This is a genomic window from Mycobacterium palustre (genome assembly GCF_002101785.1).
Lineage (GTDB): Bacteria > Actinomycetota > Actinomycetes > Mycobacteriales > Mycobacteriaceae > Mycobacterium > Mycobacterium palustre.
The window spans coordinates 1-56,900 of sequence record NZ_LQPJ01000059.1; the positions used below are offsets into that span (position 1 = coordinate 1).

Genomic DNA, 56,900 nt, shown 5'->3' on the forward strand with positions numbered 1-56,900 from the left:
CTCGGTGGCCGCCTTCACTGCCCGGTGGGCCGGCTAACCGCACACACCTTCCCCGGTGCGACACGCATCCGGTGTTCACAGGTACGGGTTGTCGGTCCCAGACCGACTAACCCGCACCCGATCTCACGGTCTCCGGCAGCTCAGGCGTTGATGGCTTGTTGCTGTCATGTTCGACGTGGATGTCGAGACAGTCCGGGTTGAGGCCAGGCAGGTCGAGCTTTACGACGAACTGATCGCCGTCGCGCCAGGCGTCCATTGGCATCACCATCGGACGCGCAGGCGTACCGGTCGTGGATCCGGTGCCTTGCTCGTTGTGACGGTTTCCCCGATGGCTGTGGTCGTGGGCGAGCTTGTCCGCTGCTGCCGGCGGACGGTCACAGGTGAAGGGACGAGCCCGACGTTCGCTACTGGATCTCCACCGTAAGCGGCAGGTGCGCGAACCCGCGGACGTTGCTCGAGTGGAATCGTACCGAGTTGGCCTCGTCGACTTCATAGCCGCGGATGCGTTTGAACAATTCGTCGAGCGCGATCCGGGCTTCCATGTTGGCCAGACCGGCGCCGAAGCAGAAGTGCACGCCGCTGCCGAAGCTCAGTAGCTTCCCGCCGATGTCTCGACCGATGATGAAGTCGTCGGGCCGGTCGAAAGCCCGCTCGTCGCGGTGTGCCGAGCCGGGCAGGAGCAGCAGCATGTCGCCGTCCGGGACTACGGTGTCGTACAGCGTTATGTCGCCCTCCACGGTGCGAGCCAGGATCTGAGTGGACGTGTCGTAGCGCAGCGTCTCTTCGACCCATAGTGGTATCCGGCTGGCGTCGTCATAGAGCGGAGAGATCTGATCGGGGTTCCGATGGCCCCAATAAATAGCGTTAGCAAGTAGTTTCGTGGTCGTTTCGTTACCGGCGATCATCATCAGGAACAGGAAGCCGAGCACTTCGTCGTCGGCCATGCGGTCTCCGTCGGCATCGGCTTTCAACAGGGTCGACGTCAGGTCATCGGTGGGCCGCTTGCGCCGCTCGACCACCATCGCCTCGAAATATGCGAGCAAGCTCAAGGAAGCTTCGATGGCCGCCTCCGGCACATCGGTGACGCCTGCATCGCGGTGCATCGCGGCATCGGTCCAGGCGCGTAGCTGGGCGCGGTCGACCTCCGGTATGCCCATGAGGTCGGAAATGACGTCCATCGGGAGCTTCCTGGCGAACTCGTCGACGTAGTCGACAGTCTCACCCGACGCCGCTTTCTCCAGCATGACGTCGAGATATTTGACCGTGATCTCGGTGACCCGCGGTTCGAGTGCTCGGCTGCGCCTGGGCGTGAACCCCTTCACTGCCAGTGCGCGTAAACGCCGATGGTCTGGATCATCCATCGCCATGAAGCTCATCGTTTTGGCCGCGTGGGGGCCTCGCAATGCCGGATCGGGTGAGACACCGAATTTGTTTGAAAGTGCCACGCTGTTGCGGAAGCCCATCAGCACATCCTGATGCCGCGAGAGGGCCCAGAAGCCGAGCTTGTCGTTGCGGTACAGCGGAGCATCGTCGCGCAAGCGCTTGTAGTAGGGATACGGATCCTCGTGGAAGCTGTAGTCGTATGGGTCCAGTACGACGTCGGATACGGTGTGGCTCATCGCCTTCCAACACCCGTTCAGCGAGCTTCCGCGACGGTGAAGTAGTCGCCGTGTTCAAGGTCTTCAATCAACGTGTGGTGCCTCGGGTTCCAGCCGAGCAGTTCCCGGGTACGCGCACTGGAGACGGGGACGTCAGCGGCGAACACAGAGCTTAAAGCCGCGCTCCCGAAATGAGACGGGGCTTCGTCCAACCCGACCGACACGACGGGTAGATCGAGCGTGCGACCAATTTTTTCGGCGATGTCTCGAAGAGGCACACCACTTTCCGCTGCTCCGTGAAGCGCAGTCCCGGCCGGCGCCTTCTCCAGTGCAAGTCGAAACAAGGTGGCCGCGTCGAGACGGTGTACGGCGGGCCACCGGTTGGCCCCGTCCCCGATGTAGGCTGAGACACCGGTTTTGCGGGCGACGGCGATCAACATCGCAACGAAGCCGTAGTCGCCCGGGCCGTGCACGGTCGGAGCGAGCCGGATCACGCTGGAGCGCACCCCCCGATCGGCGAAACGCAGGCAGCTTCGCTCGCCCGGTATCCGATACTTGGCGGGTGAGTTTTCGTCGGGCGGATCGGTCTCCTCGCTCAGCCGCCCCGGAGTCATCACCATGGTCCCGGAGGTTGATACGAAAGGTTTGCCGGTATCGGCCAACACCGTTCCCAACGCCTCGATCGCGTCGACATCACGTTTGATGATTCCGGCCCAATCGCCGGGCTCGCCGCCGGCAGCCATATGTATCACGCCGTCGGCGGCGGCCGCGCCCGCGCGCAGCCGGTCGAGGTCGTCGAGCGAACCGGCGAATGGCTCTGCTCCCAAACTGGCCAGGCGATCCGCCGACGCGGCCGAGCGGGCTAACCCAGTAACCCGGTGGCCGGCAGACAGCAGCTCCGACACGACCGCAGGGCCAGTCAAGCCAGAGCCTCCGGTGATGAATACATGCATCACAAATTCCTCCGTAATCCAAGTGGAACGCGCTCCGCTTTGTCAGTGAGGTTACACAACCGGAGCGCGTTCCGCTAGATTGGCATGGTGTCGGAAGCTGTTCGGAGCGACGCGGCGCGCAACCGCCAGGCGCTTATCGACGTTGCGAGCAGGCTGTTCGCGTCGGCCAGCGGCGACGAGGAACCCTCGCTGCGGTTGATTGCGCGCGAGGCCGGTGTGGGCGTCGGTACGCTGTTCCGGCATTTCCCCAGCCGCGAGGCGTTGGTCGAGGCCGTGTACCTGGACCAAGTGCGCCGTCTGACCGATGGCGCAGATCAGCTTCTAGCGACTTACCCACCCGCGCAGGCGATGCGCCGTTGGATGGATCTGTTCACCGAGTGGTTGGCCACTAAGAACGGAATGATCGAGACCTTGCGAGCAATGATCAAAGACGATCGACTTGGGTCTGGTCATACCCGGGCCGAACTGCTGGCGGCAATTGACAAGATCCTCGCGGCTGGCCGTGCCGCGGGTGACATCGGCGCGCATGCCACCTCCGAAGATGTTGCGGCTGGCCTTATCGGGATCTTCTCGGTGGCCCCGACCACCGGCAACAGCGAACAAGCCGCACGGCTACTTGACATCTTCATGAGCGGCCTTGCGACACCGAACCACGAGAAGTGGAGGCCGCAACCCGATTAGACATTTCGTATGGGGAGGAATACGGCAGCAGGACGCCGGCGCTTGTTGAGGAGTTTTTCGTTGACCTCCGCAGCATTAAGGCTGTCAAGCAGTCCACCGTGCGTGGCTACCAGAATGGGCTGCGGTTGTTCTGCCCTTATATCGCCGATCCTGACTATGGCTGGGATCGTGTGTGCGAACAGCGGTTTGGTACCCGTCCCGCGCAGGTGTTCTTTGCCTGGAACACCGCTACGCAAGGTGCTGAGCAGGACGCGGGTGTGCGACCGGCTGGCCGACCACCCGCGGGTGCTGGCGGTGCTGGACCGGCTGCTGATGCCCAACTACCTGCTTTCGGCGTTGCAGGCCATCAACATTCAGCCCGGGGAGTCCGCGCAGCTGCCGCACCATGACGACGGCCTCTATCCGATTCCGCGGCCACGCGCGCCGCTGGCCGCCGCGACGATCTGGGCGATCGACGACTTCACCGCCGACAACGGCTCCACCGTGGTGTACCCCGGCAGCCACCGCTGGGGCCGGCGCCCGCCCGGCCCGGACGACCCAGTAAAGCCCGTCGTCATGCCCGCCGGCTCCTGCGTCTTCTTCGTCGGCACCTTGTGGCACGGCGGCGGCGCCAACACGACCGACCGCGCGCGGCTGGCCGTCACCGCCCAGTACTGCCAACCCTGGCTGCGGCCCATGGAGGCGTTCACCCTGTCGATACCGCGCGAGGTCGCTCGCACGCTGTCCGACGACATCAAACGCATGATCGGCTACAGCATTCATCCGCCGTTCGTCGGCGCGGTCGACGGCCTGCATCCCCTACGCCTGCTGGAGCAGCCCTAGCCGCGGCGCGAAATTCAGTCGCCGCCCTTGTGTTTCTTCCACGGTCCGCCGTGCCTCGGCGGCGCCGGCGGTGGCGTCAGCTCGGTGCTGCTGGGCGTGGTCATCGCCGTCGTGGGTGGAGGGGGCGGCGGCAACGGCGTCGTGGTGGTGGTGACCGGCGTCGGCGGTTCCGACGAGAACGGCGGGGCCACCATGAAGACGATCAGCGCGAGCGCGAACGCCGCGACGATCCCCGCGATCCACCACTTCCGTCGCCCCGCCGCCGGCCGCGCAAGCGTCCCCGTGGGCGCGTAGGTCATCACGACCGGGGCTTGCATCACCCGCGTAGGCGGGCGCAGGGGAACCGGTTGAGAAACGTAACCGGCCAGCGCGGCGCGCATCGCGTCAGCCCGGTCGAACCGCCACGCCGGGTCGCGCGCCATCGCCCGTTCGATCGCGGCGGCCAGGGCCGGCGGCGCGTCGGGGCGCAGCGCACCCAGCGGGGTCGGCGTCTCGTGCAGGATCGCGTGCGCCAGCGCACCCAGCTCCTCCTGCGGGAACGGCCGCCGCCCGGCCAGCGCCTCGTACCCCACCACGCCGACGGCGTACAGGTCGTCGGCCACCGTGGCGGGCTTGGAGACCAGCCGCTCGGGGCTCAAATAGGCCATGCTGCCGATGATTTCGCCGACCCTGGTGTACACGGCGCCCGACGTCTTGGCGATGCCGAAATCGGCGAGCTTGGGCTCGCCGCCGGCGGTGAACAAGATGTTGCCCGGCTTGACGTCGCGGTGCAGGATGCCGACGTTGTGCGCCTCGGCCAAAGCGTCCAGCACGCCGTCGAGGACACGGTGCACAAACCCCGGCGGCAGCGGCCCGCGCTCGATGTGGTCGGCCAGCGACACCCCCGGCAGCCGCTCCATCACGATGAACGGCAGCCCGTCGTGCTCGCCGACGTCGTACACCACCACCACGTGCCGGCCGGTCAGCCGCGCGGCCGCGCGCGCCTCCGCGTCGAACCGCAGGCGGCTGTCGGGCCGGGCGTCGGCCCCGGGATAGAGCAGCTTGATCGCCACCGGGCGGCTGAGCTTCGTGTCCCAGCCGTCGCGCACCTCGGCCATCGCGCCGCGGCCCAGCACGCCGCGCAGTTCGTAGCGGCCGCCTATGACCCCGCCCGGCACCATTGGCAATTCGCCGGTGCCCCGGGCGCGGAGATACTGAGTTCCGTGGAGCTCCGTGTCGATCCCGCCTGTCGGAAAGCTGGCCTTCTATTTCGATGGGCGCTGCCGGCCGCAGACCCGCCGGGGATAGCCCACCCTCTTATAGCCGAAACCTATTTAGGGTGACCGCTGTGAGCGACATCACGGCACGGTTCGCCGACATCGTCGGCGAGCACAACCTGCTGACCGGCGACGCCGTCCCCGACGACTACGCCCACGACGAGGTGTTGACGACGGCGCCGCAGAAGCCCGCGTACGTCGCCAAACCGGCCACGGCAGAGGAGGTTTCGCGGCTCCTGCAGGCGGCCTCGGAACACCACGTCCCGGTGACGGCCCGCGGCTCCGGGACCGGCCTGTCGGGCGCGGCGATCCCCCGCGAGGACGGGCTCGTCGTCTCCTTCGAACGGATGAACGCGGTCCTGGAGGTCGACACCACCAACCAGGTCGCCGTCGTCCAACCCGGCGTAACCCTGACCGACCTGGACGCCGCCACCGCCGACACCGGGCTGCGCTACATGGTCCATCCCGGCGAGCTGTCGTCGAGCGTCGGCGGCAACGTCGGCACCAACGCCGGAGGCATGCGCGCGGTCAAGTACGGCATCGCCCGCCACAACGTGCTGGGGCTGCAGGCGGTGCTGGCGACCGGCGAGATCATCCGCACCGGCGGCCGGATCGCCAAGGTCTCCACCGGCTACGACCTCACCCAGCTCATCGTCGGCTCCGAAGGCACCCTGGCCCTGGCCACCGAGGTGATCGTCAAGCTGCACCCGCGCCTCGACCACGACGCCACCGTGCTGGCCCCGTTCGCCGACCTCGACCAGGTGATGGCCGCGGTGCCACGCGTGGTGGCCAGCGGCCTGGCGCCCTACATCCTCGAATACATCGACAACATGACGATGGCCGCGCTGATCCACACCCAGAACCTCGAGCTCGGCATCCCCGCCGCCATCCGCGACAGCTGCCAAGCGTATCTCGTTGTGGCCCTTGAGAACCGGACGGCCGAGCGGCTGGGCGAGGACGTCGAGGCGGCCGGTGAGCTGCTCGCCGAGCTGGGCGCCGTCGACGCCTACGTGCTGGAAGGCGTTTCGGCGCGCAAGCTGATCGAGGCGCGCGAGAAGGCGTTTTGGACGGCCAAGGCGATCGGCGCCGACGACATCATCGACGCCGTGGTGCCGCGCTCGGCGATGCCCAAGTTCCTCGCCGGCGCGCGCGGCCTGGCGGCCGAGGCGGGCGGGGCGGCGGCGGGCTGCGGGCACGCCGGCGACGGCAACGTGCACTTGGCGATCGTCTGCAAGGACGCGGCGAAAAAGAAGCGGCTGATGGCCGACATCCTCGCGCTCGCAATGGAATTGGGCGGCGCGATCTCCGGCGAGCACGGCCTGGGCCGCGCCAAGACCCCGTACTTCCTCGAGCTGGAGGACCCGGCCAAGGTCGCGCTGATGCGCCGCATCAAGCAGAGCTTCGACCCGGCCGGCATCCTCAACCCCGACGTGCTCTTCGCCGACCCGCGGCGGCAGTGGATCGATTCGCCGACCTCGGGGCTGTGTTAGAACGAGCTATTTGTTGTTGGCCTCCTGGATGAGCAAGGCGGCAGTGCGTTTGAGCGCGTCGCGCTGCTTGGTCATGTCGGCGACCGCCCGGCGCAGCTGGTTGAGCTCGTCCCGTTCGCTCACCGCCTCGTCGTCGGCCGCCCTGCGGTTCTGCGCCACCCAGCGGTCCGCGAGGTCGGTGTTCAGTCCCGACTCCCGATCAAGGGCGGCAACGACTTTCGCCCGGGCACCGTTCCGGGATCCTTCGCCGTCCCTGGGCGCGTTGATCACGCTCGCCACCGGTCCGCCCAACGGCGGCATGCCCCCGTACAGGCCGCCGAGCGGGTGCGCCGGCATGCCTTCGAGGTCGGCGACGGGCAGTGCGGTGGCGGCGAGACGGATCGCCGGGGAAGCCCCGGGCCACGACGCCGGCACCGACAACTTGCCGACCGAGGCCGCCTCCCCCACGCCCGCCGACACCCCGCTGGACGAACCGACCAGGGTCGGCCCGGCGCCCGATCCGCCGGACACCGAAGACGCGGTGCTGGCCGACGCCGCCGGCGGCGTCAGGGCTGCGATCAAGGGGTTCCAGGCCGCTGCCACCGGCGGCGCGAACGTCAACATGGCGCCGGAGGCGTCGAAGTTCAACCCCTCGGACAGGAGCTGGGATCCGACGGTCAGGCTGCTCAGCGAGTTGAACACCTGCACCGGGGAGCTGTTCAACAGATCCAGAAGCGGGTTGTTGTCCAGGGTGAATCCCGACGAAAGCCCTTGCAGCAGATTGGGAACACCCGAAAGCGCGGACTGGGCGTTCGACTCGCCCGCGGCCGCGGTGGCCTGGGCGACCGCGGAGCCCTGCGACGAACTCCCCGCCGGGTCGGTGGTCTGCGGCGGCGCCTCGAACGGCACCAGTCGCGTCGCCGCCGCCGACGCGCCGGCATAGCTGTACATCGCCATGGCATCCTGGGCCCACATCTCGGCGTATTGCGCCTCGGTGGCCGCGATCGCCGGAGTGTTCTGGCCCAGGACATTCGTGGCCACCAACGCCGCGAGCAGGGCGCGGTTCACCTCGATCACCGGTGGAGGCACCGTCGCCGCGAACGCCGCCTCGTAGGCCGCGACCGCCGATTCCATCTGACTCGCCGTCTGCTTGGCCTTCGCGGCTGTGGCACTCATCCACGACACGAAGGGCTCGGCCGCCGACGTCATCATCGTCGACGACGGACCGACCCACGGTCCGCTCGTCAACGCGGAAAGCACGCCTTGGTACGAGGTAGCCGCCGAGTGCAGTTCCGCGGCCAGCGCACTCCATGCGGTCGCGGCCATCGCCAGCGGCGCCGGTCCCGGGCCCGCGTACATGCGAGCGGAGTTGACTTCGGGCGGTAGCCCCGCGAAATCCAGAGCGCCGGTCACAGCATGGCCTCCTTGATCAGTCGGGCCGCCGCGTCACGTTCGGTCGCCAGATCGGCGATCTCCTTACGCAGCTTTTCGAGTTCGTCGCGTTCCTGGGCGCTCAAAGCGCTGGCGACAAGGCGGCGCGCCGGTTGCGGCTGTGCGGGCCGACCCGCCGCGGCGCTCTTCTCGGCGTTGGAATCCCCGGGCAGCGCCGGGACTACCTTCTGGTCCTGGCCCGAACGGGCTCGGGCCTGCTCGCCCCGCGGGGCATTGACCACACTGCCCACCGGCGGGACGGCCCCGAAGAAGCTGCCGGGCGCCGCGGTCCCGGCCGGCGCCACGCCTTCCAAACCCGCAGTCGCCAACTGCGATGCGCTGTCGACCAATCGGATCGCCGGGGACGAAACCCACGACTGCGGCACCGACAACTTGCCGACCGAGGCCGCCTCGCCCAGGCCCGCCGAAACCGGTGCACCTGCGCCCGTATACGAGCCGGCCAGTGTGCCCAGCCCGGCAGCCGGTGCGACATCGGAGGCTGCCGCGACCGCTCCCAGGTCGGGTGCTGCATCGGCTGCCGCGGTTGCCGGCAACGCGAGGCCGTACAGCCCGCCCAGCAGCGGCGTGATGCCCGACGCCGTGAACAACGGGCCGCTGATAGTCAGGGCCCAGTTACCCAAGTTGGTGGTGAAGACGTTGAGGGCCGCGCCGGTGGGCGAGGAGAGGACGGTCTGCAACCACGCGGCCGGGTCGAATGCTCCTCCCATGCCGAGGCTTTGCAGCGCGCTGGGGACCAGGTTGAGCAGCTCAGTCAGGCCGGAGTCCGCGCTGGGACCGGCCGCGGCGGCCGCGGCCTCGCTGACAGCCGCGGCTTGAGTCGCGGCGCCGGCCTGATCGGTGGTCTCGGGTGGGGCGGTGAACGCCGTTAACTTCGTCGCGGCCGCGGAAGCGCCGGCATAGCCGTACATCGCCATGGCGTCCTGGGCCCACATCTCGGCGTATAGCGCCTCGGTGGCGGCGATCGCAGGGGTGTTCTGCCCCAGTATGTTGGTGGCGACCAGAGCCGCCAGCAGCGCGCGATTCACCTCGATCTCCGCCGGCGGCACTGTCGCCGCAAACGCCTCCTCGTAGGCCGCAATGGCCGACCCCAACTGGCTGGCCGTTAACTCGGCCTGAACCGCGGTGGTGTTCACCCACGCAATATAGGGTGCCACCGCCGCCGCCATCGTCATCGCGGACGGGCCCACCCACGGTCCGCCGGTTAGCTCCGAAATGACGCCCCGGTAGGAGTTCGCCGCCGAACTCAACTCGGCAGCTAAGCCATCCCAGGCCGCGGCCGCGGCGACCATCGGCCCCGCGCCCGCCCCCGCATACATTCGTCCCGAATTGATCTCCGGCGGCAACGCCGCAAAATCCAACACCGGCTTCCCCATCTGACTAGATTCCTGCGCTGCGCGAGAAGCCTGGCGAGACGCCTTGCGGAACTCGCACATGTTTGGCCTAGGGCCAATGTGTCAGGCTCACAGTATGTTTCGCGTATTGCATCGGCGATGCTGCCGGTAACCGCCATGTAAACTTTCGGCGGCGGGCACATCGGAAGACGGCTGCATTGCACGAAGTTCATTGCTGGACAGGCACTTTAATGTGATCTAGTTTTCCGATCGATCGATAGTTTTTACGGCCGCCAACGCCGACCCGCGCCCGACCCGGCTGGGGGTGTGGGGATCCGAGGGAACGTGGTGACGTCCTGGACGGCCACCCCCGAGCAACGTCGCGCATCCTGCACTAGCGGGAGAAACCGCTGGTGATGCTTGCCGCCAAGGGTTCAGTAGCAACTTGTATGACACTGCGGGTCAGCATGTTTGGGCGTGCAAGCCGGCAGAACCTGGAAACGCGTTCGAAACACAACGCTCATCCGGCCGATCCAAACGGCCGTTACGTTTCTATCAATCGATAGAAACACGAGAGGTGAAGTTGAAGGACAGTTCGGCACCGACGGTCGAGGACTTGTGCGGACTCTGGGTGCGTCGTTCCTTGGAGTGGCCGGACGGCCGCTGCGACACCACCACTCAGGTTACGTGGTTGCAAGGTTGGCAATGGTTTGTCGATCTGCGCCGCCCCGCGACGTGGCCCGAGGCGGACGTTCCGGTTGGCGCGAAGCCACCGCCCGGCCTGGAGGCCTTCGCCGGTCGGCTGGTGCAGAGCTGCCCGGCGTCGGCGGAATTCACGTGGCAGCGCACGGTCGACTGGTCACCGCACAGCCCCCCGGATGTCGGCAGGCTGGGTTGGGACGGCGACACCCTGATCGAGGAGGGTGTCCTTCAGCCCTACCGGGAGGTGTGGGTCCGCACCGAGCGGCACAGTCCGGACGACTCGGCCACCGTGTTACTCCGGGACGACGCCGGGCGCGACGCCGTCCTGCTGCGCTCGGCCGGGTTCTTCGGATTCGCGGTCGGGCGTCCGTCCGGCGCGGACACCCGGACTGGCGGCGGGGCCCCGGATTGTGAGATCGCGATCGGCGAGATCAGTGAGGGACGTTGGCGCATCAGGGTTTCCACCCGAAGCGAAACGGAAGGCACTCCGATCTCGGTCCGGATCCACGGACGACTAGCCCAGACCACCGTCGCCGCCCCCGCTGATCACCGCTGCCTGCTGGCCGGCAACTGGCGAATCAGCGGCAGCACGGGCGACCCGGCCCTGCTTCAGACACACCAGGAGTGATCATGCCCAGCCCAACGTCCTTCGATACGGTGCCCGAGATCGACGTCTCGGGTCTGTCTTCGCAAGATCCCGCGGTCAGGGCCGCCGTCGCGCAGGAACTCGGCGAGGCCGCGCACCGCGTCGGCTTCATGTACGTCAGCGGGACCGGGGTGCCCGACGCGGTCTTCGACCGCATGCACGCGGCGGCACAGGCGTTCTTCGACCAACCCATGGACGCGAAAATGGCCGTCTACATCGGGAACTCGACGAATCATCGTGGGTACGTGCCCGAAGGCGGGGAGGTGTTCGCGGGCGGGACGCCCGACAAGAAGGAGGCCTACGACTGCGCGCGGCACCGCCCCGACCGGGCCGGCGCCACAGCGCTGAGTGGCCCGAACCAGTGGCCGGACCTGCCGGGCTTTGCCGACGCCGTCAGCGAGTACTACGAGGCGGTGTTCGAGGCCGGCCGGGCGATCATGCGCGGCTTTGCCTTGTATCTGTCGGAGCCGGAGGACTTCTTCGACCGGCTACTGACGGATCCGCCAAGCCAACTGCGGCTCATCCATTATCCGGTGGACGAGAGCGCCGCCGACCGCCCCGGCATCGGCGCACACACCGACTACGAGTGCATCACCCTGTTGAAGGCCACGCAGCCCGGCCTCGAAGTGCTCAACGGCGCCGGTCAGTGGATCGACGTGCCACCCAGGCCCGGCTGTTTCGTGGTCAACATCGGCGACATGGTAGAGCTATGGACCAATGGGCTGTTCGTTGCAACCACGCACCGCGTGCGCAAGGTGGTCGACGAAAGATATTCCTACCCATTGTTTTTCAGTGTCGATTACGACACCTTCGTCGAACCGCTGCCGAAGCTGCGCTCTCCCGGTCAGCCCTGTCGCGCAGGGCTGCGGGCGGGTGATCATCTCTTCGCGCAGACGGCACAGAGTTTTGTCTATCTGCGCGCCCGCATCGACGCCGGCGAGCTTTCCCTGCCGGCAGGGTCTCTGGCGCTGTCGTCTTTTGGCCATTCCGAAACCGCACCCTGAAGGGACACCTGATGACCACCGATGTGATCGAAGCACCCACCGTCGACGAAGGTAACGACCTCGCGACGTTCGGCTACAAGCAACAGCTGCACCGAAAGATGGGCCGGTTCGCCTCCTTCGCGGCGGGCTTCTCCTTCATCTCGGTGCTGACCGCCGTCTTCCAGCTGGCCGGACTCGGCTATTCGTTCGGCGGGCCCGCATTCGTGTGGACCTGGCCGGTCGTCCTCGGCGGCCAGCTCCTGGTCGCGGCGTGTTTCGCCGAACTGGCCGCGCGCTATCCCATTTCGGGCGCGATCTACCAGTGGTCCAGCCGCCTGGCCAACCCGACCTATGGTTGGTTCGCCGGATGGATCATGATCGTCGGGCAGATCGTCGTCATGACCAGCGCGGCGATCGCCCTGCAAGTCGTGCTGCCACAGATCTGGAGCGGCTTCCAGCTGGTCGGCGGCGACCCCTCACCCACCTCCACGTCCGGCGCGCACAACGCAATCCTGTTGGCGGGCATCTTGATGGCGCTGACCACCATCGTCAACATCATCGGCATCAGGCTGATGGCCCTCATCAACAACATCGGCGTGGTGTCGGAGATCACCGGCGCCATCACCATCATCGTCCTGCTCATCGCTCACGGGGGACGCTCGAGCGACGTCCTGGTCACCACCGGCAACGTCAGCCACGCGGGCTACTTCGGCGCCCTGCTGTGCGCTTCCTTCACCGCCGCCTACGTTCTCGTCGGATTCGACAGCGCCAGTGAGATGTCAGAAGAGACCCGCAACGCGCGCCGAATCGCCCCACGCACCACCCTGCGGGCCTTGTCGGCGGCGGGGGTCCTCGGATTCGGGATCATTGTCGCGATGGTCCTCGCCGCCCCCAGCCTCACCGACGGCAAGCTCGCCGACCAGGGACCGGCCTACGTCGTCGCGACCGTTCTGTCGGGAACGACCGGGAAGATTCTGCTGACCATGGTCGCCATCGCGATCTGCGTCGCGACGCTGGCGATACAGACCGCGGGCTCGCGCATGCTGTTCTCCATGGCCCGAGACAGGCGCACGCTGTTCCATGGCGTGCTTTCCCATGTGCCCCAACGCACCGGCACCCCCGCGGCCGCCGCCATCGCGATCGGACTCAGCGCTACCGCGGTGCTGCTGCTCAACCTCGGCCCCCAGGCCGCTTTCGTCGCGATGGAATCGACCTGCATCATCATCATTTACCTCGCCTACCTCATGGTTACCGGCGCAATGCTGGTGAAACGCCTACGCGGCCAGCGGATCTTCAACGCCGACGCCGTCGACGACGAGGGTCACCGCGCCTTCAGCATGGGGCGCGCCGGCGTGTGGCTCAACGCGGCGGCGGTCGCCTACGGCGCCGCGATGTTCGTGAACCTGATCTGGCCGCGCCGGGCGATCTACGACCCCGCAGGGGGCCACTTGTATCTGCAGTACTTCCCGCTCATGTTCACCGGCGGCACGATTGTCGTGGGCGCGCTGCTCTACGCCGCGGTGCACGCGACACCAAACCGCTTGAAGCTCCGGCAATGGACGCTGGCGCCTTCGGTCGAATGAGGCGCGTGCCGCCCACCCGATTCGGGTAGCCTAGGGCGCTGAAACGTTCCTGCATCCAGACGTGGAGGCCCCGGTGAAGCGCTCTGCCGCCCGCGCGGGCCGGGTGGCCACCCGGGGCCGGGTCACCATCAAAGACATCGCGCGGGTCGCCGGTGTCTCGGTCACGACGGTGTCGGATGCCTTGTCCGGCAACGGCCGGCTGACATCCGACACCCGTCGACGGGTACGCGAGATCGCCGACGAGCTCGGCTACCGGCCGAGCGCGGCCGCCCGCAGTCTGGTGGGCGCACGCACCGGGCTCCTGCTGATGTCGGTGAGCGCGCCGGGGACCGAGTGCTCGTCGCTGTGGAACATCGACTTCTTCACCAATCTCATGACGGCGGCGGCCATCCGATCGGCGGAGCGAGGCTTCGCGTTGGCGCTGTCGCCGGCATCGGTGCCGCCAAACTTGTCTTACGACGGCGCGATCGTCGTCGACCCCACCGCCGCCGACGACGGCCTGCTGGCGCAGGCTGCCCGCGACGGGATCCCGGTCGTCACTGTGGGCCGGACGCCGAATGGGCACCCGTGGGTGGACAACGACTACCCGACCCTCATCCCCGCGATCATGGACCACTTCCGCGCGGCGGGCGCACGCCGACCGGCGCTATTGGCGGGCGATCCGGCGACCTCGTACGTCCGCGACACGGTCGAGCAGTACACCCGGTGGTGCAGGGCCCATCGCTGCGCGGCGCGCATCGCCTATGTCGAGGATGGAATCACCGAGGAGTCCGGGCGTTCAGCGGTGAAGGGACTGCTGTCGGCTCGCACGCGCTCGGATGCCGTCCTGGCCACTCTGGACCGCCTCGCGCTGGGCGTCACGGCCGCCGTCGAAGAACTCGGGCTGTCGGTCCCCGACGACGTCTTGGTCGCCGCGCTTAGTGACAGCGCGACGATCAGGCACTCGCGAGTGCCGATCACCGCGATCGACCTGATGCCGGACCAAATCGGAACCGTCGCAGTCGATTCGCTGATCGTCCGCATCACCGGCGGGGCCGCGCCGAATCGGGTTGTGGCCGGCAAGCTTCGCCCGCGGGCGAGCACGTGCCGTCAGCGCGGCGAATCCTGACCGCGGTACAGCTCCGGCCGCAGGTGCTTGAGGTAATCGACGTCGGACGGCGGGTCCCGCCGCAGCGGCACGTCGACGACGGCGACGCCCGGCCCGCACCCAAGGTCCGCCACGATCTGCCCGCCCGGGCCCACGACCCGGGACCCCCCGACGAAATCGAAACCGGCCTCCGAGCCGACCCGGTTGACATACACCAGCGGGGTCCGGTTATCCAGGGCCCGCGCGCACGAGGCGATCAGATGATCATCGTGAAAGGGAGCCATGTTCGCCGCGATGCCGACGAAAACGTCCGGGCGCCCAAAGGCAAGGGTGCGCGCCACTTCGGCGATCTCCAGGTCAAAGCACACCATCGGACCGATCCGTACCGCACCGACCTCGACGCAGGCCAACCGGTCACCCGCATCGAAGACCGACGATTCCACCCCGAACAGGTGCGTCTTGCGGTAATTTCCGGCGATCGACCCGGCGGCGTCGACGATCAGCATCGAGTTGTACAGGGCCCCGTGCTCGCCCCGCTCGAGATAACCTCCCACAAAAGCGGTTTCGGAGTCCGCGCAGATCCGCCGAATCGCCGATACCGCGGTGCCGTCGAGGCCCACGGCCAGCGGCCCGAGGTGGTGCAACTGGTAGCCGGTAAGAAAGAGCTCGGGAAAGATCGCGACGTCGACGTCGGACCGCTCGCCGAGCAGGGCCCCCACCCGTTCGACGTTGGCGTCCACATCGCGCGGGACCGGGCTTTCCTGCACCATGAGGGCGCGCAGCAGGTCCGGGCGGCCGCCGGTCATCGCCTGGTCGTCAGCCGTCCAGGCCGTATCCCGCGGGCGAAAGCCTGCGAACGCCATCGTGTTCGACGACATAGTTGTCTTCCAGCTTGAGCAGCAGGAAGCGTCCGTCGACCTCGAGACCCGTCTCCGGCTCCAGGGCGATGACGCTGTTCTCCACCAGCACCTGGTCGCGATCGGTCATCGATTCGCGATAGATGGTGGGCAGTTCGCAGGCGCGCAGGCCCACGCCGTGCCCGATGGCGTACGGGGTGGTGGGCAGCCCTTCCGACCGCAGGTACTCGTTGACCGCGTCATCAATCTGCGACACACGCACACCCGGCTTGGCGGCGTCGGCGGCGACCTCGTGCGCCTTGAGCAGCTTGGCGTACACCGACTTGATCTCCGCGCGGGTGTCGCCGCCCACGAAGCCGGTACGCGCGATGTCGGAGGCGTAGCCGTGCCGGCCGTACAGACCGATGTCGAAGAAGTAGGGATCGCCCTCCGCGAGCACCGTGCCCTCGGCGAACCAGCCGCCGTCTCCGCGGCCGTGGTTGCACAACGAGTGACTCAAAAACTCCGGCCCGCTTTCCTGCAGGCTCGCCATGATCGCGGCCAGCACGTCGTGATCGGTCATACCGGCTTCGGCGGCCTTGAAACCGGCCTCGGCGCCGCGCGAATTGACGATACTGGCGTCCTCGAGCAGCCGGATCTCCTCCGGAGTCTTGCGGACCCGCACGTCGTAGAGCTCGCAGCCGATCGGGACGAATTCCGCGGTAGGAAGCGCCGATTCGAGCCGCCGCAGCACGGCGGGATCGATCAGTTCGATCCCGACCTTCTTGGCGGCGCCTAGCGCACCAGCCAGTCCCGCCGTCCACGTTTCGGGATGCCCGACCATCGGTGCCCAGGACGGCATCGGATGGATCGCGCTGATCCACGGCAGTTCCGCGAGCGGATCGGCCTGCGTCCGATCGACCCACGGCGCAAAGATCTCGGCCCGGCCGTCCAGGTCGATGACCGCGGCGAACCAGTCGAATGCCTCCGAGATGATTTGCGTGCGGTAATCGGTCGCGTAGCGGATGTGGTCGAAGCCGGTCAACAACAGGTGCGACAGGCCTTGTCGCTTCATCAGATCGGCGATTGCTTCGCGGCGATCGTTTCGCAGTCGATCGACATCGACGGCGGACCAGTCGTACATGATGCTGGACTCCTCTTGAGTCGGAGCGCGGATCGCGGGGAGCGATCGCGCGGAGACGGGACGAGCAACAGGCGCGACGACGGATAGTGACGGTCTGGATGCAGAAACGTTTCTTCACCACTCGAAGCGCCCACCCGCGATGCACTCACGGGGTTGAAATCATGATTGCAGAAACGTTCCTTCATGTCTACCCGAACCGACCAGGGAAGACACGAAAACCATTGGCGCCCAGCCGAAGCCGTCGTTACATCGCCGACATCTGGCAGAAATGGCGGCGACACGTGCCCCGCTTAGCGTTTCCGACAGATTCCCAAAGGGAGTCTGTGCCTAGGGTTCCGCTCGCGTGAGGCCTGGACCGAGGGGCACACCCGCACCGGGGTGCGGGCACACCAGGGGACAAAAGCCCGGCAGGATTGCGGAGCCTTCGCTCCGAAGTTGTCGGAGGGCAGCAGTGCCTCTGGTCATCGTTCGTCGGCCGGCACACCGTCGGCGCATTCCCGGGCCGGTTGCGACGTGAGGTGGGGCGAATGCACCTCGACGCAGCTCGGCCGGCTCGAGCTGGAGGATCGCATCGGGCTGGTTCCGGTAGGGGCCACCGAGCAACACGGGCCGCACTTGCCCACCGACACCGACACCCGTCTCGCCCAGGCGATATGCGACGGCGCCGCCGCGCGCTGTGACGCCACGATCGTGCTGCCTGCGGTGTCCGTGGGGTGCAGCCTGGGACACGGGACGGCTTTCCCCGGGACGCTGTCGCTGTTCCCCGAGGAGCTGACCCGGCTCCTGATTCGCATCGCTGAGTGGTCGGCGCTGAACGGTCTGACTCGCCTGATCTTCGTCAACGGGCACATGGGCAACGTCGCCGCGCTCGGCGCGGCGACCGATCGAATGCGGTTCTGCCGCCCCGACCTCCGATCGGCCTGGGTCGATTGGTGGAACGCCAGCCCTGCGATCGCCGCCGAGGTGCTGGCCGACGGCGAGGACATCCACGCCAACCGGGCGGAAACCTCGCTCGCGCTGCACGTGTTTCCCGAACTGGTCGATCTCTCCGCGATGTCCGGCGCGGACGACCCGGACCGCACCGACGGGCTGACCTTCCGGTACACCGCGGAAGTGCTGTCGAGCAACGGCGTCACGGGATGCCCGTCGCAGGCCACCGCGGCGCTCGGCGGAAGGCTCTTCGAAGCGATCGTCGATGTTGTTGCCACCAAGGCCCGCGACGGGATCACCGAAAAGCCGCCGCTTCCGCGGCCGCACGGCCGCACACCCGAACTCATCGAATTTTCAGGAGGCAGTTGATGGATACGGTCAACGTCGTCGAACCCGCCCACCGGGAGCTCGCGGAATCACTCGCGAAGCGCGGCGTGAAGTATGCCCTCGGCTCGTGGATCGATGTGCACGGCAGACCCAAGACGAAGGTGGTGCCCATCGATCACTTGCCCAACATGCTGGCCGGCTCCGAGCGCTTCACTCCCAGGGGTATAACCGGTTTCGGCGCGATGGACCCGCACGAAGAGGAGTCCGTCGCGATACCGGACCTCAGCACGCTGCGGCAGTTGTCCTGGGACAAACGGTTTGTCTGGATGGCCGCCGACATCATGTTCGGCGGGACCGAGCCGTTCGATCAGTGTCCGCGCAGCATCCTGAAGGCGCAGTTGAACCGGGCGCGCGATCTGGGATTCGAGTTCAAGCTGGGCGTCGAGACCGAGGTCTTCGTGTTCAACCCCACCGAGTCGCGGGGCGGGACCGGTTACCTGGCGCCGCTGGCCGCCAGCGGCGAACTGGAACCCTGCCCCGCCTACGATGCCGAAGCCACACTGGATGCGGCGGAGTTCCTCGACGACTTTGTGACTGCCCTGCATGACAACGACTTCGGAGTCTTCAGCTTCGATCACGAGGGCGGCGACGGGCAGTACGAGTTCGACTTCGAGCACGACGGTGCGCTCGAGATGGCCGACCGGATAACCTTTTTCCGCCTCATGATCCGCCAGATCGCCAAGCGGCACGGCCTCGCGGTCACCTTCATGCCCAAGCCCTACACCGAAGCGTGGGGATCGGGCCACCACTACAACATGAGCCTGGTGTCGTCCGAGACCGGTGAGAACGTCATGCGTGATCCCGCTGACCCGCGCGGGATGGGGTGGAGCGCGACGGCATACGCCTTCGTGGCGGGCCTCATGCGGCACGCCGACGCGCTCGCCGCGATCGTGACGCCGACGGTGAATTCATACAAGCGGCTCAACCCCAAACTGGCCGATGGCACGCCCTCGTGGGCACCGGTGTGGTCGGCCTACGGCGAACAAAACCGATCGTGCATGCTGCGGCTGCCCAAAAACCGTCCGGCGGTGGAAAACCGTGTCGTCGACTCGGCGGCAAACACCTATCTGGCGGCGGCGTTTTCACTGGCCGCCGGGCTGGACGGAATCGAGCGCAGCTTGGATCCCGGGGATCCGGTGGACGTCGCGCTGATCGACACGCGGCCAGACCCCACCCGGAACGCCGTTCGGCTGCCGCGCAATTTGCTCGAGGCGACCGATGCTTTCGCCCGCAGCGAGCTTGCCGCGCGGGTCTTTCCCAAGCGTTTCGTCGACGAGTACGTCGACATGAAATACTCAGAGTGGCATTCGTATCACAGCACGGTGACCGACTGGGAGCGCGATCGCTACCTCTATGCGCTGTGAGGAGGGTTCACCGTTGACGCGGCCCCGGACACCGTCGACGCGGTCGCACCACCGCCGGCGCGCGGTGCTGCGTTCGGCGGCCGCCGTGTTGCGCCGCCGCGGGTTCGACGCGGTCACGAGCCGGTCGGTCGCCGAGGAGGGGGGCCTGCCGGAGCAGACCGTACGGGCCTACTACCCGTCGCGGGACGACCTGCGCGCCGCCGGGCTGAAGTTCATGCTCAACGGCTGGATCGAGCAGGCCAACGACTTCATCAAGCGGCTTCCCACGACTCTCGACTTGAAAGAGACGGCTCGCCTCATCACCGAGGTCGCCACGGTGCATGCCGCCGACGATGAATACTTGACGCGCGCAACGATCTCCGGTGTTTACGAGCGGTACCTGCAGGCGGGCAAGCACGCCGAGCTGACCTCGCTGATCGCCGCGTACAACGAAGTTCTGTCCCAACTGGTGGGCCATGTGCTGGCCCGCAACGGCCGGCGGGCCAGCCCCCAGGTTTGCCGAGCCGTTCTGGCGGTCGCCGACGGAACCGTCATCTACGGACTCGCGGCCGGGGAAAATCCGGTGCCGCGGGCGATTCAGATGCTCGAATTCGCAATACCACAACTCTGCGCATCCCAAGGCGATCACCAAACCCGATGAAAACTTCCCCACGGGGGATGGCATCCTCTGTGGAATGAGTTCACCCCGTCGCGGACGCCCCAGGATCATCGATCAGCGCAGACCTGGTGACACGCCGCGGGAGGAGATTCTCGACGCCGCCGCCGAACTGTTCACTGAATGCGGGTACACAGCAACGTCGACGCGGGCCATCGCCGACGCGGTCGGCATCAGGCAGAGCAGCATCTATCACCACTTCGAGACCAAGGACGACATCCTCGACAACCTGCTGGTGCGCACGGTCGACGCGTCGGCGGCACTCGCGCGACGGCTGCTCAACCACCCCGGGCCCGCGGCGAGCCGCCTTTACGTCATGGTCTGGTACGACTCACACCAGCTGCTCGCCAGTCGGTGGAATCTGGGTGCCTTATACCAGTTTCCGGAGACTCGGGGTACCAAGTTCCCCCACTTCGAGGCCCGCCGCGAATATCTCCGCAAGAGCTATCGGCAACTCGCGCGTCAAACGTGCGCCGACTCGAGCGCCTGGCAGCGGCGACCGAGAATCGAGACGACCGTCGCGACGGAATTACCGTTTCACTTCGTCGAGACCGCGATCCAGATCAGGCTCGATACCCCGGGATGGTTGGACAAGGTGGGGGCCGAGTGCATCGCCGATGGCATCGCCGACGCCTGCTTGCGCGCGCTGACCGCCACCAGCGGGGCGAGGCTGAAGACGCAGGCCCGTCGCATACTCGACGAGTTGGTGAACGCGCCCGATGCCGGCGGAACTCAGGCCGACGCCGCCTGCGCGGCGGAGTCCAACGCCCGCAAATAGCTCGGCCAATCGCCGTACTGGGAGATGTCCTCGCCCTCCCGCCACGCGTCGAGGGTGCAGCCGAAACCAACGACGTGCTCCCCGTTGGCCAGGGTGACCGGGCCGAGCGCCATCGGCGCGGGCAGGGCCGAAAGGAAATCGCCCAGCATGGCGGTGCCGACCAGCCACAGTTCGCCCCCGATCTGCACGCCGGCCTGGGCGCCGACCCGCACCAGCCCCGGCTTGGCCGGCGTGGTGTTGAGGCGAGCGAGCCGGTACAGCGGCGCGGTGGCGGCGGGTCCCACCCAGCGCGCCCCGCGGTCGGTGAGCTGATGCGCCAAAGGCTGGTTGTGCAGGTGCGCACCGACGACGAACAGTGGGACGGCGGCCAAGCCGGCCCGGACCGGCCAAGGGGCGCGGCCGCTGCCGGGCAGTGAAACCGCACCCGGGCGGGCCACCGGCCGCGTCGGGGCGATGACGAGGCGTGCCAGGTCCAGTGCGACGGCGTCGGCCCCCGACCTAGCGACCACCGTCACGCCGAACTGCGACCCGTCGGCTGTCCCCGACGGCACCGCAACCGCGCACAGGTCCATCAGGTTGCAGAAGTTCGTGTAGACGCCCAGCGCGGAGTTGACGGTGACGGGGTCGGCGTTGACCTCGGCGATCGTCGGGTGGCTCGTCGTGGTCGGAACCAGCAACGCGTCGCAGCCCCGCAATTCGGCGAGTGCGGTCGCGGTGAGTTCGGTCAGCCGGACGCGGTCGGCGAGCAGGTCGGTGGCGCGGACCGCCCCCGCAGCCGACACGATCGCCCCCACCGTCGGATCCACCTCGGCGCGGTGGGCGTCGACGAATGCCCCGACGGCCTCGTGTCTTTCGGCGACCAGGCCGCCCTCATAGAGCAAACGGGCCGCATCGAGGAACGCCGACAGGTCGATCTCACGCAGTGCCACACCGTGTTCCGCAAGACGGTCGCGGGCATCGTGAAACGCCGACCGCCACGGCCCGGACAGTCCCGGCAGTTCCCGCGGGACGGCCACTGTGGCATTGCGGGGCGCGGCCAGCGGCGCGTTCGGCGGAAACGGGCGCGCCCCACCGGCCATCAGCCCCATCGCGGCGTCGGCGGTGTCGATGTCGCGCGCCAGCACCGTCACGCAGTCATAGGAGCGGCACGCGGGAACGACCCCGGCGGTGGGCACCACGCCGGGCGTGGGTTTGATGCCCACGATGCCCTGCAGCGCCGCGGGCACCCGGCCGGATCCCGCCGTGTCGGTGCCGACGGCGATGTCGGCGAGACCGAGCGCGACGGCGACCGCCGACCCGGAGCTGGAGCCGCCCGAGATGCGTTCGGGCCGACGGGCATCCCGCACCGCGCCGTACGGGCTGCGCGTTCCGACCAGCCCGGTCGCGAACTGATCGAGGTTGGTCGCCCCGATTACGACGGCGCCGGCATCGCGTAACCGCGCCACGACGGGAGCGTCGGCGTCCGCCGGTGCGGTCGCGAAGGCCGGACATCCCGCGGTGGTGGCCAGGCCGGCGACGTCGACGTTGTTTTTGACGGCGGCGACCAGCCCGGCCAGCGGCAGGTCCTTTCCCTGCGCGACCGCGGCGTCGACGGCCACCGCCTCGGCCAGCGCATCGGCCATGGGCCGCAGAAAGATCCAGATCTCTGGCCGGTCGACGGCCTCGATGGCCGCGTACGCCGCGCGCACCCGCTCGACAGCGCTCATGCCGACACCTCCATGACGTCCCGCTCCGACACGGGTGGGCCCACGACGACCAACGGGGTGCCCGGGTCGACCTGGTTGCCGGCCTCCACCAATACCCTGGTGACGACACCGTCCGCGGGGGCGGTCACCACAGTCTCCATCTTCATGGCCTCCAGCGCGAGCAGCGACTGACCCGCCACCACATCGTCGCCGACCGCCACGTCCACCCGCCACACGTTGGCGGAGAACGGCGCATCCAACCGCTGCTCGTCGGGGTCGAGCACCAGGTCCACCGTGGCTGCGACAGAACGGGATTCGGCCCGTTGCGCGCGGTCGAACTCCCCCGCCCCAGCCCACGCGGCACGTTCGGCGACGAAGGCGCCGCTCTGACGCGCACGGAACTCCGCGATCGAGTCCGCATGGTCGGCAAGAAAGCGCTCGTGTTCGGCCAGCGAAAACGCCCCGGGGGTGATGTCGACCGAACCCCGGCCCGCGGCCAAGTCGGCGCGCAAATCCAGCAACTCTTCGGCGGACACCGGATACCAGCTGATTCGGTCGAAAAACCGTAGCAGGCATGGGTTTTCGGACTCGAACGGCGCGGTGTGTCGGTAGCGGCTCCACACCTGGGTGGTCCGCCCCACAAGCTGATAGCCGCCCGGCCCCTCCATGCCGTAGATGCACAGGTACGCGCCGCCGATGCCGACGGAGTTCTCGGCCGTCCAGGTGCGTGCGGGGTTGTACTTGGTGGTCACCAACCGGTGTCGAGGATCGAGCGGCGTTGCCACGGGCGCGCCGAGGTACACGTCGCCCAGCCCCAAGGTCAGGTACTCCGCGGCGAACACGGTGTCCATGACATCGGCCTGCGACGCCAACCCGTTGACGCGCCTGATGAACTCGATGTTGGACGGGCACCACGGCGCGTCGTCGCGCACACCCGACATGTACCGCGCGATGGCCTCCCGGGTCGCGGGGTCGTCCCAGCTCAGGGGCAACCGGACCGACCTGCTCGGCACCACGACATCCGACGTCGCCGGCAGCGCTTCTTCCACTTCGCGCAGCAGCCCGAGCAGCGAGTTGACCGAGAGCACGTCGGGGTCCACGTGCACCTGCAGCGACCGGATTCCCGGCGTCAGGTCCACTATTCCGGATACGTCGCCGTCTCGGCGCAGGCCGTCCAGGTGACGATGCAGGGCATGGACTCGGACGCGCAGTGCGAGGTCGAGAACCATGTCGCCGTACTCGACTAGCACGTTGTCGTCGCCGCTGCGTCGGTAAGTGACCGAGGGGCCGCCGTCTCCGGCACGGCGGGCCAGCACGCCGTCGTCGCCGTCGCCCCCGGTTCGTGGCACGAAACCCGTTGCGCCACGCGCCCTTCCCACGTCCCGGCGCGACGGCACATCGGCGGCGCGGACCGGGACGAACCGGACGGTGTCGCCCGGGCGCAACTGCCCCAGTTTCCATCGGTCGGCCGAGGTGACGGTCACCGGGCATACGAAGCCGCCCAGACTCGGGCCATCGGGGCCGAGCAGGATCGGGGTGTCACCGGTGAAATCCATTGCACCGACGGAATAGGCATTGTCGTGGATGTTCGAGGGATGGAGCCCGGCGTCCCCACCATCGGGGCGCGCCCATTCCGGCGTAGGCCCCTCGAGGCGCACGCCGGTGCGCGCCGAGTTGAAGTGCACGCGGTACCGGCTGCCGAAGATGGCGTCGATGTCAGCGCGGGTGAAGAACTCGGGTGCGCCGTGCGGGCCCTCGGTGACGGCGAGTTCCCAGTCGGACCGCAGCGTCGGGCGATCCTCGAGCGGCACCGCCACCGCGGGCCCGTTGTGCGGGGAGTGGTTGGCCCGCAGCACGTCACCGGCCACCAGTGGGCGCCCGCCGTGACCGCCGAACCGCCCGAGGGTGAAGGTGGACGCGCTGCCGAGATAGGCCGGCACGTCGAAGCCGCCGGCGACGAGAACGTATGTCCGCAAGCCCTTCTCGGCGGCACCGACGTCGAGCACAGCCCCCGCCGGTATCTCGACGGGCTCCCACATCCGGACGGGCGTGCCGTCCACCGTCAGTGGGCATTCGGCACCTGTGACGCACACCGTCGTCGGATGCGTCACGCGCAACGCCGGGCCCACCGACGTGCACTCGAGTCCCGGCGCTCCATCGACATTGCCAAGCGCACGGTTGCCGAGACGAAACGACAGGTCGTCCATCGGTCCGCTCGGCGGCACGCCGACGTCCCACATGCCCAGCCGCCCGGGCAGGTCCTGAACGGTGGTCAACAGGCCGGGACGCTCGACGATAATGCTGGGGCGCGGGTCCGTGACGGCGGCGAAGGTGGCGGTGCTATGCGTGCCGGCTCGCACGTCGCGGTGATCCAACGCCGCGCGGGCCACGCCGATGTTCACCTCGATGCCCCGCACGTCGGTGGCGTCCAGGGCGGCGCCGAGCCGATCCAGTGCGGTGTCGCGGTCAGGCGCTGCGGCGATGACTTTGGCCAGCAGCGGGTCGTACCACGCCGTGACGTCCGTCCCAGCCTCGACCCAGGTGTCGACACGGACCTTCGTTCCATCGGCGAGCCGGTCGGGAAACGTTACGGCAGTGAGCGTTCCGGTGCTTGGGCGGTAATCGCGGGTTGCGTTCTCGGCGTAGATCCGCGCCTCCACCGCATGGCCCACCGCGTCGACAGCACCTGTCATGGCGCCAGGCGCCAGGTGTTGCGACAGCATCTCCCGTTCGCCGCGAGCCAACCGAAACATCCAGGCCGGCAGGTCGATTCCCGTCACGGCCTCGGTGACGGGATACTCCACCTGCAGGCGCGCGTTCACCTCGAGGAAGGACGCCTGCCTGCGGCGCCGGTCGTAGACAAATTCGACGGTGCCTGCCGAGCGGTAGTTGACCGACGCGGCCAGCGTGCGGGACGACGAATGCAGCAGGTCGCGCAGTTCGTCCGGCAGCGCGGGCGCCGGTGCCTCCTCGATCACCTTCTGGTTGCGGCGTTGCAGTGAACAGTCGCGATCGCCCAGCGACAACACCCGACCCGCCCCGTCGCCGAAGATCTGCACCTCGACGTGCCGCGCGTCCTCGACAAAACGCTCCACGAACACGCCCGCCGAGCCGAAGCTGCGCTCAGCCTGCCGGGCCACGCGCTCGAACGCCGAGCGAAGTTCGGCGCGGTCGCGACACACCTGCATGCCGATCCCGCCACCGCCGCCGGTGGCCTTGAGCATGACGGGGTACCCGATGTCGTCGGCCGCGCGGGTCGCCGCGTCCGCGCTGTCGAGCAGATCCGATCCCGGAAACACCGGGACACCCGCCGCCACAGCCGCCGCGCGGGCCGTGTGTTTGGTGCCGAACACCCGCAGTTGGTGTGGGGTCGGGCCGACGAAGGACATGCCCGCATCCTCCACGGCGGCGGCGAAATCGGCGTCCTCCGAGAGGAATCCGTACCCCGGGTGGATCATGTCGGCACCGGCCTCGTCGGCGGCGGCAAGGATCGCGTCGATCCGCAAATAGCTTTCGCCGGGCGCGGCTGGGCCGAGCCGCACTGCGGCGTCGGCGATCCGGACGTGGGGCGCGCCGCGGTCGGCGTCGGAGAACACCGCGACCGTGCGCAGGCCCAGCAGCCTTGCCGAGCGTATCAGCCGGACGGCTATCTCCCCCCGATTGGCGATGAGGACCGTCTGCGCCGCGGTCACTCGCCGCCCGCCTGACCCGGTCGGGTCACAATCATGCGGACCGGCGTGGGGTTGAATGCGTTGCAGGGGTTGTTGATCTGGGGGCAATTCGACACCAGGACCAGCGTGTCGATGTCCGCGCGCAGCGCGACACGCTTGCCCGGCGCGGACAGGCCGTCGACGATGCCGAGCGCGCCGTCGGCGTCGACGGGCACGTTCATGAACCAGTTGATGTTGCTGGCGAGGTCCCGGGCGTCCAAGCCGTAGCGCGCGCCTTCGATCAGGAAGTTCTCCATGCAGGCGTGCTGGGCCCGGGTGTGCTGACCGTAGCGCAGGGTGTTGGACTCCTTGGAGCATGCGCCGCCAAGCGTGTCGTGCGCTCCCACCTCGTCGGCGACCACCGTCATCAACGCGGCACCGGTGTCCGCGCGCAGTACCGATCCAGTGGTCAGCGTGATGCGCCCCTGCCGCGCAATGGTTTCCGGCGCAGAGTAGCGGACCGACGTGTCGGCGGCGGAATAGAGCAGGCAGTCCACCGCCTGGTTGCCGGCGAGGTCGACGATGGTGAGCACGTCGCCGGCGGCGACCACCGCCGACCACGCCGCGCGCGGGGCGACGGTCCGGTCGAGGACGACCGCCCCGTCCACGAGGGCTTCGGTTGGGTGGGTGGCGGTCACTGCACTCCTCGGGCGGCTAGGTCGGCGTCGGTGTTCGCGACGGCCTGTCGGTGCTCGGGGCCCAGGGGACCGATCAGCTGACCGGCCACCAACCTGTCGAGGTCGGACGCGGCGGGCCACGCGTGAATCCGCAGGGGCGAACACGTGAATTCGGGCCTCGGGTCGAGGGGATGAGCGGTGTTGGCGACCAGGACGATCGCGTCGACATGCAGAAGCAAATCGACATGGGTGCCCGGCCCGGACGATCCCTGCCAAGTGAACGTGCCGTCCGAGCCGACGCGAACCCCCTGAAAAAACGACAGCGACGGCGGCAGGTCACGTTGCGACAAGCCGTGTTTGAGCGCTCCGAGCAAGAACAGCTGACGCCCGGCCGGAGATGCCGACTCGGGCGCGCCGGCGCCGTATTTCTCTTCGTTGCCCGCGAGCGTCGTGGTTCCCGTGAGGGCATCGTGGGCGCCCGACGTGTCGGCGACGATGGTCGCCAGCACCCGGCCGAAGCCGCTCAGCAACGGGTGGCCGGTACCGAGGTAGGCCTGCCACGGGACCTTGACCGTATCGGCGATGTTGAGCCGCTCGTGGGTGGCATCGGCCCGGTGCAGCAGCAGATGGGCGCACGCATCGCCGTCAGGGTCGGCCAGGCGGACTCGGGTGCCCCGCGATAGGACGGCGGTGGTGTAGCCCCCCGGCGCCACCGTCTCCGACCACACCAACCGCCCGGCCGGTACGTCGGGCGGGCGGGTCGGGCTCGCGTCGGCGGGGATGTGGCGCATGAATTCCGCGGCACGTCCATGCTGTGCCCGCGCGTGGGCACGGGCACCCGCCGTGGTGGCGGTCTGCGACGCGCCGCCGACTTCGGTCGTGTCAGCGGTCACCGGAAACCCCTCGATCCGTCGGGGCGGCGCTGCCCCGGGCAATATCTATCGATTGACAGTTTTGTCTGCAACATTTAGCGCGCCGAATGGCCTCGAGATCAACAGCAGACGGCCCGAGTGCGAATTTGCTTACGCGAACGTAACATTCGACCCGCGATGTGCCTGCCGCGCCGCAATGCCCGCCGCACGGCGACACTGGCCGCGCGACGGGTGTCTGTCGCCGCGAGTGGGCACGAGGCGCGGCACCCGATACACGCAAGGTCGGACGCCGGCGCCGGGCACTAGCTTCTACCGACAACCTCCACCACGCAACGCACGCCAGAGGCACGTGAAAGTCGCGCGTCGGCGGTGACCAGCGCGACATCCAGGGCTTCCGCCAGCGCGATATACGCGGCGTCGTAGGGCGTAACGGCATCCCGAAAATCCCAGACGCGCTGCAGCAACGGCTGGTGCGGGGAGCGGCGCAATGGCAAATCCCCCAAATCCGCTACCGCGCTCACCGCCCTCCTCGCAGGCATCAGCTTTGCCGCGACTTGACGTCGCCACACCGATAGAACCTCGATGTCGACAAGTTCGGGCGCGACCAACGCCTCGTTCGCTAACCGCTGCCTAGCCTGCTGGCCATCCGCTCCGTCGTCGCCCAGGGCCACTGCCAAAACGCTTGCATCAACGACGATCACGTTCGGCCCGAACGTGATCAACGGCGTCCTTAAAGGACACCCGGCCACCGCGGCGATCGGCGACACGGCCCAAAACCTCATCCAGAGTGGGCTGATTCGCCTCAGCGATCAGACGGCATCGAAGGTACTCCTGCAGGGACTGATGCGCACGGGCGGCCCTCTCGCGCAAAACTCGGTGGGTGTCCTCCGGAACGTCTTTGATCTGGACGCTAGGCATGGCGCCAATATGGCGCCAACAGCGCCAAAACGCAAGCGTCACCAGCCAGGGCCTGCGGCGAATGGCATAAGTTGTCCGGCCCCAAATCCCGTGCGTCACGAGAGTCAGGTGTGGTCAGTGTGACTTACCCAGCCGACGCGTATTCCAGCACCGGCTCAGAGGAATCGACGTGCCCATTGCTGATGATCCGCAGCCGTTCCGGGCGCACCTCGTAGCGAACCCCGTCAGACGGATTGGTCACGTCGAATCCACCCGAGGAGCGCACCACGTCCGTCAGCTCGATGTTGGCGCCATCGCGGATGCGCTCGCCGTGGAAGTAGTAATTGCCGGGCGCGCTTTGGCACACCACCGCAAGTGACTGGGCCGTTCGCAGCACCGCGGCGGGAGGGTTGCCCGGCTCGCATCGCGCGGTATGCCCGACGAAGCCCAGGCCGTCGGCCCCCTGGACGGGTTGTGACAGCGACGGCGTCTTCGTCATCGACGGGGTCGGGGCTGCCGCCGACAGGGTTGCGGGTGACGAACCGTCGCGTGAGCCGCCGAAGAGCACCGATGTCGCCGCGATGACCGCCGCGACCACCAACAGTGCCGCCGCCGCCCCGCCGACCAGGACGGGTGCCCGTCCCAGGACCGGCTTGGCCGGCGGTCGGGGCTCCGGCGCGGGCGGCGGATACGGGCTGTAACCGGTGTCGTCCGGATTGGGGTAGACGGTCCAGAACGGCCGGGTGCGCGACGGCGGGCTGGGAGACGCCGCGGGAGTGGGCGGGAGTCGCGGGTTCGAGGGCGACGGCCCGAAAGCCTCCCTGGCCAGTTCACCCGCGGACGAGAACCGCGCGGCGGACTCCTTGGCCATGCCTTGGGCGATGACGCCGTCGAACGCCTTGTCGATTCCTCGGCGCATGATGCTCGGCCGGGGCGGCGGCAAGAACAGGTGCGCGCTGATCAGTTGCTCGCGCGTATCGCACTCGAACGGCGGTTGCCCGGTGAGGCACTCGTAGAGCACGCACGTCAGCGAGTAGACGTCGGCCCGCGGTGTCGCGCGACCGCCGTTGAGAAATTCGGGCGCGGTGTAGTCGCACGACCCGCTTACCGATGCGGCCCCGAAGTCGCAGAGGTACGCATGCTTGTCGGTAGTCAGCAGCACGTTTTCGGGTTTGACGTTCCTGTGCACCAGCCCGGCGACGTGGGCAGCATCCAGCGCGGCTGCCACCTGGGCCGTGATCGCCGTCGCCTGCCCGGGGGCCAGCGCGCCCTGGGCGGCCAGCAGGTCTTTCAGGCTGACGCCCTCGACCAGGCGCATGTCGATGAAGGGCACTCCCTCGATGTCCCCGAAGTCATGCACCGGGATGACATGCGGTTCCTGCAGCCGAGCCACGACGCAAGACTCTTGCCGGAAGCGTTGCTGGAAGCCCGGGTCCGACGCCATCCCGCTGCGGAGCAGCTTGAGCGCGACGGTTCGCCCGTTGCGCGTGTCGTAGGCCCGGTACACCTCGCCCGTTCGAGCCGCGCCGATGCGCGATCGCAGCTCGTAGGGCCCGAAACGGGCGCCCGGGAGCGGGTGGCGGTGGGCCGAAAACAACTGACGATCCTTTCCCTGCGTTTCGACGGCTTGGCGAGGGTTCCCCGAATCGGCTTGCGGATAACCTTCAACGACGGGCATCGTCGCCCTTCTCCAGGGCCGTAAAACCGAAACCACCCGCGTCACAGGATGTTCGAAGCGCGCTCCTCTCCGAGAGGCCAAAGTGCAGACCGTGACTTAGTCGGTCAAAGCGACCGGCCGCGGCCGCCGGTGAGCCGGACCCGAGAGCTCGCGCAAAAATCCACGCCCGAGAACTCTTGAGCGCGGTTGCAAGGCGTTGGAGTATTAAGTCTGACCCTCCTACGGCGACTCGCCAAAGGACGCAGATGTGAGCGATCGACATGATGCGACATCGCTTCCGTCCCAACGTCGCCCAACCCTGTGCGCGCTCAATCGAAGCGTCATCAGTCCAAGTCACCACATCCGCAGAAGGGGGCACCCATGTATTTTGTAACCACACATCCTGAAGCGCTGGCCTACGCGGCGGGCAAGCTGCAAACGCTCGGCACCGCAATGGCCGCCGAGAGCGCGGCCGCGGCGGGCCCGACAACCGGACTGCCTCCCGCCGCCGCCGACGAGGTATCGGCATTGCAGGCAGCCATTTTCACGGCATACGGCTCCCTGTACCAGTCGGTCAACGCACAAGCGAGCGCAATTCACGACCTGTTCGTAAACACCTTGGGGGCCAGCGCCGGTTCCTACTCGGCCACCGAGTCCACCAACTCGCTGACGACCGCTTCGCCGTTCTCCCAACAGGTTTCGGGTATTTTCAGTGCTGCCGCCAACTCGGCACAAGCCGAACTGCCGGGCAGCGACCTCGCCAACATCCTCGACATCGGGACCGGCAACTGGGACTCCGCCGCGTCGGACCTGCTCGGGATGTGCGGCGGCGGCCTTCTTCCCGCCGCCAACGAGACCGGTGACTTCTCCGCCGACGCCACCGCCGCGAGCTTGGACGCAAACGTCCTGCCGGGCGCAGCGGGGCCGGCGGCTCCTGCAGGCGCAGGCGGTGTTCCGACGGTGCCCGCTCTGGGCCCGGCGGCCTCGGTCGGCGGGTTGTCGGTGCCGCCCAGCTGGGCCGCTGGAGCCGGCCCCGCGGCGGCGGATCCTAGCCCGGCAGCCACCGCGGGCTGGACCGCGCCCGCAGCCCAAGGCGCGCCGGTGACGACCATGCCGGCCGCGATGCCCGCGGTGGCCACGGCGGGCAAGGCCGCCGGGATGGGTGCGCCGCGGTACGGCGTCAAGCCCACCGTGATGGGACGGCCGGCGGGCGTGTAGGGATCACGGATTCGATTGCAGCAACCAAACTTTCAGGAAAGGTTACCGAGATGGACTTCGGAGCGTTGCCCCCAGAGATCAACTCCGCGCGGATGTATGCCGGTGCCGGTGCGGGACCGATGATGGCCGCCGCGTCGGCGTGGAACACCCTCGCCGCCGAATTGAGTTCGACCGCAGCCGGTTACGAGTCGGTCATCACCGAACTCACCGCCGAGCAGTGGCTGGGCCCGGCGTCGACATCGATGGTCGCGGCGACCCAACCGTACGTGGCGTGGATGAACGTCACCGCCGCGCACGCTCAGCACGCGGCCACGCAGGCCGCGGCCTCCGCGGCCGCCTTCGAGGCGGCCTTTGCGGCGACGGTGCCCCCGTGGGTGGTCGCTGCCAACAGGGCTCAGCTGGCCACACTCGTTGCGACCAACTTCCTCGGGATAAACACGCCGGCGATCATGGCCACCGAGGCGGCCTACGCCGAGATGTGGGCCCAGGACGCCGCCGCGATGTACGGCTACGCCGCCTCCTCGGCGAGCGCCGGATGGTTGCACCCGTTGACGTCCCCCGCGCAGACCGCCAACCCGCAATGGCTGGCCGGCCAGGCCGCCGCGGTCGGCCAAGCCGGTGCCACCACGAGCACGCAGGCCGACCTCGTGCAGGCAATCTCCAGCTTGCCCAATGCCGTTGCCGCGCTGGCCTCCCCGGCCGCCGCGGTACCCGCCCAGGCGACGCCGATCGTGGGCGACCCGTTGGTGGCCAACACCATCAACGGGGCGGTGGACGCGACCGCCTGGTGGGTCATGAACACCATCCCGAACTCAGTATTGCTGAGCCACGCCATGACCACCGCCCCCGCGACGGCCCCCGTAGTGGCCAGTGCACACGCCGCCCCGAGCGCTTTCGCGGCAACCGGCCTGGCGGCCCCGGCGGTGCCCGCCAGCGCTCCTGGAGTCGGTGGGGCGCCGGCGCTGGTGGGTTTGGGCCAGGCGTCCACGGTCGGCGGTTTGTCGGTGCCGGCCAGTTGGTCCGCGGCCGCCCCGCCGACCAGTTCCGGCGCATCGGCATCGGCCGGCTCGGGGTGGGCCGTTGACGCGGAGCCGGCGGCGCCGGCGACGGCGGTGCCGGCCGGGATGCCGTCGATGGCCATGGCTGGGACATCCCCGGGGTTCGGCGCGCCACGATACGGATTCAAACCGACCGTGATGCCCAAAACCGTCCTCGCCTGACGAGGCGCCCCTAGGGGTCAAGCTGACGGTTTGAGTTGTATCTGGTTGGTTTGCGTGTATCCCGGCGGTCGGCCGCAGGCTGCCTGCGTGTAGACCTGTTGATCGGTGCCCGCGAGGGTGTTGGGGTCCCACGTTATGTGGGCGTTGGCGGCGTAGGGGACTCTGGTGCCGTCCGCGCAGCGCACGTTGTCGAACATGTCCATCACCCATTGACCGTCGACCAACTGCGCTCGGCTAGTCCCATGCCCAGCTGTTATGTCGACGCATCCGTCGCCGCAGGGGTTGACGTTCCATTGGGTGACGAACGCCTGGCCAGCCGGGTTCTTCTCGGTAAGGACGTAGTTGCCGATCATCGCCGGAGCGCCGGACGCGGGTGCGGCCGTTGCTCCCGCGGAGATGGCGACACTGGCGGCCAGGGCCGCGACCGGCGTAATTGTGCGCGTGATGTCCATGGCTTCACCCCGCCTGACCCGATGTTCGATTTGCTGGCTACCTCCGGTTTTACTCGTCCCGGTCGCCGGGTACACGCCCACCGCTCGCCCACCTCGTAAGGTGTGCCGCATGAGCGCGAGAACCATCCACATCCTCCGGCAGGTGGCGTCGCTGGTGGTCACGGCGGTCACCGCTGCGAGCACCCTCAACGCCTATCGGCCGCTGGCCCGCAAGCGCTACGCGTCGCTGTTCTCGTGGTTGTTCGGCATGCTGGTCACCGAGCTGCCGCTGCAGACCCTGGCCAGCCAGCTCGTCGGGCTGGCCCTCACCTCGCGCCGGCTGATCCCGCCGGTGCGAATCCTGGCGTGGCTGACGGCGGCCGTCTCGGCGGCGGGCCTGCTGAACTTCAGCCGCGCCGGGCACCAGGCCGACGTGCCGCTCACCAAGGCGCTCGACGACGGGCTGGGGCCGCAGCGGCGCACCGACTCCGAGGGGCTCTGGCGCCACCCGGCCGCCGAGGGCACCGCCAAGGCGCCCGGCGTGCTGCGCATGCTGCGGATCTACAACGACTACGCCCACGACTCCGACATCAGCTACGGCCCCTGCGGCAGGGCGAACCACCTCGACATCTGGCGGCGCCCCGACCTTGACCGCCACGGCAAGGCGCCGGTGCTCTTCCAGATCCCCGGCGGCGCCTGGACGACGGGCAACAAACGCGGGCAAGCACATCCGCTGATGAGCCACCTCGCCGAGCTGGGATGGATCTGCGTCGCGGTCAACTACCGGCACAGCCCGCGCAACACCTGGCCCGACCACATCGTCGACATCAAGCGCGCCCTCGCCTGGGTCAAGGCGCACATCGGCCAATACGGCGGCGACCCGAACTTCGTTGCCATCACCGGGGGTTCGGCCGGCGGACACCTTTCGGCGCTGGCGGCGCTGACCCTCAACGACCCGCAGTTCCAGCCGGGATTCGAAGACGCCGACACCCGCGTGCAGGCGGCCATCCCGTTCTACGGCATCTACGACTTCACCCACTTCGACCAAACGCTGCATCCGATGATGCCGGGGCTGCTGATCAAGTCGATCATCAAGCAACGGCCCTCGACGCACCGGCAGACGTTCGAGGCCGCGTCGCCGATCTACCACATCGGCCCCGACGCTCCCCCGTTTTTCGTCCTGCACGGCACCAACGACTCGCTGGCCTACGTCGAGCAGGCTCGCACGTTCACGACCAAGCTGCGCGAGGTCAGCAACCAACCCGTCGTGTATGCCGAATTGCCTCTGGCCCAGCACGCTTTCGACATCTTCGGCTCGGCCCGGGCGGCGCACACCGCGGTCGCCGTCGAGCATTTCCTGGCCGAGGTGTACACGGCGAAACTGAAGGCCAACGCGGCCTAAGGATTTTTTGTAGTTCAGCTTCGTCGAGCCAAGTTGGGAAGAAAGCCGAACACTTCTATCGCACCGTCACGTTGGCCGTGTACGTGCACACCGGTTTGTTGTCCTTGCCGACGATGCTGGCGTAGGACGTGCTGATCGTCGTGCGCCCCGGCTTGAGCGCCGAGAACGTCCACTCCTCGGTGCCGGGCGCGCCCAGCGCGTCGGAGGTGGGGTGCACGTACTCGTGGCTGAGTTGCTTGACGATTGTCGAGTCACCGATCTTCGTGTCGGGCTTCCACCGGTAGGGCGTCGAATAATTCGAGCCGAGCTTGACCGTCAACGTGTTGCCGACGGCCAGCGTGACGTTCTGCGTGATGGCGTTCTGCTTGAGCACGTCGTCCATGGGGACCTGCAGGGTCTGACTGGTCGGCGGGTTCCTGGACGCGAACGTGCAGCCCATGGCCGTCGATGCCACGAGCACCCCGACTGCCAGCACCACCCTCACGTTCACCCGAACACCCCTTCAACTTGTACGCAACGGCCGCTGCAGAATAATCGACCAACGCCCACCCGACGGTTGAATGCGTGATCGGTGGAAGTGGCGAGCCGCGGCACGGGAAGCCGCGCGGCCTCGGCACCCGTCAACGTCCGGTCGACTCACTCAGGCGGCTGCGCGCCGCCTCCCCTGTCCACCAAACAGCTCAATCTTAGTGGCTGCCGCGCCGCCCGGTCAGAAGCAGCAGGCCCGCCGGGAGCAGGACCCCGACACCGAGGATCGCCGTCTGCCCGACGGCGGCCGCCGTGGTGAAGTTCTCCAGGTGCGTCGTGTGGAAAAGGAAATGCAGGACGGCGAACACCAGGTAAGCACCCAACCCGACCTGGACCATGCGGCGTTCCATCGTGACCGCGGCGACGACGAGGACCAGCGCAAGCGACAGGCTCAGCGCGCCGACGTCGCGCATCAGGTGTTCGGAGTACGGCGGCAGCAGGTCCACCCAGGGCACGTAGTGGTAAAAGCCGCGAGGGGACACCGTGGCGACGACCCCGACCGCGAGCTCGACGAGCGCCAAAAACCACAGCCCGCCGCGCAGCGCGGGGCTGGTCAGCCGAGCGTTCATCGGGCCTCCCTGCTTGGACGGAACCTCAGGTAGTCGCGGATCGCGTCGCTGTAGGGCAGTTGGCCGGCCTCGAGCTGCCGGCGCAGGTACTGCTCAAATGTGACCGTGCCGGCGGCGCCCCCCGTGGCCAGCAGCCCGCCGGCGGCCACGGCGCGAAACACCCTGCCGGGCAGTCGAATCGGCGCTACCGGCCGGCGCTTACCGACGGTGGCCAGGTAGCCGTGGGCGAGATCGCCGAGCGCGCGCACCTGCGGGCCACCGAAGTCCCGCGCCCGCCCGACGGGCTCGCCCAGCGCCAGGTGGGCCAGCCGCTGACCCACCTCGCGCACGTCGACCGGTTGCAGGCTCGCCGACGGCACCGCCAACACCGGCGGTTTGGCCAGCATGCGCAGGATCACCGCGACGAGATCGTGAAACTGGGTCGCCCGCAACACCGTCCAGGGCAGGCCCGACTCGGCGATCAGGCGTTCGCTGGCCAGCCGCCTGCGATAAAAGCCGAACGGGACCCGGTCGACCCCGACGATCGAGACGTACACCAGGTGCGGCGAGCCGGCCCGCCGCGCCGCCGCGACCAGGGGCCGGCTCGGCCCGACGCAGTGCACGATGGCGTCGACGCCGTGCACCGCGGCGTCGAGCCCGCCGCCGGTCGTCACGTTGCCGACGACGTGCTGGACGTCGGTGCGCTGGCGCCGCCGCTTGCCGCGGCTCAGCACGCGCACGTCGCTGCCCGCGGCGGTCAGATGCTCGACGACGACGTTGCCGACGGTTCCGGTGCCGCCGGTTACCAGGACTCGGTTGGTCACACCGTTACGGACCGGACAGGCCCGCCGGATGTGACAGCTGGCCGGCGATGAACCGCAGCTTGTCGGGATTGGCCATCACCCGCAGGGCGGCGATCCGGTCGCCCGCGATGTCGAAGCACACGACGCCGGCGAGCCGGTCGCCGTCGAAGGCCAGCATGGCCGGCTCGCCGTTGACCTCGGCGACGTCCAGCCGCAGGGCCAGCTGCGGCAGGTTCCTGCCGAACAGGCCCGCCGCGTAGCGCGCCAGCCGGTCGCGGCCTTCGATGGGGCGCCGCGCGGCCGACACCTTGCCGCCGCCGTCGGCGGTGGAGGTCGCGTCGGCGGTCAACAGTTCGACGAGCCCGGCCACGTCACCGGCGCCGGCGGCGGTGAAGAACCGGTCGACCAGGCGGCGCCAATGGGCCGGGTCGGGCCGGAAACGCTGACGGGGTTCGCCCACGCGCTGCCGCGCGCGCCGGTACAGCTGGCGGGCGTTGGCCTCCGACGTCTCCAAGATCTCGGCGATCTCGAAGTGGCTGTAGGAGAACGCCTCTCGCAGGACGAACGCCGCCCGCTCGGTCGGGCCGAGGCGCTCCATCACGCTCAGCAGCGCGATCGACACCGACTCGCGCTGTTCGGCGGTTTCCAGCGGGCCCAGCGCGCGGTCCTCGGTGAGCACCGGCTCCGGCAGCCACGGGCCGGGATAGACCTCCCGGCGGGCGCGCGCCGACGTGAGCCGGTTCAGGCACAGGTTTGTGACGGTCTTGGTGAGCCACGCCGGCAGCGACTCGATCGCCTCGTGATCGGCGGCGTGCAATCGCAAATAGGCGTCCTGCACCGCGTCTTCCGCCTCGCTGGCCGACCCCAGCAACCGGTAGGCCAACCAGAACAGGCGCCGCCGCTGCGCCTCGAACGCACCGACGACATCGGTCATACGTCCCAGACTGCCATGCCGGCGTTTCCGGCCGCGCGTTTGCTGGACCTAGCTTCTGTGCACGTTTGGCATCATCCGGCCCTGCCGCCACCGGCTCGGCGGCGAGCTCGCGGCGGCCTCTACAGCCCAGTTGTGCGGATTGTGTCTGGCGCTGCGCGACGACCACGGGCCAGGTCGCGCGGGTCGCCACCGACTGCGTGCGACCTGGCCGGCGGCCCCGCGAACCAGGCGCCGCTGCGCGAGATCGGGCGGTTGTTCGGCCGAGTGGCCCACCTGCTCGACGCGGTCGAGGACTACCGCGACGACGTCTCGCGCGGCAAGGGGAACCCGCTGACCGCCACCGGAACTCCGGTCGGGGCGGCCCGAGGGTGGTGTGACGACGCGGCGCTGGGCATCGAGCTGGCGCTGACCGACGTCGAATTCACCGACGGGCGCCTGGCCCATCAGCTGTTGACCGGTGAGGTGCGCGCCGCGATCACCTGCACGTTCGCCCGGGCCGGCTACCCGGCCGGCAACCCGGGCGCCGAACCCGCGGCCGAGGGCGAGGCCCCCAACCCCAAACGCAAGAAGGATCGGGACGGGTGCTGGTGGTGCTGCGATGGATTCGACGGCGACTGCTGCGACTGGCCCTGAACTCGATAGCGCATCCGCTAGCGCGTTTCAGACTCGCCTAATGCTCCCGCACGGCGCGAGCCCCGGGAGCCCCACGCCGCGCAAAGCCGGCAGGTCCGGCAGGATGGGCAGGTGTTTGGCCTCGTCCTGATCGTCGCGCTCGTCTCCACCGTCATCTTGGGGACGGTCATCGGCCGGCGCTATCGGGTGGGCCCTCCTGTCCTGCTCATCCTGCTGGGGGCGCTGCTGGGCCTGATCCCGCAGTTCGGCCACGTCCACATCGACGGCGAGATCGTGCTGCTGCTGTTTTTGCCCGCAATCCTTTACTGGGAGGGCCTGAACACCAGCTTTCGCGAGATGCGGGCGAACGTACGCATCATCGTCATCCTCAGCGTCGCGCTGGTGATCGCCACGGCGGTCGCGGTGTCCTGGACGGCGCGGGCCCTCGGCATGGAATCCCACGCGGCGGCCGTGCTGGGTGCCGTGCTGTCCCCCACCGACGCCGCCGCCGTGGCCGGCCTGGCCAAGAAGCTGCCCCGCCGGTCGCTAACCGTGCTGAAGGCCGAGAGTCTCATCAACGACGGCACCGCGCTGGTGCTGTTCGCCGTCAGCATGCGCGTCGCGGTCGGCGGGGCCGCCATCACCCCGCTCGACCTGACCGGCCGGTTCGTCGGCTCCTACCTCGGCGGCATCGCCGCCGGGCTGTTGGTCGGCGGGTTGGCGACGTTGGTGCGCAGGCGAATCGACGCACCGCAAGAGGAAGGGGCCCTGAGCCTGCTCACGCCGTTCGCGGCGTTCCTGTTGGCCCAGGCGATCGACTGCAGCGGAGTGGTCGCGGTGATGGTGTCGGCGCTGGTGCTCGCCTACGCCGGGCCGGTGGTGATCCGGGCCCGGTCCCGCCTGAAGGCCTTCGGCTTCTGGGACATCGCCACCTTCCTGCTCAACGGCTCGCTGTGGGTGTTCGTCGGGGTGCAGATCCCCAACGCGCTGCGCGGCATCTCGGAAGTCGGCGGCGGGGTGCGCCACGCCACCTACATCGCGCTGGCCGTGACCGCCGTGGTGATCGCGACGCGGATCGTGTGGGGAGAGACCACCACCTGGATGATTCGCCTCGTCGACCGCAGGGCGGCGCAGCGGGACCGTCGCGCGCCCTGGCGTCATCGTGTCGTCATCGCCTGGGCCGGATTCCGCGGAGCCGTTTCGCTCGCCGCGGCGCTGGCCGTGCCGGCGACCACGCTCAGCGGCGCGCCGTTCCCCGACCGCAGCCTGCTGATCTACGTCGTGATCCTCGTCATCCTGGTCACCGTCCTGGTCCAGGGCAGCACGCTGCCCGCCGTGGTGCGATGGGCCCGCATGCCCGAGGACGTCGCCTACGCCGAGGAGCTGGAGCTGGCCCGCAAGCGCGGTTCGCAAGCGGTCCTCGACGCGCTGCCGAAGGTCGCCGCCGAGGTCGGCATCAGCGAGGACCTGCAGAGGCGGCTGCGAAAGGAATTCGAGGACAAGGCCGCGCTGGTCGTCGCGACGGAAGACGGCTCGACGAACGACCACCTGGCCAAGAAGAAGGAACTGGTCCGGCAGGTGCGGCTGGGCGTGCTCGAGCACAAGCGCCGCGAAATCACCGCGCTGCGCAACCAAAACCTCATCGACGACATCGTGCTGCGCGAGCTGCAAGAACAGATGGACCTGGAGGAGGTCCAACTGCTCAACTCCGCCGAAACCAATTGAGCCGCATCGTGTTACAGACGGTCGCCATCCGCGGGTACCGCTCGCTGCGCGAGGTGATCGTGCCGCTCGGCCGGCTGTCGATCGCCACGGGGGCCGATGGCGCCGGGAAGTCGTCGCTGTACCGCGCGCTGCGGCTGCCGGCCGACTGCGCCCGCGACCCGGAGATCAAGCGGGAGGCGGTGTTCGCCGGCGTCGGGTGGTTTCCTCGGCGCGCAGCTGTCCGGCGACGACCTCGCCGAGCGGATCGGCAAGGCCGAAGGGCCCAAAGCCGGGGATTCGCCCTAACGACTGCCCCTCACCAGCCAATCCGGCTGCGGCACCAGGAATCTAAGAAAACCGGGCACTCCTTGAGGCACAGGTACGTCGGATGCCCCGAACCCTTGACGCAACTGTTGAAATCCTCGTAGGAGGAGTACATCGTAAACGCCAGCGCGGCCAGGATGAGCGCGGGCAGCAGGGTGGCCAGCAGCCCGACCATGATCCCGGCGAGCGCGACGCCTGGCCTGGCGCCGTGGCCGCGCTTGGCTCGCCGGCGCGCGATCACCCCGATCGCCACCGCGCCGCTGCCAAGCAGGCCACCTGCCAGCGCGGCCGCGATCAGGTCCACGTTATCCACGGCGCCCACCTGGAAACCGGCGGCGACGTACGCCGAGCAGAAGACGGCCAGCCCGACGATCGCCAACGCCAGCGACGCGACGCTCAGCCTCGCGGATTGCGGTAAGGGCCCATCCAGGGTCTCGGTCATGGCCTACTCCGAGTCAACCGGCGAAAAATATAACCGGCGTCTAGGGTATCGCCGACCGGCGGAATTCACGGACTGTTCAGGCACGCGTAGGTCCCACATCGATGACTGCACATGCGCGCCGCGTGTTCTCGGCGGTATGCGTGTCGTACAGGTCGCCAATTTCTACGGCCCTCGCTCCGGCGGCCTTCGCACCGCGGTGGACCGGCTGGGCGCGGAATACTGCGCCAACGGCCACGAGGTGTTCCTGATCGTTCCCGGTCGCCATCCCCAACGCACCCGGCTGCCGACCGGCGTGGTGCGAATCATCATGCCCGCCAGGCTGATTCCCTTCACCGGCGGCTACCGCGCGGTGATGCCGGGACCGGTCAAGGCGCTACTGGAGACGCTCAAACCCGACGCTCTGGAGGTCTCCGACCGGCTCACGCTGAGGTCGCTGGGCCCGTGGGGGCGCGAATTCGGCGCCAAAACCGTGATGATTTCCCACGAACGGCTGGATCGCCTTGTGGGCCAAATACTTCCGCGCCGGCCCGCCGAAAAATTAGCGGACATCGCCAACGCCCGCACGGCCGCCAACTACGACACCGTCGTGTGCACCACGGCTTTCGCGCGCGAGGAGTTCGACCGCATCGGCGCGACGAACACGGTCACCGTCCCACTCGGCGTGGACCTGCAGACGTTTCACCCGCGCCGGCACTCGCAGGCGGTGCGGCGGCGCTGGGCCACACCGGAGCAGATCCTTCTGGTCCACTGCGGCCGGCTGTCGGTGGAAAAGCGGGTCGACCGCAGCATCGACGCGCTGGGCGCGTTGTGCCACACCGGTGTCGACGCTCGCCTGGTCGTCGTCGGGGAGGGCCCGCTGCGGGCCCGGCTGGAGCGGCAGGCCGCCCGCCTTCCCATCGACTTCACCGGCTTCATCAACGACCGGCACACCGTCGCGGGCCTGCTCGCCACGGCCGACGTGACGCTGGCGCCGGGCCCGCACGAGACCTTCGGGCTGGCCGCGCTGGAGTCGCTGGCATGCGGAACCCCGGCCGTGGTGTCGCGGACGTCGGCGCTGACCGAGATCGTCACCCCCGACAGCGGCGCCCTGGCCGACAACGACCCTCGCGCCATCGCCCGGGCGGTCGGCACCGTCGTCAGCCGCCCCGAGCAACACCGCCGCAGCTCGGCGAGGCGCCGGGCCGAGGACTTCACCTGGCAACGCGCGGCCGCCGGCATGCTGGCGTCGCTGGGCACCGGGGGCACCGGCGACACTCAGGAAAGCGCCTGATATCTCCGCGGCCGCAACGCCGCTTGCCGGTTAGCTGCCGCTGGGCTTAGTCGGGCTGTGCTTGCCCGGGCAGTATTCCGCGGTGGCCGCGCCGATGAACGTCTCGGCCTGGGCCTCGGTCAGCTTGTGCGATCCCGTCAGCTGGTCGACCTCGTCCTTCTGCGTGTAGCCCGCATCGAGGTCCTGGCACATCACGCGCGCCATGTTCACCACCTGCGGCGTCGATCCCAGGTTGATGCCATGCGACTGTAGGTAACTGCTGAAGTCCGCGTCGTCGGCCCGCGCGACTCCGCCGGGCACGAGCACGGCAGCCAGCAGCGCGCCAAACGCACACCCGCAAATCTTCTTTTTCATTTCGCCCGTCACTTTCGCAGCCTCATCTGTGACCTCGGATCAACACAGAGGTCTGGAGTAACTACATCGGAGACCCCGACGCGTTAAATCCTCCCGTGCGAGTCGCCGGCGGTCAACACCACGCCCGCGCCACCGCCCCCGACTATTAAAGTTCAATCCCCCGTTCACCTTTAGTTCAGGTCGAGTTTAATTTGGGTCGGCCCGCGGCCACCTCGGCGACACGACTACGCTCGCGCGAGACGGCAAGGAGGTGCACCGGTGGACGCGCGCGATCGGGTGCTCATCACGGCCGCCGAACTGGCCGCCGTTGTCGAGGCGGGCGATCCGGTGACAATCCTGGACGTCCGTTGGCGGCTCGACGAACCCGACGGGCGCGCGGCGTACTTGCAAGGCCACCTACCCGGCGCGGTGTACGTCTCGCTCGAGGACGAGCTCAGCGATCACGCGATCGCCGGCCGTGGCCGTCACCCGTTGCCGTCGGGGCGCGCCCTGCAGGCCGCCGCACGCCAATGGGGGCTCCGCGACGGCGATTTGGTCGTCGTGTACGACGACTGGAACCGCGCCGGTTCCGCCCGGGCATGGTGGGTGCTCACCACGGCCGGGATCGACCGGGTGCGCATCCTCGACGGGGGACTGCAGGCGTGGCGATCGTCGGGGCGGGCCCTCGAGACCGGCGCGGTCCGCCGGCAACCCGGGAACGTGACTGTGCCCCAGGACAATCTGTACGCCGGCCGCCGACCCACCTTGACGGCCGAGGAAACCGGCAATGTGACGCTGCTCGATGCCCGCGCGCCGGAACGATTCCGCGGCGACGTGGAGCCTCTCGACCCCGTCGCCGGTCACATTCCCGGCGCGAAGAACCTTCCGAGCGGCGCCGTCCTGGCCCCCGACGGCACTTTCGTCGGCGCGGATGCGCTCACCCGATTGCTGTTCGACCGCGGTATCGGCGGTGCCGAGACCCTCGGCGCCTATTGCGGTTCGGGCGTCACCGCGGCAATCACGATCGCGGCGCTGGCGGCGACCGGCCGGGAGGCCGCCCTTTATCCGGGGTCGTGGTCGGAGTGGTGCTCCGACCCCAGCCGTCCCGTCGCCCGCGGCCCGGAATAGCCGCGCGACGTCAGACCCCGGCCCAGCTATGCAGGAAAGCCGCGGTCACCCGGGCGGCGTTGTCCGCCGCGATCTGCCTGTAGAAGAAGAACTCGAACGGAAAGCCCGGCAGCCGAAGCGGATCCCCGCCACCGTCCGAGACGCCGCGGATGCCCAGGAACGGCGCCCCGTGCGCGTCGGCGACCGCCTGCACCGCCGCTGTCTCGTTGTCCGTCGCGTCGAAGGCGGGGTTGGCCGTCGGCTGGATGTTCAGGTTGCCGATCAGCGCGTTCCGCAACCATGGCCCGGCCGCCTGAAAGAAGTTGCCGGTGTACAGAAGTGATCGATCGGGCGCGCTGCACGGTTGGCAGCCGAAGACGTCGCCGCCGTTGGGGATGCAGGGGAACGCCTGGCCGTTGTTGTTGTCGAAACTGGAGCCGTCACCGCCGACCAGCAGCCGCGGTTGGCGCTTCAGATCGATCAGCCTGATGCGGGGCGCGTTCTTGCACAGACAGATCGGGTTGCCCAGGTAATTCACGCTTTCCAGGTCGACGTTGACGGCCCGGGCGGCGGCCAGCATGCCCGGATCGACCGGCTGAAACGTGGCGCCGTGGTCCAGCGTCCACCGGGCCGGTACAGTCACATCCCCGATGTTGAGCCGCGCCCCTCCCCCGGCGACACCCGAAAATACCACCGCGCCAACGGAAATCGACGAATCGCAGGTGAAGCGGGCGAAGGCGGTCTCGGCGGTCTGGGTTGCGTTGACCAGCCCGATGCCGGTCATCGCGACGATCACCTTCTTGCCGCTGATCGTGCCGAGGTAGAAGTGCCGCCGGTTCGCCCGCACCACCGGGTGGCGGTCGAGCGTCGTGTGGGCCAGCACCGCGTCGGCCTCTGCCGGAAAGGCCGACAGCACCAGCGTGCGCTGTTCGCGGGTGGCCGCGGTCACGTCCGGAGGGTCCGCGGGTTCGGCGGCGGCCACCCCCGGCAAAGCCTTGCGCATTCTCCCCCTGCTGTCGTATCGGTCATGATGCGGAAGACTCGCTGCCTTTCGTGGCGAATGTGATGGTTTTTCGATTTTCGCCGATCGGTGCCGCCGATGGATGTTCGTTATCGTTGTTTTTGTTTGGCGATTTCGTGTCGTTATTCAATCGCTGTGAGAAGGCTCGACGGCGAGTCGCGATGCAGGGGTGAGCACGTAATGCGGGTCAAGGCAGGCGTTTTCAGCCTCACCGGCCAGGCGCCGGCCGACGATGACGGCAGCTACCTGCGCTGGCACCTGCTCGATCACATGCCCGAGCAATACCAATTGCCGGGCATCGTTTACGGGCTGCGCTGGATCGCCGACGGCGACTACCCCGCCCACCGCCTCGCGGCCCACGGGCCGCTGCGAGACGTCGGCAACGCCGTGCACTACCTCGTCGCCGATCCCGTCGAGGAGACCTTCGACGACTTCGTAGCCCTCGGCCGCTCGCTGCGGGAGAACGGCCGCTTCCCCGTCACCCGTCCGTCGCTGCAGGTGTCCGGCCTGCGGCTGCTGCAGTGGCAGGCGTCGCCGCGCGCGCTGATCTCCGCAGAGGTGGTCCCGTTTCGCCCGCACCGCGGGATACTGCTGCTCGTCGAAGAACCCACGGCCGGCCGCCCGGACGAGTGGCTGCAATGGCTGCGCTCCGAGCACTATCCGGCGCTGCTCGGAAAGCCCGGCGCGGCCGGCGCGTGGACCTTTGGCTCCAGCACCGGATGGACTCACCTGCCCCACGGATGGCTGGCCGATCACCAATACATCACCGTCGTGTACCTCGACGACGACCCGTTGACCACGGCCGATTCCCTGGCGCCCCTAATCGAGGAGCGGTGGCGGTCCGCCGCGGTCCGGCCCCTCTTCGCCGGACCGTTACGAACCATGGTCCGTTGGGAGGCGTGGGCATGAATCGCCCGGGCTGCCGTTCGGCGGGTCGCCAGAGGCGCGAGAACCTCCGGAAACGAGCGGGCCCTATAGTCCTGGTGACGGCCTAGCGAAGGAAGTGAGATGACCGATCCGGACTGCCGCCACCGTATGCGGCGGCGACTCGTCCTGGCTGCCGCCGGGCTCGGCGCGGTGCTGGTGGGCGCGGGCCTGTCGGGATGTTCCGGCAAGAGTGGTAAGCCGACTTCCGCCCCCAGCTCGAGCGCGACGCCCCCGAGCACCACCGTGATGGTCGACGGGACCAAGCACACGATGACGACGGCGGTCGAGTGCAACAGCTCGGCCGCGCAGCCGAGCGCGACGCCGGCCGAATCGGGAGACTTGACGACCCGCATCATCGTCCACGACGACGCGGCATCGATATCGCTGGCGTTGTCCGACGAAAAGCCGCCGAGCGTCGACGGCTTCGCGATTTCGCTGAAGACGGATGCCGGTCAATTTCAGCTGCCCTATCAGGCACCCCAGTCCGCGACGCAGGTTCAAGCGACCAAGGACGGCAAGAGCTATACCGTGACCGGCACGGGCCAGGGCGTGTCACCCAACCAAGGTGACGTGCACCAGGTGACGTTCGGGATACACGTGTCCTGCCCCTGAGGGTCGTCTCGGGAATTGGGCTGCGGCAGTGAGCTTTTGCGATAGCGCAGCCGCCAGCGCTCCGGGGAAGCGTCTCAGGCCGAGTCCGGCGGCGTTGCCCTGACTCGCGGGAACCAGGGCGCTCGGCGCAATGGGCGTCTAAGCAGAACGTACGCTGACGGCTTGGACATCTTCGCGGAGTGGCAAAACGGCGGGACCGACATTCGCTGGCGGTCGACCACCGCCGCCAACGACGGCCGCGAACTCGCCGTGTTCACCCGCCGCTGCGGCAGCCCCGGGGCGCCCGCGCTGGTGCTGGTGCACGGCTTTCCGACGTCCAGCATCGACTACTTCGCCCTGGCCGGCGAGTTGGGCTCCGAGTTCGACATCTTCGTGCTGGACTTTCCCGGCTACGGATTGTCCGACAAACCACCGGCGCCGCACGTGTATTCGCTGTACGACGACGCGCGGCTGCTCGTCTACGCGATCACTCAGGTGTGGAGGCTGACCGAATACCGGATGCTCACCCACGATCGCGGCAGCAGCGTCGGGATGATCGCGCTGGAGATGCTGGCGACCCAGGACCCGCCGGCCGTTCCCATCGACCTCATCCTGACGAATGCCAACATCTACCTCCCGCTGTCGAACCTGACCGTGTTCCAGACCGCACTTCTGGACCCCACAACCGGTCGCGACACGGCCGCGGCCACCACACCGGAGATGCTGGCGGCCGGCCTGGGCGCCGCGACCTTCATGCCTCGCCGGACGCCGGAGGACCCGGAGGTCGCCGCGCTGGCGAAGTGCTTCGCCCACAACGACGGGATCCGCGTGCTGCCGGATACGATCCAGTACCTCAACGAGCGCTCCGCCGACGAAACCGGTTGGCTGGAAGCGCTTTCCAAGAGCCCGGTCAACACCACGATGGTGTGGGGCCTGCACGACAACGTCGCACCGCTGCGGGTGCCCAACCATGTCTGGCAGACCTATCTCAAAAGCAAGCCCGGCCGAAACCGGTACTGGGTGGTGCCCGGCGCCGATCACTACCTGCAGTGCGACGCCCCCGCGCAGCTGGCCGAAATCGTGCGCCTGACGTCCCGCGGCGAAGACGTTGCGTTGCAGACCCTCGGGAACCGACCCGACGGCGCGGTGCTGGTGGACCACTCGTAGCCGTCACCGAAAGCCTCCCGTCATATCCCGAACGCCGCGACGACCGGGCTCATCAGGCGTGGCGTGCCGATCCGCTGCCGGACGGCGGCAGCGACACCCAGGAGCCGCGCCGCCTCATCGGGACTGTCGACAGCGCCATCAAGCGCAGAGCCTCCTCGGCCTTGTCCAGACTGTCGGTTCCTAGGGCCCACGCGTGGAGGACCGCCCTATCCGCGAGCGCCCGCGCCCGTACATCGCGCGCCACGTGGTGGGCGCCGTCGTCGGCGATCTGTCCTTACCCGAAATCGACGGCGCGCCAACATTGTCGACCCGATTGCTCAACGGGTACGTCGACCAGCTTCGAGCAATTCATCAGGGCGGCATGGCTTGTCGACTCGCCAACCCAACTGCTGCGCCCAGCGATGGTGCTGCGCGCCGCTCGAGCACGACGGCCCCCGTGGGCCACTTAGCCGGTGATGACCGGCAGCTTCGACCAGCCGCGCACGCTGGACGTGTGCGCCCTGGTGGCGTTGGCGTAGTCGACTTCCCAATCCGGCCAGCGCTTGATGACCTCCTCGAGCGCGACGCGCGCCTGCATGCGCGCCAGGGCCGACCCCAAGCAGAAGTGCAGCCCGTGGCCGAAGCTCAGGTGGCCTGCTCCGCGGTGGATGTCGAATTTGTCACCGTCGGGGTACTTGCGCTCGTCGCGGTTGGCTGATCCGTTGAGCAGCAACATGATCGAACCCTCCGGGACCGTGGTCCCGTAACATTCGACGTCTCGGGCGACGTAGCGTGCCTGCACCGGCGAGGGTGCCTCGTAGCGCAGCACCTCCTCAATGGCCATCGGAATCAGCGACGGATCGGCCACAATTTCCCGGCGCTGGTCGGGATGTTCGGCCAGCAGTTGGCCGATGAAGCCGATCAGGCGCGTCGTGGTCTCGTTGCCCGCGCCGGCGATCATGCTGGTGTAGAGCAGCACCTCCGACCTGGTCAGGCGCCGCGTCCCCGCTTCGTCGTGGACCTCGGCGTTGAGCAGCTGCGTCATCAGGTCGTCGGAGGGGTGGTCCACTCGCCAGTCGATGTAGTCGGCGAACATTTGATGGCTGTGCTCGAGGAAGTCTTGCGGGACGGCCCGGAAGGTGCCCTCCTTCAACGTGAGCTGGCTGCCGCCCTTGTCGCGGATCGACTCCTGGTCGTCTTCGGGGATGCCCAGGAGATACCCGATCGTGCGCATCGGGACCATCGCGCCCAGGTTCTCGATGAAGTCGAACCGTCCCGTCCCGATCAGCGGATCGAGGGCCCGCACGCAGAACGCCCGGGTCAGCGGCTCGATCGCCTCCATTCGCCGCGGAGTGAAAACCTTTGACAGCACATGGCGGTGCACGTCGTGGATGGGGGGATCCTCGAACAGGATGACACCGGGCGGGAGCTCGATGTCGCTCATGATGATGTCCATGGTGGTTCCGCGGCCCGACCGGTAGGTGTCGAAGTTCATCAGCTCGCGAGACACGTCGTCGTAGCGACTCAGCGCGTAGAAGTTGTACCTGTCGTTGTAATACAGTGGGGCCTCGTCGCGCAGTCGCTTCCAGATCGGGTACGGATCGTCGTCGATCGCGAAATCGAACGGGTCGTAGTAGATTTCGGCCGTGCTCGCTCCGGTCATAATGGTGTCTTCCTCTCCGCCAGGGCCTCGGGCAACACGACGTCGCCCACGCGCCTGAGATAGGGCCAGGCGACCTCGGGGGGAACGCCACCGCACAGCGGCGCCAGGTTCAGCATCTGACCCGCTTGGACCCGCGAAATCGCTTCCGGGACCGAAAGAATCACGTGCGAGGCCGCCGCCGCCCGCAGCTCGTCCACGGTTTCCACGTGGGAGAAACCCGCCGACGTCTCGTTGCCGGGATTCCACGCGGCGTAGGTTCGCGCGTCGTGCAGCATGTGCTTGCCCAGCTCCGACCACGCCCGGTCGACGTCCTCGGCGACGAAGACGACCGACGGGTGGTCACGGTCGGGAAGCAGGACGGGCCCCGGCTGGTGGCCGTGCTCGCGGCAAGCGGCCTCGTAGGCCTCCCGCATGCCCGGGACATTGGCGTTGGCAAGCAGGCCCAGGCCGTACCCGCCGGCGCGCCGGGCGGCCGCCACGGTGCCGCCGCCCCAGGTGATCATCGGGCCGCCCGCCGTCCTTGGCGGCGGAGTCACGGTGACTCGCCGCCCGTCCACCACCACCGATTCCCCGGCGAGTAGCCGGCGCAGCAGCGGAAGCTTCTCGTCGGCGAGCCGGCCACGATCCGTGAGCGCCAAGCCGAAGTGGTCGAACTCTTCGGGCCGATATCCCAGGGCCATGATGTAGGACGCCCGGCCGCCGCTGATGATGTCGAGGACCGCCATGTCCTCGGCGAGCCGCACGGGTTCGTAGAACGGAAGGATCAGGATCAGGCTCAGCGCCAGGCGCTGCGTGCGGCCGGCCACGGCCGACGCCAACAGAAATGGGGAGGGCAGGTAGCCGTCCTCGGACCCGTGGTGCTCACAGAAGACCGCGGCGACGCCGCCGTGGTCCTCGGCCCATGCGCACATCTCGGGCACCGCGCCGTACAGCGCATCTCGTGGCGCTCCCCAGGAGGGGGCGCGCATGTCGAAGCGCAAGGTGAACAACCCGACTCCAAGCCGACCTAATATTTGTATCGCGTACGCTACGTGCCCGCCGAGAGCTGCGTCAACGTTGGGGTGATTCCCAGGCATGCGTTCGGTTGCTCTGCCCTACAATCTTGCCGGGTGACGCCCAATCCCCTCGAGGAACTCACGCTGGACCGACTGCGGCAACGCACCAGCATGAAGTGGCGCGCGCACACCGGCGACGTGTTGCCGCTGTGGGTCGCCGAGATGGACGTCAACCTGGCGCCGACGGTGGCCGAAGCCCTGCGCAAGGCCATCGACGACGGCGACACCGGCTATCCGTGCGGCACAGCGCTTGCCGAAGCGGTCAGCGAATTCGCTTCTCGGCGTTGGCAATGGCACGACCTGGACGTCGGCCGCACCGCCGTCGTCCCCGACGTCATGCTCGGCGTGGTCGAGATGCTCCGGCTCGTCACCGATCGCGGTGACGCCGTCGTCGTCAATCCACCCGTCTACGCCCCGTTCTATGCGTTCGTGTCGCACGACGGGCGCCGTATCGTCGAGGCCCCACTCGATGCGCGAGGCCGAATTGACTTGGGCGCCTTGGCGGAGGCGTTCGAGCGTGCCCGCGCGTCCCGGGGCAAAGCCGCGTATTTGTTGTGCAATCCCCATAACCCGACGGGGTCGGTCCATACCGCCGACGAGTTGCGCGGGGTGGCCGAGCTTGCGCGCCGGTTCGAAGTCCGGGTGGTCTCCGACGAGATCCACGCGCCCATCGTGCTGTCCGGGGCCCGGTTTGTCCCGTATCTCACGGTCCCCGGCGGGGAGGATGCCCTGGCCGTGACGTCGGCGTCGAAGGCCTGGAACCTCTCCGGGCTGAAGGCGGCCCTGGCCATCGCCGGTCCCGAGGCGGCCGCCGACCTGCGCCGGCTGCCCGAGGAGGTCAGCCACGGCCCCAGCCACCTGGGCGTCATCGCGCACGCGGAGGCGTTCCGCAGCGGCACCGACTGGCTCGACACGCTGCTGCGGGGGCTCGACGAAAACCGAACGCTGCTCGGTGATCTGGTCGCCCGGCACCTTCCCGGCGTGACCTACCGACCGCCTCAGGGCACGTACCTAGCGTGGCTGGATTGTCGACGGCTGGGTTTCGACGAGGACACTTCCACCGACCGGCTCGCGGTGGTGGCCGACCTGTCCGGCCCGGCCCGCTGGTTCCTCGACCACGCCCGCGTGGCGCTGAGCTCCGGACACGTCTTCGGGACCGGCGGGGCCGGCCACGTGCGGCTGAACTTTGCGACCTCGCAGGAGATCCTCAGCGAGGCGATCGGGCGGATGGGCCGGGCCCTGGCCGACCGGCAAGCGAATTAGACGCGAAAACAGCGCTTTCCGGTCAGGCGGGAATGTCGCTGCCGCGGTCCAGGGCCCAGAAGAACGCGGCATCGCCCTCCAATTTGGCCAGCTTCATTCCTTTGCCAGCGTCGATCACCGTTTCCAGCAGCCCGGCGACCGTCTGCCGCGCGCGGGCCAAGTGCCTCTTGTTCCAGCGCATGTAATGCGCGTATCCGCCGACGTCGGCGATAAGCAGAACCGCGCGACTGATGGGCGTGATGTGGGCAGTCTAGTAGTTTGCCGGCTCAAGTCGGCACGAATCTGCCCCTAGACGAAGTTGCCACTCCGCGAGAGGCTTGCAGGGGTGCCCACCCATCCGAGGAGCCGAATATGGATGTGCTGCGAACCCCAGACTCCCGATTCGAAAACCTGGAGGGCTATCCGTTCGTAGCGAATTACCTTGACGTCGCGGCAAGCGACACCCCGCCGCTGCGCATGCACTTTCTCGACGAGGGTCCGTTTGATGGGCCGCCGATCGTGCTGCTGCACGGCGAGCCGACGTGGAGCTACCTGTACCGCACCATGATTCCGGCGCTCGCCGATGCCGGGAACCGGGTGCTGGCGCCCGACCTGATCGGCTTCGGCCGCTCGGACAAGCCCAGCCGGATCGAGGATTACACCTACCTGCGACACGTCGAGTGGGTCACGTCGTGGTTCGAGCGCCTCAACCTGAGGGATGTCACCCTGTTCGCGCAGGACTGGGGCTCGCTCATCGGCCTGCGCATCGCCGCCGAGCAGGGCGACCGCATCGCGCGGCTGGTGGTGGCCAACGGTTTCCTGCCGACGGCCCAGCGGCCGACGCCTCCCGCCTTCCTGATCTGGCGGGCGTTCGCGCGCTACTCCCCCGTGCTCCCCTGCGGACGCATCGTCGCCGTCGGCACCGTCCGCCGAATCTCGCCGAAGGTGCGCGCCGGCTACGACGCGCCCTACCCGAACAAGACCTATCAGGCCGGCGCCCGCGCGTTCCCGTTGCTGGTGCCGACCTCGCCGGCCGATCCCGCGGTCCCGGCCAACAGGGCCGCGTGGCAGGCCCTGGGCCGCTGGGAGAAGCCGTTCCTCGCGATCTTCGGCGCCCGCGACCCGATCCTCGGGCAGGCGGACCGTCCCCTGATCAAACACATCCCGGGCGCGGCCGGCCAGCCCCACGCCCGCATCAACGCCAGCCACTTCATCCAGGAAGACGCCGGACCCGAACTGGCCGAACGCATTCTGACGTGGCAGCAGGCCGTGCGCTAATTCTTCGCCGGCCGTCGGCCAGCCGCACGACGCCGCGCGGCTTGGTGGTCAACCGGCCGCAGTGCAACGATCCGCCAATGGACATGATGACGATGGGCCTCATGGGTTCGGTCGTGGGTGCGTCGGCCATGGGCATAGCGGGGATCGCGCGGTCGGCCGCCGACAACTTGCTCCCGGGGATGACTCACAGCAGCAACAACAACAGGCATCAGATGAAGACGCATTTGCACGCCCAACGCTGTGAGGCGATCCAAAACCGGCGCGGCTGCTTGGCGGGGGCGCGGGATGCCTACCGGCAGTGGGCCTGCGGGCCACGAAACGACGATCCGCCCAACGTTGTCGGCGACGAGTGGTTCGAGGGCCTGCGGCGGTACCTGCCAACCATCGGGGAAGCGGCGAAGTTCCACACGGCCCACGAAGTTCATTGCGACAACCAGACTTTGACGTTGCTCTCGCTCAAGATCGGACGCATCGAAAGGGAATGCACCGAGGAGGCCAAGGGCCGCCGGCGCCGTAAGCCGGGGGGCCTGACCGCAATAAGATCAGCCGGTGGCCGCCAGCACCGCCGCGGCCAGTTCGGGGCGGCACACCACGAGGTCCGGCAGCTTGGGGTCCGGTTGGTTGTAGGCCAGGGCGGAACCGTCGATGCGCGAGGTGTGCAACCCGGCGGCTCGCGCCACCGCGACCGGGGCGGCCGAATCCCATTCGAACTGCCCGCCCGCGTGCACGTACACATCCGACGACCCCTGCACGATCGACGCCACTTTGGCTCCCGCAGAACCCATTTCGACAAGAACGCCGCCGAGCGCGTCGCGGACCGTCAGCGCGAGTGCCGGCGGGCGGGTGCGGGACACGACGATGCGCGGCCGCTCCGGGGCGGCTGGGGGCGCGGCGACGTACGGGGTCGCCAGGGTGATTCCCTGAGCCGGCAGCGCCACCGCGCCGGCGACGAGCTCACCGGCCCGCCACAGCGCGACGTGTACCGCCCAGTCGTCGCGCCCCAGCTCGGAAAACTCGCGCGTGCCGTCGAGCGGATCGACGATCCAGACCCGCTCCGAGCGCAACCGCACCGGGTCGTCGGCCCCCTCCTCCGACAGCACCGCGTCACCGGGCCGCTCGCTGGCCAAGGCGTCCATCAGAAAATCGTGGGATCGCTTGTCGCCCGCCGCTTTCCGCTCGCCGGCGTCGGCGTCGGCGAATTCCTCCCGCACGCCGAGCAGCAACCGTCCCGCCTCGGTGGCCAGGCGCGCGGCCAGGGCGTGGTCGTTCGTCGAAGCTTCCACAGACGATCACAATCCTCGATATGTTGGTAGCGTTGACCAACTTTAACCCGCGACGGCCGGCGGGGCCGGGTCGCCCCCGACGTGACATTTCGCCCGCGGGCTGGGAATCTGTAGAAAGTGAGCCTCAACGTTCCTTTGGCCAGCCGGTTGCGGCGCATTCCGCGGGGGCGCCTGACCGTGCTCGTCGTCGTCCTGGTCGTGGTTCTCGTCGGAGCGATCGGCTTCGCTGCGGTGAAGCTGATCCAAGGCGACCAAGGCTCGGCGCCGCCGACCGCCATCCAGCCGCCCCCGCCGCCGGAGACCTACGCCATCCCCGGCTGCTACAACCCGTCGGTCCCGCCGGTCGAGCGGCCCAAGAAGCTCAACATCTTGGGATGCGCCAGCGTCGCCGTTGCGCTGCAAGACATGTCGTGGACCTCGTGGGGGCCGCAGGGGGCCGACGGGACCGGCACCGCCGTGTTCAAGATCTGCGATCCCAACTGCGCGGCCGGATACCAACTCAGCGACCCGGTCGTCGTGCACGCCTGGAACCCCCAGCCGCCGCGGCCCGACGCCATCTGCCAGTCGGGCCTGAAGATCTTTGCCGACATCATCCTGGCCTTCCCCAGGGCCGTTCCGCCGCCCACGGCGCAAAAGATGAACAGCCAGTACCACGGGCTGCCCGCCGTGCACTACGTCAACTACTCGGGCGCCAACCCCCGTGACGCCCAATTCATCGGCTACACGTTCTGCAACTGAGGGTGCTCAGACTTCGATGACGACGGCGCCGCCCTGGCCACCGCCCGCGCACATCGCCGCGACGCCGATCCCGCCGCCGCGCCGGGCCAGCTCGTAGGTCAGCGTGGTGACCATGCGCGCGCCCGAGGCCGCGATGGGGTGGCCCAGGCTGCAGCCGCTGCCGGAGAAGTTCACCTTCTCCTCATCGATGCCGTACTCCCGGCACGCCGCGATGGGCACGGAGGCGAACGCCTCGTTGATCTCCCACAGCGCCACGTCGCCGACCGAAAGTCCCGCGCGCTGCAGCACCTTGCCGATCACCTTGACGGCGCCCAGCCCGGTGTCCCTCGGCGCCACACCGACCGCGGCCCACGCCTTGACGGTTCCCATCACGTTGAGCTTTTCGGCGGCGGCGTAGTCGCGGTCCACGAGCGCGACGGCCGCCGCGGCGTCGTTGGTGCCGCTGCTGTTGCCCGCCGTGATCGAGAATCCCTCGATCTCGGGGTGCAGCACCTTGAGCCCGGCGAGCTTCTCGACGGTGGTGTCGCGCCGGGGGTGCTCGTCGACGGCGAACTCGGTCACCGAACCGTCGGGCTGGGTGATCTTGAGCGGAACGATTTCGTCGACGAACTTGCCCGCGTCGATCGCCCCGATGGCGCGCTGATGCGACCGGGCCGCCCATGCGTCCATCTCCTCGCGGGTGATGCCGACGGCCTGCGCGGTGTTCCAGCCCACGGTGATCGACATATCCTTCGTGGGGGCGTCCGGCGCCTCGACGTGCGTGGGTGGCATCCACCGCTCCTCGAACTTCAGTTCGGGGCCGGGAATGCGCTGGTTCATCAGCGGCGTCATCGACAGCGACTGCACGCCGCCGGCGATGAGCACCCGCTCCATCCCGGAGCCGATCTGGGCCGCGGCGTTGCCGATGGCGGTCAGGCTGCCGGCGCAGTGCCGGTTCACCGACTGGCCGGGAATGTCCTCCATACCCGTGGCGGCGGCCGCGTATCGCGCCAAATCCCCGCCCCCGTAATGTGATTCGGCGAAGATGATGTCGTCGATGGCGGACGGGTCGACGCCGGACCGGCGCACCACCTCGGGAAGCACGGTGGTGATCAGCACCTCGGGCGGCGTGTTGACCAGCGTGCCCTTGAAGGAGCGGCCGATAGCCGTCCGGGCGGCTCCGACGATCACGGGTGTTGGCATGTTCTACCTCAGAAGTTGTGTGGGCGGTGCGACGCCGCGAATCGTATCAAATACCGTAATGCCAATAGTAACGGGCTAAGTTCCGCCGGTCTGCGGCCGCGACAGCGGCTCGATAAGCGACAGTGATCACCGCATCAAAACCGGTGTTGGACGGCCAGGGTCACTCGCCCGCATCGTAAAGGCGGGCGCCGAGACATCCACCGGAGGAGGGACGAAATGCTCACGCAGACAAGCAAGCACGTCGCATCGCTGACAGAGGGCGAAATCGTCGAGGAGTCCGACCTGGGTTCGATCACACGCAGGCCGACACCTTCCCGATCCTGAAGGGCCTGTCCATCAAGCGGTTGCTGATCAACCCCGGCGTGATGCGGACCCCGCACTGGCACGCCAACGCCAACGAGCTCACCTACTGCGTGTCGGGAACGGCGCTGGTCTCGGTCCTCGACACCGGCAGCCGGTTCGCGTCCTTTGTGGTGCCGCGCCGGAGACATGCTCCCTTCACCGCGCCTGCGGCGTGCGCTCTGGCGGCCGAACCGGCCAAGCCACGATACTTGCGCATAACCGAATTACCTTCCGCGACATCGTGTTCGGGCTGCACCAAAGCGGCCATTGACCCGCGCCCTATTGAGGCAGCTCCTCGCCGCGCGTCTCGGGTGCCAACGGAATGACGAACAGCCCGATCACGAATGCGACCGCGGTAAGCGCGACGGGCAGGCCCAGCGTGCGGGTATGCAGGATCGCCGCGCCGAGCAGGAAGTTCACGCCGGCGCCGACGAAACGGCCGAACGAGGTGCAGAACGCGAACGCCGTCGCGCGCACGCGGGTCTCGAACTGCTCGGGCAACCAGAGGCTGAAGATCGCGAAGTTGCCGCCGAACAAACCGAGGACGAATAGCCACGCGATGAACGGCGCCAGCCCGCTGGGCAGGTAAAACGCCCAGCCGAAGCTGCCGGCGATCGAAACCGCCATTCCGCCAAAGTAAATGGCGAGCGTCTTTCTGCGACCCACGCGTTCGCAGAGCGCCGGGACGAGCAGGCAACCGAGGATGGTGCCGACCGACAACAGCGCCGTGGCCCAGGACGCGGTCTTTGTGGCACCGCCCTTGTCGAAACCGGCATGCTGCGCCAATTGAATGACCGCGGTGGGTTCGTAGACGGCGCCGGCCCACAACCCCACGATGGCTATGGTCAGCAGCGCGCACGCCACCCAGGTACGGCGCCGGTAGCGCGGCCCGAGAATCTCGCGCAGCGGCTTGGTGCGGACGGTGGCGTCGGGCTCGAGCTTTTCCCACTTCTCGGTTTCCTTCACCCGGGTCAGGATCAAGATGGCGACGACGATCGGCACCGCACCGGTCAGAAACATTGCGCGCCAACCGAAATGGACGCCGATCGTGTAGTTGAGCGCCGCCGCCAAGAAGAAGCCGGCGTAATAGCCGGTCTGCAGGTAGCCGGCGCCCATCTTGCGCCGGTCCTCCGGCCACGCCTCGGCCACGTAGGTCCCCGCCAGCGCCCACTCGCCGCCGATACCCACGCCGGCGATGAAGCGAAAGACCGCCAGCTCCCAGACGTTCTGCGCCGCAGCGGAAAGCCCGGTGAAGATCGCGAACGTGAGGATCGTTGCGGCCAGCACCTTGGTCCGCCCGAAGCGGTCGGCGATCGGACCCCAGATGAACGACAGGCCCCAGCCCACCAGGAACAGCGCAAACAAGATCGACCCGGCGAGGCCGACGTTGCTCGATGTCGCGGAGACGCCGGACCGCGGCAGCAATTCGGTGAGCGCGGGGGTGAGCACCAACGCGTAGAT

At 68.3% G+C, this 56,900-nt stretch carries 51 protein-coding genes, 5 pseudogenes and 1 riboswitch (1 of these 57 running past the window's edge); of the genes and pseudogenes, 27 read left to right on the forward strand and 29 right to left on the reverse strand.

Features of this window, described 5'->3' with window-relative positions; all coding sequences use genetic code 11:
* Nucleotides 1-106: 106 nt before the first annotated feature.
* From AWC19_RS29830 to AWC19_RS04575, 3 genes are all read right to left on the reverse strand, one after another.
* Nucleotides 107-256 carry an Hsp20/alpha crystallin family protein gene (locus tag AWC19_RS29830; protein ID WP_169718079.1) on the reverse strand — a complete coding sequence of 50 codons (150 nt, stop codon included), beginning with the start codon at nt 254-256 and terminating at the stop codon, nt 107-109.
* Nucleotides 257-404: 148 nt separating this feature from the next.
* The gene (locus tag AWC19_RS04570) at nt 405-1,619 is read right to left on the reverse strand and encodes a cytochrome P450 (RefSeq protein ID WP_085076906.1); all 1,215 of its coding nucleotides are present in this window, start codon (nt 1,617-1,619) and stop codon (nt 405-407) included.
* Between the two features lie 17 nt (nt 1,620-1,636).
* Nucleotides 1,637-2,551: an SDR family oxidoreductase gene (locus tag AWC19_RS04575; RefSeq protein WP_085076907.1), complete on the reverse strand. Its 915-nt coding sequence runs from the start codon at nt 2,549-2,551 to the stop codon at nt 1,637-1,639.
* Between the two features lie 84 nt (nt 2,552-2,635).
* On the opposite strand from AWC19_RS04575, the gene AWC19_RS04580 reads away from it, so the two are divergent.
* The 3 genes and pseudogenes from AWC19_RS04580 to AWC19_RS04585 all read left to right on the forward strand — a co-directional run.
* A complete protein-coding gene (locus AWC19_RS04580) occupies nt 2,636-3,232 on the forward strand; it encodes a TetR/AcrR family transcriptional regulator (RefSeq protein WP_085076908.1) in 597 nt (198 codons plus the stop codon).
* A 32-nt stretch (nt 3,233-3,264) separates the two neighbouring features.
* Nucleotides 3,265-3,498: pseudogene (locus AWC19_RS30355) on the forward strand (site-specific integrase); the annotation flags it as partial.
* Nucleotides 3,470-4,054 (forward strand): annotated as a pseudogene (locus AWC19_RS04585) (phytanoyl-CoA dioxygenase family protein); the annotation flags it as partial. The pseudogenes AWC19_RS30355 and AWC19_RS04585, both read left to right, overlap by 29 nt.
* A 14-nt stretch (nt 4,055-4,068) precedes the next feature.
* On the opposite strand, the gene AWC19_RS04590 reads toward AWC19_RS04585, so the two are convergent.
* Entirely contained in the window at nt 4,069-5,214 is a 1,146-nt protein-coding gene (locus AWC19_RS04590) for a serine/threonine-protein kinase (protein WP_169718080.1), read from the reverse strand.
* A gap of 167 nt (nt 5,215-5,381) precedes the next feature.
* Here AWC19_RS04590 and AWC19_RS04595 point away from each other — a divergent pair, with 167 nt between their 5' ends.
* Complete coding sequence (locus AWC19_RS04595; protein ID WP_085076910.1) at nt 5,382-6,800, forward strand: FAD-binding oxidoreductase; 1,419 nt, start codon at nt 5,382-5,384, stop codon at nt 6,798-6,800.
* A 6-nt stretch (nt 6,801-6,806) separates the two neighbouring features.
* Here AWC19_RS04595 and AWC19_RS04600 read toward each other — a convergent pair whose 3' ends face one another.
* Together AWC19_RS04600 and AWC19_RS31105 are read right to left on the reverse strand one after the other, a co-directional pair.
* The gene (locus tag AWC19_RS04600) at nt 6,807-8,192 is read right to left on the reverse strand and encodes a PPE family protein (protein ID WP_245848732.1); all 1,386 of its coding nucleotides are present in this window, start codon (nt 8,190-8,192) and stop codon (nt 6,807-6,809) included.
* On the reverse strand, nt 8,189-9,604 hold the full coding sequence (locus tag AWC19_RS31105) for a PPE family protein (protein WP_276042906.1): 1,416 nt from the start codon (nt 9,602-9,604) through the stop codon (nt 8,189-8,191). The genes AWC19_RS04600 and AWC19_RS31105 overlap by 4 nt, the downstream gene beginning before the upstream one ends.
* Nucleotides 9,605-10,139: 535 nt before the next feature.
* Between AWC19_RS31105 and AWC19_RS04610 the strand changes: the two genes are divergently transcribed.
* From AWC19_RS04610 to AWC19_RS04625, 4 genes are all read left to right on the forward strand, one after another.
* Nucleotides 10,140-10,892, forward strand: a complete 753-nt coding sequence (locus AWC19_RS04610; RefSeq protein WP_085076911.1) for a Crp/Fnr family transcriptional regulator — start codon at nt 10,140-10,142, stop codon at nt 10,890-10,892.
* Between the two features lie 2 nt (nt 10,893-10,894).
* Nucleotides 10,895-11,914, forward strand: coding sequence for an isopenicillin N synthase family dioxygenase (locus AWC19_RS04615; RefSeq protein ID WP_085076976.1), 1,020 nt, complete (start codon nt 10,895-10,897; stop codon nt 11,912-11,914).
* An 11-nt stretch (nt 11,915-11,925) separates the two neighbouring features.
* Nucleotides 11,926-13,476, forward strand: coding sequence for an amino acid permease (locus tag AWC19_RS04620; RefSeq protein WP_085076912.1), 1,551 nt, complete (start codon nt 11,926-11,928; stop codon nt 13,474-13,476).
* Nucleotides 13,477-13,549: 73 nt separating this feature from the next.
* The gene (locus tag AWC19_RS04625) at nt 13,550-14,584 is read left to right on the forward strand and encodes a LacI family DNA-binding transcriptional regulator (RefSeq protein WP_142280986.1); all 1,035 of its coding nucleotides are present in this window, start codon (nt 13,550-13,552) and stop codon (nt 14,582-14,584) included.
* Here AWC19_RS04625 and AWC19_RS04630 read toward each other — a convergent pair.
* Nucleotides 14,566-15,441, reverse strand: coding sequence for a carbon-nitrogen hydrolase family protein (locus AWC19_RS04630; RefSeq protein ID WP_085076914.1), 876 nt, complete (start codon nt 15,439-15,441; stop codon nt 14,566-14,568). The two genes, AWC19_RS04625 and AWC19_RS04630, sit on opposite strands and share 19 nt — an antisense overlap.
* On the reverse strand, nt 15,380-16,543 hold the full coding sequence (locus tag AWC19_RS04635) for a M24 family metallopeptidase (protein ID WP_085076915.1): 1,164 nt from the start codon (nt 16,541-16,543) through the stop codon (nt 15,380-15,382). Before AWC19_RS04635 ends, AWC19_RS04630 begins: the two co-directional genes overlap by 62 nt.
* 316 nt (nt 16,544-16,859) lie before the next feature.
* Nucleotides 16,860-16,956: riboswitch (guanidine-I (ykkC/yxkD leader) on the forward strand.
* A 100-nt stretch (nt 16,957-17,056) separates the two neighbouring features.
* Between AWC19_RS04635 and AWC19_RS04640 the strand changes: the two genes are divergently transcribed.
* Genes AWC19_RS04640 through AWC19_RS31110 form a run of 4 tightly spaced genes read left to right on the forward strand, consistent with a single transcriptional unit; the run spans nt 17,057 to nt 20,657 of the window.
* A complete protein-coding gene (locus AWC19_RS04640) occupies nt 17,057-17,842 on the forward strand; it encodes a creatininase family protein (protein ID WP_085076916.1) in 786 nt (261 codons plus the stop codon).
* Nucleotides 17,842-19,224 carry a glutamine synthetase family protein gene (locus tag AWC19_RS04645; protein ID WP_085076917.1) on the forward strand — a complete coding sequence of 461 codons (1,383 nt, stop codon included), beginning with the start codon at nt 17,842-17,844 and terminating at the stop codon, nt 19,222-19,224. Before AWC19_RS04640 ends, AWC19_RS04645 begins: the two co-directional genes overlap by 1 nt.
* 13 nt (nt 19,225-19,237) lie before the next feature.
* A complete protein-coding gene (locus tag AWC19_RS04650) occupies nt 19,238-19,864 on the forward strand; it encodes a TetR/AcrR family transcriptional regulator (protein WP_158090831.1) in 627 nt (208 codons plus the stop codon).
* A 34-nt stretch (nt 19,865-19,898) separates the two neighbouring features.
* Nucleotides 19,899-20,657, forward strand: coding sequence for a TetR/AcrR family transcriptional regulator (locus AWC19_RS31110; protein ID WP_085076919.1), 759 nt, complete (start codon nt 19,899-19,901; stop codon nt 20,655-20,657).
* Here the strand turns inward: AWC19_RS31110 and atzF are convergent.
* The 7 genes from atzF to AWC19_RS04690 form a co-directional block, all read right to left on the reverse strand.
* A complete protein-coding gene (gene atzF / locus AWC19_RS04660) occupies nt 20,612-22,363 on the reverse strand; it encodes an allophanate hydrolase (protein ID WP_085076920.1) in 1,752 nt (583 codons plus the stop codon). The genes AWC19_RS31110 and atzF overlap by 46 nt on opposite strands.
* Entirely contained in the window at nt 22,360-26,034 is a 3,675-nt protein-coding gene (gene uca, locus AWC19_RS04665; protein WP_085076921.1) for an urea carboxylase, read from the reverse strand. The genes atzF and uca overlap by 4 nt, the downstream gene beginning before the upstream one ends.
* Nucleotides 26,031-26,690 (reverse strand): urea amidolyase associated protein UAAP2, encoded by a 660-nt coding sequence (locus AWC19_RS04670; RefSeq protein WP_085076922.1) that lies wholly within the window; start codon nt 26,688-26,690, stop codon nt 26,031-26,033. Before AWC19_RS04670 ends, uca begins: the two co-directional genes overlap by 4 nt.
* Complete coding sequence (locus tag AWC19_RS04675; RefSeq protein ID WP_245848734.1) at nt 26,687-27,562, reverse strand: urea amidolyase associated protein UAAP1; 876 nt, start codon at nt 27,560-27,562, stop codon at nt 26,687-26,689. The genes AWC19_RS04670 and AWC19_RS04675 overlap by 4 nt, the downstream gene beginning before the upstream one ends.
* A gap of 281 nt (nt 27,563-27,843) precedes the next feature.
* Complete coding sequence (locus AWC19_RS04680; protein ID WP_245848736.1) at nt 27,844-28,263, reverse strand: type II toxin-antitoxin system VapC family toxin; 420 nt, start codon at nt 28,261-28,263, stop codon at nt 27,844-27,846.
* Complete coding sequence (locus tag AWC19_RS31520) at nt 28,229-28,459, reverse strand: FitA-like ribbon-helix-helix domain-containing protein (RefSeq protein WP_085076925.1); 231 nt, start codon at nt 28,457-28,459, stop codon at nt 28,229-28,231. Before AWC19_RS31520 ends, AWC19_RS04680 begins: the two co-directional genes overlap by 35 nt.
* Nucleotides 28,460-28,583: 124 nt before the next feature.
* On the reverse strand, nt 28,584-30,035 hold the full coding sequence (locus AWC19_RS04690) for a serine/threonine-protein kinase (RefSeq protein ID WP_245848737.1): 1,452 nt from the start codon (nt 30,033-30,035) through the stop codon (nt 28,584-28,586).
* A 441-nt stretch (nt 30,036-30,476) separates the two neighbouring features.
* On the opposite strand from AWC19_RS04690, the gene AWC19_RS04695 reads away from it, so the two are divergent.
* Both AWC19_RS04695 and AWC19_RS04700 read left to right on the forward strand, forming a co-directional pair.
* The gene (locus AWC19_RS04695; RefSeq protein WP_085076927.1) at nt 30,477-31,313 is read left to right on the forward strand and encodes a PPE family protein, SVP subgroup; all 837 of its coding nucleotides are present in this window, start codon (nt 30,477-30,479) and stop codon (nt 31,311-31,313) included.
* 50 nt (nt 31,314-31,363) lie between these two features.
* Nucleotides 31,364-32,533, forward strand: a complete 1,170-nt coding sequence (locus tag AWC19_RS04700) for a PPE family protein (RefSeq protein WP_085076928.1) — start codon at nt 31,364-31,366, stop codon at nt 32,531-32,533.
* A gap of 17 nt (nt 32,534-32,550) precedes the next feature.
* Here the strand turns inward: AWC19_RS04700 and AWC19_RS04705 are convergent, their stop codons facing one another.
* Nucleotides 32,551-32,985 carry a hypothetical protein gene (locus AWC19_RS04705; protein ID WP_085076929.1) on the reverse strand — a complete coding sequence of 145 codons (435 nt, stop codon included), beginning with the start codon at nt 32,983-32,985 and terminating at the stop codon, nt 32,551-32,553.
* A 109-nt stretch (nt 32,986-33,094) separates the two neighbouring features.
* Between AWC19_RS04705 and AWC19_RS04710 the strand changes: the two genes are divergently transcribed.
* Nucleotides 33,095-34,366 carry an alpha/beta hydrolase gene (locus tag AWC19_RS04710; protein ID WP_085076930.1) on the forward strand — a complete coding sequence of 424 codons (1,272 nt, stop codon included), beginning with the start codon at nt 33,095-33,097 and terminating at the stop codon, nt 34,364-34,366.
* A gap of 55 nt (nt 34,367-34,421) precedes the next feature.
* On the opposite strand, the gene AWC19_RS04715 is transcribed toward AWC19_RS04710, so the two are convergent.
* The 4 genes from AWC19_RS04715 to AWC19_RS04730 form a co-directional block, all read right to left on the reverse strand.
* The gene (locus AWC19_RS04715; protein ID WP_276042910.1) at nt 34,422-34,805 is read right to left on the reverse strand and encodes a protease inhibitor I42 family protein; all 384 of its coding nucleotides are present in this window, start codon (nt 34,803-34,805) and stop codon (nt 34,422-34,424) included.
* Nucleotides 34,806-35,052: 247 nt separating this feature from the next.
* Nucleotides 35,053-35,463, reverse strand: coding sequence for a hypothetical protein (locus AWC19_RS04720; protein WP_245848739.1), 411 nt, complete (start codon nt 35,461-35,463; stop codon nt 35,053-35,055).
* Complete coding sequence (locus tag AWC19_RS04725) at nt 35,460-36,266, reverse strand: SDR family oxidoreductase (protein WP_085076932.1); 807 nt, start codon at nt 36,264-36,266, stop codon at nt 35,460-35,462. Before AWC19_RS04725 ends, AWC19_RS04720 begins: the two co-directional genes overlap by 4 nt.
* Before the next feature lie 4 nt (nt 36,267-36,270).
* Nucleotides 36,271-37,179: an RNA polymerase sigma-70 factor gene (locus AWC19_RS04730; RefSeq protein WP_085076933.1), complete on the reverse strand. Its 909-nt coding sequence runs from the start codon at nt 37,177-37,179 to the stop codon at nt 36,271-36,273.
* Between the two features lie 252 nt (nt 37,180-37,431).
* Between AWC19_RS04730 and AWC19_RS04740 the strand changes: the two genes are divergently transcribed.
* The 3 genes and pseudogenes from AWC19_RS04740 to AWC19_RS28820 all read left to right on the forward strand — a co-directional run.
* Nucleotides 37,432-37,812, forward strand: a complete 381-nt coding sequence (locus tag AWC19_RS04740; protein ID WP_142280987.1) for a hypothetical protein — start codon at nt 37,432-37,434, stop codon at nt 37,810-37,812.
* Nucleotides 37,813-37,923: 111 nt separating this feature from the next.
* Entirely contained in the window at nt 37,924-39,516 is a 1,593-nt protein-coding gene (locus AWC19_RS04745; RefSeq protein WP_085076936.1) for a Na+/H+ antiporter, read from the forward strand.
* Between the two features lie 8 nt (nt 39,517-39,524).
* Nucleotides 39,525-39,672 (forward strand): annotated as a pseudogene (locus AWC19_RS28820) (AAA family ATPase); the annotation flags it as partial.
* A gap of 139 nt (nt 39,673-39,811) precedes the next feature.
* On the opposite strand, the gene AWC19_RS28830 reads toward AWC19_RS28820, so the two are convergent.
* The gene (locus tag AWC19_RS28830) at nt 39,812-40,261 is read right to left on the reverse strand and encodes a hypothetical protein (RefSeq protein WP_142280989.1); all 450 of its coding nucleotides are present in this window, start codon (nt 40,259-40,261) and stop codon (nt 39,812-39,814) included.
* Nucleotides 40,262-40,397: 136 nt separating this feature from the next.
* On the opposite strand from AWC19_RS28830, the gene AWC19_RS04755 reads away from it, so the two are divergent.
* On the forward strand, nt 40,398-41,531 hold the full coding sequence (locus AWC19_RS04755; RefSeq protein WP_085076938.1) for a glycosyltransferase: 1,134 nt from the start codon (nt 40,398-40,400) through the stop codon (nt 41,529-41,531).
* Nucleotides 41,532-41,561: 30 nt separating this feature from the next.
* On the opposite strand, the gene AWC19_RS04760 is transcribed toward AWC19_RS04755, so the two are convergent.
* Nucleotides 41,562-41,897, reverse strand: a complete 336-nt coding sequence (locus tag AWC19_RS04760) for a DUF732 domain-containing protein (RefSeq protein WP_085076939.1) — start codon at nt 41,895-41,897, stop codon at nt 41,562-41,564.
* A 246-nt stretch (nt 41,898-42,143) separates the two neighbouring features.
* Between AWC19_RS04760 and AWC19_RS04765 the strand changes: the two genes are divergently transcribed.
* Nucleotides 42,144-42,992 (forward strand): sulfurtransferase, encoded by an 849-nt coding sequence (locus AWC19_RS04765; protein ID WP_085076940.1) that lies wholly within the window; start codon nt 42,144-42,146, stop codon nt 42,990-42,992.
* Between the two features lie 10 nt (nt 42,993-43,002).
* On the opposite strand, the gene AWC19_RS04770 is transcribed toward AWC19_RS04765, so the two are convergent.
* Nucleotides 43,003-43,974 carry a 5'-methylthioadenosine/S-adenosylhomocysteine nucleosidase family protein gene (locus AWC19_RS04770; protein ID WP_085076941.1) on the reverse strand — a complete coding sequence of 324 codons (972 nt, stop codon included), beginning with the start codon at nt 43,972-43,974 and terminating at the stop codon, nt 43,003-43,005.
* A gap of 198 nt (nt 43,975-44,172) precedes the next feature.
* Between AWC19_RS04770 and AWC19_RS04775 the strand changes: the two genes are divergently transcribed.
* The 3 genes from AWC19_RS04775 to AWC19_RS04785 all read left to right on the forward strand — a co-directional run bounded on the left by AWC19_RS04775 (nt 44,173) and on the right by AWC19_RS04785 (nt 46,677).
* Nucleotides 44,173-44,901, forward strand: coding sequence for a hypothetical protein (locus tag AWC19_RS04775; RefSeq protein ID WP_085076942.1), 729 nt, complete (start codon nt 44,173-44,175; stop codon nt 44,899-44,901).
* Nucleotides 44,902-45,000: 99 nt separating this feature from the next.
* Nucleotides 45,001-45,531: a lipoprotein LpqH gene (locus tag AWC19_RS04780; protein WP_085076943.1), complete on the forward strand. Its 531-nt coding sequence runs from the start codon at nt 45,001-45,003 to the stop codon at nt 45,529-45,531.
* A 162-nt stretch (nt 45,532-45,693) separates the two neighbouring features.
* Nucleotides 45,694-46,677: an alpha/beta fold hydrolase gene (locus AWC19_RS04785; protein ID WP_085076944.1), complete on the forward strand. Its 984-nt coding sequence runs from the start codon at nt 45,694-45,696 to the stop codon at nt 46,675-46,677.
* Nucleotides 46,678-47,122: 445 nt separating this feature from the next.
* On the opposite strand, the gene AWC19_RS04790 is transcribed toward AWC19_RS04785, so the two are convergent.
* Nucleotides 47,123-48,319: a cytochrome P450 gene (locus AWC19_RS04790; protein ID WP_085076945.1), complete on the reverse strand. Its 1,197-nt coding sequence runs from the start codon at nt 48,317-48,319 to the stop codon at nt 47,123-47,125.
* Nucleotides 48,316-49,308, reverse strand: coding sequence for an LLM class flavin-dependent oxidoreductase (locus AWC19_RS04795; RefSeq protein ID WP_085076946.1), 993 nt, complete (start codon nt 49,306-49,308; stop codon nt 48,316-48,318). Before AWC19_RS04795 ends, AWC19_RS04790 begins: the two co-directional genes overlap by 4 nt.
* A gap of 120 nt (nt 49,309-49,428) precedes the next feature.
* On the opposite strand from AWC19_RS04795, the gene AWC19_RS04800 reads away from it, so the two are divergent.
* A complete protein-coding gene (locus tag AWC19_RS04800) occupies nt 49,429-50,637 on the forward strand; it encodes a MalY/PatB family protein (protein WP_085076947.1) in 1,209 nt (402 codons plus the stop codon).
* Between the two features lie 52 nt (nt 50,638-50,689).
* Here AWC19_RS04800 and AWC19_RS28835 read toward each other — a convergent pair.
* Nucleotides 50,690-50,818, reverse strand: a pseudogene (locus AWC19_RS28835) (DUF2652 domain-containing protein); the annotation flags it as partial.
* A 170-nt stretch (nt 50,819-50,988) separates the two neighbouring features.
* Between AWC19_RS28835 and AWC19_RS04805 the strand changes: the two are divergent.
* Entirely contained in the window at nt 50,989-51,894 is a 906-nt protein-coding gene (locus AWC19_RS04805; protein WP_085076948.1) for a haloalkane dehalogenase, read from the forward strand.
* Nucleotides 51,895-52,436: 542 nt separating this feature from the next.
* On the opposite strand, the gene AWC19_RS04815 is transcribed toward AWC19_RS04805, so the two are convergent.
* Nucleotides 52,437-53,177: a 3'(2'),5'-bisphosphate nucleotidase CysQ gene (locus AWC19_RS04815; RefSeq protein ID WP_085076949.1), complete on the reverse strand. Its 741-nt coding sequence runs from the start codon at nt 53,175-53,177 to the stop codon at nt 52,437-52,439.
* 237 nt (nt 53,178-53,414) lie between these two features.
* Between AWC19_RS04815 and AWC19_RS04820 the strand changes: the two genes are divergently transcribed.
* Complete coding sequence (locus AWC19_RS04820) at nt 53,415-53,915, forward strand: hypothetical protein (protein WP_372508577.1); 501 nt, start codon at nt 53,415-53,417, stop codon at nt 53,913-53,915.
* 6 nt (nt 53,916-53,921) lie between these two features.
* Here the strand turns inward: AWC19_RS04820 and AWC19_RS04825 are convergent, their stop codons facing one another.
* Entirely contained in the window at nt 53,922-55,097 is a 1,176-nt protein-coding gene (locus AWC19_RS04825) for a thiolase family protein (protein ID WP_085076950.1), read from the reverse strand.
* Nucleotides 55,098-55,313: 216 nt separating this feature from the next.
* Between AWC19_RS04825 and AWC19_RS04830 the strand changes: the two are divergent.
* A pseudogene (locus AWC19_RS04830) lies at nt 55,314-55,573 on the forward strand (cupin domain-containing protein); the annotation flags it as partial.
* A 145-nt stretch (nt 55,574-55,718) separates the two neighbouring features.
* Here the strand turns inward: AWC19_RS04830 and AWC19_RS04835 are convergent.
* Nucleotides 55,719-56,900, reverse strand: partial view of an MFS transporter gene (locus tag AWC19_RS04835; RefSeq protein WP_085076951.1) — the 3' portion only. It continues 120 nt past the right edge of the window; 1,182 of the gene's 1,302 nt are visible here — the last part of the coding sequence; its start codon lies beyond the right edge, outside the window — the gene reads right to left on this strand; it ends in the stop codon at nt 55,719-55,721.

Coding starts and splice junctions, on each gene's coding strand:
- AWC19_RS31110 (WP_085076919.1), top strand. CDS start 19,899: ATGAGTTCACCCCGTCGCGGACGCCCCAGGATCATCGATCAGCGCAGA.
- AWC19_RS04620 (WP_085076912.1), top strand. CDS start 11,926: ATGACCACCGATGTGATCGAAGCACCCACCGTCGACGAAGGTAACGAC.
- AWC19_RS04615 (WP_085076976.1), top strand. CDS start 10,895: ATGCCCAGCCCAACGTCCTTCGATACGGTGCCCGAGATCGACGTCTCG.
- AWC19_RS04825 (WP_085076950.1), bottom strand. CDS start 55,097: ATGCCAACACCCGTGATCGTCGGAGCCGCCCGGACGGCTATCGGCCGC.
- AWC19_RS04780 (WP_085076943.1), top strand. CDS start 45,001: ATGACCGATCCGGACTGCCGCCACCGTATGCGGCGGCGACTCGTCCTG.
- AWC19_RS04710 (WP_085076930.1), top strand. CDS start 33,095: ATGAGCGCGAGAACCATCCACATCCTCCGGCAGGTGGCGTCGCTGGTG.
- AWC19_RS04645 (WP_085076917.1), top strand. CDS start 17,842: ATGGATACGGTCAACGTCGTCGAACCCGCCCACCGGGAGCTCGCGGAA.
- AWC19_RS31105 (WP_276042906.1), bottom strand. CDS start 9,604: ATGGGGAAGCCGGTGTTGGATTTTGCGGCGTTGCCGCCGGAGATCAAT.
- AWC19_RS04730 (WP_085076933.1), bottom strand. CDS start 37,179: ATGACCGATGTCGTCGGTGCGTTCGAGGCGCAGCGGCGGCGCCTGTTC.
- AWC19_RS29830 (WP_169718079.1), bottom strand. CDS start 256: ATGGACGCCTGGCGCGACGGCGATCAGTTCGTCGTAAAGCTCGACCTG.
- AWC19_RS04705 (WP_085076929.1), bottom strand. CDS start 32,985: ATGGACATCACGCGCACAATTACGCCGGTCGCGGCCCTGGCCGCCAGT.
- AWC19_RS04635 (WP_085076915.1), bottom strand. CDS start 16,543: ATGTACGACTGGTCCGCCGTCGATGTCGATCGACTGCGAAACGATCGC.
- atzF (WP_085076920.1), bottom strand. CDS start 22,363: ATGAGCGCTGTCGAGCGGGTGCGCGCGGCGTACGCGGCCATCGAGGCC.
- AWC19_RS04575 (WP_085076907.1), bottom strand. CDS start 2,551: ATGCATGTATTCATCACCGGAGGCTCTGGCTTGACTGGCCCTGCGGTC.
- AWC19_RS04755 (WP_085076938.1), top strand. CDS start 40,398: ATGCGTGTCGTACAGGTCGCCAATTTCTACGGCCCTCGCTCCGGCGGC.
- AWC19_RS04720 (WP_245848739.1), bottom strand. CDS start 35,463: ATGAACGCTCGGCTGACCAGCCCCGCGCTGCGCGGCGGGCTGTGGTTT.
- AWC19_RS04630 (WP_085076914.1), bottom strand. CDS start 15,441: ATGTCGTCGAACACGATGGCGTTCGCAGGCTTTCGCCCGCGGGATACG.
- AWC19_RS04715 (WP_276042910.1), bottom strand. CDS start 34,805: ATGGGCTGCACGTTCGCGTCCAGGAACCCGCCGACCAGTCAGACCCTG.
- AWC19_RS04695 (WP_085076927.1), top strand. CDS start 30,477: ATGTATTTTGTAACCACACATCCTGAAGCGCTGGCCTACGCGGCGGGC.
- AWC19_RS04790 (WP_085076945.1), bottom strand. CDS start 48,319: ATGACCGGAGCGAGCACGGCCGAAATCTACTACGACCCGTTCGATTTC.
- AWC19_RS04590 (WP_169718080.1), bottom strand. CDS start 5,214: ATGGTGCCGGGCGGGGTCATAGGCGGCCGCTACGAACTGCGCGGCGTG.
- AWC19_RS31520 (WP_085076925.1), bottom strand. CDS start 28,459: ATGCCTAGCGTCCAGATCAAAGACGTTCCGGAGGACACCCACCGAGTT.
- AWC19_RS04700 (WP_085076928.1), top strand. CDS start 31,364: ATGGACTTCGGAGCGTTGCCCCCAGAGATCAACTCCGCGCGGATGTAT.
- AWC19_RS28830 (WP_142280989.1), bottom strand. CDS start 40,261: ATGACCGAGACCCTGGATGGGCCCTTACCGCAATCCGCGAGGCTGAGC.
- AWC19_RS04805 (WP_085076948.1), top strand. CDS start 50,989: ATGGATGTGCTGCGAACCCCAGACTCCCGATTCGAAAACCTGGAGGGC.
- AWC19_RS04570 (WP_085076906.1), bottom strand. CDS start 1,619: ATGAGCCACACCGTATCCGACGTCGTACTGGACCCATACGACTACAGC.
- AWC19_RS04770 (WP_085076941.1), bottom strand. CDS start 43,974: ATGCGCAAGGCTTTGCCGGGGGTGGCCGCCGCCGAACCCGCGGACCCT.
- AWC19_RS04775 (WP_085076942.1), top strand. CDS start 44,173: ATGCGGGTCAAGGCAGGCGTTTTCAGCCTCACCGGCCAGGCGCCGGCC.
- AWC19_RS04580 (WP_085076908.1), top strand. CDS start 2,636: ATGGTGTCGGAAGCTGTTCGGAGCGACGCGGCGCGCAACCGCCAGGCG.